Consider the following 44,888-nt stretch of genomic DNA (forward strand, 5'->3'; position numbering starts at 1 on the left):
AGGATGGCTCACAAACAAAAATTAATGGTGGGTAATCCAACCTCGTAAGCCATGCAAATCCTTCTGGCTGTAACATAGTAGAAGATCCACGTTCTACCCCACCTTAAAAATTAAAAATCCGTGTCTTGACAATGGGGTCCACTTTAATCATCCCAAAATTTCGAAGGAAAATGATTAACGGGTTCACGGTACTTAGCCTATCCTTCATTTTGGTTTTCATTTCAGCCCAACTGTTATTTTTCAATGGAATTATTGTAGATGAGCTTGGATTAGGTGGGGATTCTGTAGTTTCCTATCTGTTCTTAGCCATTGCAGGCTTTTCATTAGCGAATATTCTGATCTATTTTTCGTCAAAATTAAAAAGAGGTTCATAAATACAGGAGGGATTTAAATGGTCCTCACAATCCTCATTATAATCGCTATCACCTTGCTTAGCGTAGAAATCCAGTTAAGAAAAGCGAATAAACAAAACGAAGAGATGATAGATTTATTGAAAAAAATACATGGAAAAAATAATGACTTTCCTAGTGAGTGATCACTTAAGCAAAAAGTAGAAGGTTTATACCCAATTCATATTAAAGGAAAAATGGAGAGTGCTAACCAATGAATATTATAAACGTATTAGACAAGGGCTATGTTCGACTTGTAAATCATATGGGTTCAGATTTGACTGTAGTAAATGCTGCAAGAGTTTCTTATGCAAAAGAATCCAAAGAATTGAACGAGAAAGATGTTAAGTTAATTAAATTTCTTGCTAGAGAAGGCCATACTTCTCCATTTCGACATGTAATCGTACAATTTGAGGTGTATGCACCACTTATGGTAGCCAGACAATGGTGGAAGTATGTAATTGGTTCTTCTCACCAAGAAGGAACAGGAGATAGTTTAGATGCATGGAATGAATCAAGTCGAAGATACATAACAGAAGAGCCTACTTTTTATATTCCTTCCAGCAAAGAATGGAGAAGTAAACCAAAAAATTCTAAGCAAGGCAGTGGTGAAATAGTTACGTTGGAAATTGGCGATAAATATAGCCATGAGCTTATGGCATATGTTGACGAGGGATTACGCAAATATGAATCAGCTCTAAAAGATGGAATATGTCCAGAACAAGCGAGATTATTTCTCCCTGCTTATGGAATGTATGTACGATGGTATTGGACTGCATCCTTACAGTCAGTTTGTCATTTTTTAAATCAAAGATTAGAACATGATGCTCAAAAGGAAATCCAAGAATATGCAAAGGCTATTCTTGAATTAAGTAAACCATTATACCCCAATGCTATAAACGACCTTATAAAAAATAGTGATAGATAATGCTAACTTAAAAGCTTCAATTCTATCAGAGGTGATGTTTTAGATACTATTAAATAATTGTAGGTTTAAAGAAAGACCAAAAGAATGGTAAGAGGGGGTTGTGAAATACTGTATAGAGCTGAATTAATAGAAGAATAGATTAGGACATAATGAGCGAGGTGGTGATTGTTAAAATGATTGGCGTATTTCTTGATCGAGATGGCACAATCGGCGGTGATGGTGGGGGTGTCCACCCATTTAAATTTACTCTTTATAATTTTTCCGCAGAAGCAATCAAACTCTTAAATGACAATGGAATCAAAGTATATCTCTTCACTAACCAAAGTTGGATAGGGAAGGGAAAGTTTTCAGAACGAACATTCTTAGAAGGCACCAATAAGATGATTGAAGGTTTAAAGGAAAAGAATGCTGTTTTAGATGGGATTTATTATTGCCCACACACGCCAGAAGAAAATTGTGAATGTCGTAAACCCCAACCGACGTTATTGCAGCAGGCTCAAAAGGAACATAATTTGGATTTGACAAAATGCTATATTGTTGGTGATCGATGGAGTGATATGGCATCTGCTGCCAATGTTGGTTCAAAGAGGATATTAGTGAAAACAGGTAGAGGATTAAAGTCCCTGCAGGAACAATCTAACAGACAGATAGCGATTGATCATGTTGCTGACAATGTATTGGATGCTGTTAAATGGATACTTGCAGATTTAAATAGATGAAATGGAATCGCAAAATTTGGTTTTTGAACGTAAATGCGGACGAAAAACTACCTTTTCCTGATCATTATTTTGATTTAGTGTATACAAAAAGGGCCTAGGTTGTACAAAGAAGACTCTCGAATAAGGAAACCAGGCAGTATTATTAAGGGGTTTTTTCACAGTAATAAGTTTGGAGGGTTTATGTTGTCTTTTAAACCACTTAACATAAACTGTATATTATTTGACTGTATGGAAACGCTTGTTGACTTGACCGATATACCGGTTCCTGAAGATTATTCCTTTTGGGCTTTTAACGGTTCCGGAACAGAAAAATATTGGGATAGTTTTGAGGAGTTTTTTCAAACTCATCAATTAGCGCGAAAGAAATTTAATCATGAACTACCAATGCATAAAGAGTATGGTATGGAGCAAATTTTTAGTTTGTTAATTGAAATGAATCATTCAATCAGTAATGAGCTAAGCACTGGGGTGAGGGATAAATTATTAGAGACCTATTGGGGGAATTATATTTCGAGGTGTTATGTGAAAGAAGAAGTAAAGGAAGTGTTACCGCGATTAGCAAATCATTTTAGACTAGGAGTGGTGTCTAATTTTAAGGTTGAGAGAGGTATTGAAAAGCTTCTTAAGATTAATGAAATAAATAATTATTTTGATTTTGTGATTACGTCAGTTGACAATGGATGGAGGAAGCCACACCCCAATATTTAAGCAATAGAGAAATCCTATTCAAATTCAAGCGGAATTTTGTTTGTTGGAGATGACTATATAAATGACTTTATTGAGCCCAAGAAATATGGAATCCGATCATTATTATTAGACAGGAATGATAAACATAGTGATGAGAAGGATAGAATAACTAATTTCCGCCAACTTGAAACTTATCTTTTATCATCTTATCAATAATAGCCCCCGTTAGGGTCCAATCTATATCTTACATTTTTGCAGATGGCTGCATATTCAATAAATTAGCTGACTAAAAGATTTGGAATTGAAATGCTCAAAGAAAATGAGGGTGAGAAAAGTGAATTATTTTATTTTGACGGGAGCTTCACGAGGGATAGGCGAATCTATTTGTAAAAAATTATTATTAAAGGATCACCATTTAATATGTGTTTCGAGAGAGAGAAATGATTCACTCATTTCACTGGCAAACTCTAAATTGGATTATATCCAATATGATTTAAACAATGTATATGGAATAGAAGAATTAATGGAAGAAATTTTTGAGAAAGTTGATTCTTCTGTTGTTGAGTCTTTAACTCTCATTAATAATGCAGGTTTAGTTTTTTCGCAGAAGATTGAAGAAACCGAACCAGACTCTATTATAAAAATAATGAATGTCAATTTACTTTCCCCAATGATTTTAACTTCCAGTTTTATCAAAAAGGCTGAACAGTATGATGTTGAGAAAAGAATTTTAAATGTTTCATCTGGTTCATCATTCAATTTAGCCCCTGGTGGAAGTTGTTATTCCACATCAAAAGCAGGGCTTGAAACGTTCACAAAAAGTATTGGAATAGAGACAGGAAATGTAAAGATCATGGCCATTCGACCGGGAATGGTTGACACAGATATGCATAGTGATACTGTGAACAGAAAAAATATAAAATCGGCTGATTATGCAGCTAAGAGAATACTCACATTTTTGTTTGAAAGATTTGAACATGGAAAAGTAGTAAGGGCTTGGTAACATAAGATTCAAAGGGGGCAGTCTAAATAGCTGCTAATCACATATTACGAAGATGTGGGCTATAGAAATCCGAAAATTACCTTAGCAATTTTGGGGAATCAATGTCTTTATATGATGAATTTATCGAAATTGCTAAAACTATGAATAAAGAGTTAAATAATATTATTCCAGGTTTATACGGTTCGTTAGTATTGGAAAAGGGGAATTGAATTTTCACCACAAGACATGATATTCTAGTTCCTTTAATTTTATTTTGTCTTTTACAGGATGATGGCTTTTCAAAGATTGCAAGTTGACGGTGTGAGCAGGGAGCGACTAAAGATTGCAACGGATGAATTTTTGAAATGTCTTGATATGGATCTACTAAAGGGATGAAAATTGGGGGATTTTTATTTAGATTGTTTTCGGTATAGAATTACTTTTGCTCTTATGATAAAGTTATCCATATTATACTAGAAAGCGAGTGATTATTGTGGGAATAGAAAAAATATTCAAGACTTCAATTATATTAGAGGTGCGGAAGGGATAATCACGCTTCAATTGAGAACCTTTCCGTGCTTAAGTACAAAACACGGAGGGACAAGCGAATGTCGTTTAGTTATTATGGAGAACTTTGTACTGAGGTTTATGATTTAACGAAAAAGATCGGGCAATCGTTTAACGGAGATATAGAATACTATAAAGATAGACTAAAACCTATCAAGGGAAGAATACTTGAAGCAATGGTTGGTTCCGGACGAGTCATTATTCCGCTTCTTGAATCCGGATTCATTATTGATGGAGTTGACTCCTCTCATGAAATGTTGGCTTCTTGTCATCAACGCTGTGAAGAGCGCGGATTGAAGCCAAACTTATATCAAGCGGATTTGAAGGAACTTTCTTTGCCGAACAAATATGAAGCAATTATTATCCCCGCTGGCTCATTTTTGTTGATTGAAAAACGTGAAGATTCGATTGCAGTGTTAAAGAAACTCTTTGATCATCTTCTACCGGGTGGACGTCTTATTCTAGATCTTTTTTTACCAGACAACATTAATTTTGCGCCTACAGATAAGTCTGAGATAACTCCATTCACTTTGCCCAATGGAGATACTATTATCATGGAAGATAGGCTCGTTGAGGTAGATATTTTTAATCAATGTAAAGTTTCTTATCTGAAATATGAGAAATGGCGAAACGGGGAATTAATTCAAACTGAATTACAGCGGTTTGCATTGCGTTGGTATGGAGTGGAGGAATTCAAATTCGTGTTAGAGAGTGTCGGTTTTTCTGACGTTGTTATATCTGCGGATTTCGAATATGGTAAACAACCGAGTAACGGTAACCAGGAATTCATTTATGAAGCTGTGAGAAAATAATAGATGGATTCGAAATGAACAAATCAAGCCCAAACTGTTAAGACAGTAAAGGGTTTGATTTGTGTTAATGTTGAAAACAACTTACTACTTTAACAATCTTGCCTAGTTTAGTAAGCTTAGGACTAAAGCTGACTGCAAGGAAATTCGAGTTTCCCATGTACCTCATAACAAGGTAGCTAATGGACTTTATAAAGGGTTAGGTTTTAAAGAAACGGGTGAAATGGAGGACGAAGAAACTGTTCTAAGTTACACGATAAACCGTTAGTAGAACGGATGAAATCGTTATTGAAATGGAGCGATTAATATCTACTCAAATGACAGTGTGAGAGGTAGACGAAGCTAATTCGAAGGAAAAAACAACCAACTTCGTACAATGAACCAACAAGGCTTCGGTTATTCGTTACCCTCTCTTCAAGCTCGGATGAATTGTTAATGAACCACTTTTTTTAGCAGAAACAAATATAAGAATATCTAATAGCCGCTTAGCTTTTGACATTTATATCATTTTTATTAATCATGTCATTACACAACAAAGCTCAGAAAATTTATTACATTATAAAAAATTAATTTCATTTTCTGAATTTCTCAATTTTTCCCCGCATACTCATGATAACTTTCCCCGTCATCTACCTTACAATACTTACCTGGCCAGAATGCATGTCGACCTAACACCGCTGTAATGGATGGGACTAGCAACGGTCTCACAATAAACGTATCTAGTAATATCCCAATCGCCGTAATTGCACCAAAGTGAACTAGTACTTGTAAAGGCATAACAGCTAAAACAGAAAATGTTCCCGCTAAAATTAACCCAGCTGAACTGATGACACTACCTGTTTCTGCAACACTATTAGCAATTGCCTGTTTCAATGGCATGTTTTTACGCTTTTTCCAAATACTTGACACTAAAAAGATATTATAATCTTCACCTAGTACAACTAAAAATACAAATGCATAAAGAGGAATTAATCCTTGGATTTCTTGTACGCCAAATCCATAATGTAACACAATCCAACCAAGTCCTAATGCTGATGCATAGGATAATAATACAGTTGCAAGTAAGTAAATAGTTGCAACAAGTGATTTTAAATAAACAAATAATAATAAAGCTATCACAATTAATAAAACGGGAATAATTATGTTTTGATCTCTATTAGTGATTTGATCGGTATCATATAATGAAGCCGTTTCACCAGCTAACCAAATAGATTGATCGTTGACAGGGATTCCTTCTTCTTTTAATACATCACTTGTAAGTTGTTTGAAATCGGAGATGCCTTCAACTGCTTCAGTAGAATACGGATTAATATTTAATGTAAATTCCCATAACTGATAATCTTTTTTATTCTCTCCTTCTTTTACTTCCTCAACCGTTTCCACTAGTGAATGATTTTTCAGGGTTTCTTCTAACGAAACTTCTTTTCCTTTGGTATCAACAATTAATTTAACCGGAGCAATTTCTCCCGGTGGATAATGATCCGCAATTATTGCAAATCCTTCCCTTGATTGCATATCTTCAGGGAATGAATCAAGTAAACCATACGTAAATTGCATTTTTGGGACAAACGCGGCTAGAGCACTTAATAAGATAGTTGTTGCAATAATAATTGTCCACGGTCTTGCAGTCACTAACCCTCCAATTTTGCTTCCGAAACGATGTGCTTGCTTTGGACGAGTTAATTTCTTACCTTTTTCTTTTTCCCGTTGAACCATCATTTCCTCAGTACGTGGTATAAATGGAATAAAGGCAATTCTTCCTAATAGAGCTAAAATTGCCGGTAATAATGTTAAAGCTGCAATTCCCATAATAAATATCGATAAGCTAAATGGCACAGCAAAACGATCATACGATGCATAATACGCTAAACTTAATGCTAACATTCCGATTACAGTTGTCATCGAACTCATCATAATTGCTCCACCGGTACCGGTAATTGCATTATTTAAGGCAACATATTTATCTTCATGTTGTTTTAACTCATCACGATAACGGGAAATTAAAAATAAACAATAGTCTGTTCCTGCACCAAATAATAAAACGGTCATTATTGAGATTGTTTGGCCATCAACTACAATCCAACCCTTGTCTGCTAAAAATCCGAGTAGCGGACTAATTAATCCATACGCAATTCCAACAGCAACCAGTGGAACAAGTGCCAAAATTGGTGATCGATATAATACAATTAATAAAATAAATACAATTAGAACAGTTGTAATTAATAAAGTAATATCTGCGTTACTAAATAACGACACTGCATCTGTTTGAATGCCGACGGGTCCAGAAAAACGAACTTTTAATTGATCTGATTCTAATTTTGAGTCTAATACTTCCTCACCAATATCTGTTCGAATGATTTTCTCTAATTCATCTAATCCAGTTTGTAGTTTTTTAGTCGATGCTGTTTCATTAAAAAAAACAGGTGTAATGAGTGCTTTTCCATCTTCAGAAACACTACCTAAGAGAGCCTCCGCAGGCATTTCACCAAATGGCGGAATAAAACTTTGCTCACTAACTGGCTGTTCGGTAAGCGAAGTATACAATTGTTGAATCTTTTCAACATCCTTTATTTGCAAACCTTCTTCCTGATGCCAGACTAATAATAAAGGAACGCCATTATTATCTGAAAACTCCTCATTTACAATTTCATTTCCCTCAACAGACATCGTATGATCTGGTAATAATTGATTATCTGTTGTTTCTTTCTCATTTACTTGTGGCCATACAATTGAAAATATACCGATTATTAAAACCCATATTAAGATAATTAGCCATCTTGTTTTAGGATTAGCAACAATCGCTCCTATTTTATTAAACATACCATTCACTCCCTTTTTATTAAGATTAATTATACATACATGTATGATAATTAATCAAGTGCCATATATGTTATAATAAAATTAATTATTATATTAGGGTGAAGGAATATGGGAAATCAATTACGGAGACCATTGGGTCGACCTAAAAAAGTAGCGAATGAATTAACTACAAATGATAAAATTTTATTTTTGGCCACTGAACTATTTTTAGATAAAGGTTATACCAACGTTTCTATGGATGATGTCGCCAAATACTGCAATGTAACGAGAGCGACGGTTTATTACTACTACAAAACAAAAAACGATTTATTCACTGAGGCAATGGTTCAATTAATGGTACGCATCAAACAACAAATTATTCGTATTTTATCAACTGAAGAACCATTACGTTTTCGATTATTTAAACTTGCAAAAGCACATATTGAGGCAACGGTAGATATGGACATTAATGCATTTATGAAAGAAGCTAAAATTGCCTTATCCCTTGAACAATTACGTTTAATGGAAATATCGGAAAATGAAATGTATTTTGCATTAGAACAAGCTTTACAAGCAGAAATGAATAAAGGAAATATTCCTAAAAGTAATGCCCGTCTTCAATCGATTTCTTTTGTAGCTTTATTAACAGCAGGAAAAAAACTTGAATATGAACAAGATTTAGAAGGCTTAGTGAATGAAATTTTAGATTTATTTTGGTATGGAATTTCATCAAAGGAATAACATACAAATATATCAATAAAACTGAATAGTTAAAGAGGTGCCCCATTTAAGTCGGACAGGGAGTGTAAATTATTTTGTGTAATTGGAAGCAGGTTCGAGGACACTGAGTATTCTATAACTGAGGAGAACAGTTTTAACGCGGTTAGTGAAAGATAGTGTTTTTCATTCCAGATGAGCCAATGCTTTCTCTTTTTTAGGTATGTTCAAATAAATAACTAGTCAATTTATGGAAAAAGCTAAAAAAATACCCTTTGGTTATCTTTTAATGATAAGTGACAAAACATAAATTCATGGTTAAAAACAAAGGAATTTTTCATGAGAAGTTTTTTGAATACGCTATCTTAAAGAAGAAGGAATTGATTCAAGGATTAATGATAAACACTTTCGTAAGCCACTCACACTAAATTAAATTCCGTATTTGGAAGGAGCTATGTTCGTGATGGTCTTAACAGATTATAGGGAATTGAAAAAAGCTTTAGCATCCAATCAATATTATTTAGATGACTTGACATGTAAGAAACTGATTACCTATTTAACATTGGGGAAACCTATTGGGCTGAGGGGAGAACCTGGAATCGGAAAATCAGAGCTAGCTGAGCAAATGAGCCAGCTATTGAATGCAAAATTTATTGATATTGAGTGTCATAGTCAGCTTGAAGCTACGGACATCGGTGTTTCTTGGAATTCATTTAAGCAAATTGTAGATGCACAGACGAATAGATTAACTAGTGATCCGTTCAGTAAAGAGTATCTTAATCTGACACCACTCTTAGAATGCTTAAATTCTGATCAACCTGTTGTTTTAAGAATTGATGAAATTGATAAATTAAATGAAACGACATCTAATTTTTTTCTTAGATTTTTAGATAAAAAACAAATGGTTGTACATGATTTAGCAGAAGAACCCAAATTATTGCAAGCAAAATCACCTATATACATATTTCTCACCAGTAATGAATATCAAACCTTGGACCCGGCCATTATGCGTCGGATTGCTTGGATTGAGCTTAAGTTTCCAGAAGAAAAGAAGTTAGCAGAAATGATCTCAGCTAAAACAGACTGTGGCTATGCTATGGCAAAGCGAATTGCCTATATCGTTCATCGTCTTCGGTTATTGTCGCTAGAAAAAAATCCATCGATTGGTGAAGTCTTAGAATGGACAAATGCTCTTCTATTGGAAAATAAAGGTGCACTTACTCTCGATGCCATACAAGTGACGATTGGTCTCATTTTAAAATATCCGAAAGATGAGAAGAAAGGATGGGATGAAATATCTTCATGGCAAGTAAATTAAATATCGAGTTCCTCGTTAAATGGTATAAACAACAGATGGATGGCTATTTAGAGAAAAGGCGTATGAGGATGTCTTTAGATACAATTATTGATCATATGATATTATCTCGAGAAAGAGAGAATTCGAAAGTGAGTATTGCTCCTCAATGGGATAAGCGAATGGATTCAGCAAAAAGTACAGATCCCCCCAATAAGAAGCTGGATATTGACAGCAATGATCAAGTATATATAACGGATTTATCGGAAAGTAGATCTGAAAAAACAATAAATTCCTCAGATTCATCTGACGGGGAATATGGAGAATTTATAGATGAATTAAGCGATTATCATTTTTATGAGTCTTTAGATGAATTATTAACTAAAGAGAGAAATCATCCTTGTCAAATAAACACCGAATCGATCTATAATAAGAAACAATATCAAACTACTTCAGTCCAATCGATAGAATCAAGCCTAGAAAATAATATTGAACAACTAGATGATCAGGGGATAGAGGAACTGAAATATATTTTTCGAAGATTAGTCAAAAATAATTCGAGCCTAGCGTTCAAATCACAGCAAATTGTTAAAAAAAGACGATATAAGAATATTGATGCGAAAAGAACTGTGAGAAAAATAGCAAAAGCTGGTGGTCTATTTAATGGGTTTAGTTATAAAGATAGCCCCTCCCTGTCCTCTCATAGAGATAAACCACTTGAATTATTAATTATTGGTGATGTATCAGGCTCAATGGGAAAGTATGTAGCCATTACTTTATATATTATTTCTTGCTTGGAAGAAGTAGCGTCGATTGTTACATATATTTTTTCGGATCTTCCAACCTATATAAGTGCTTTGGTTAATAAGGGATCATTTAGAGAGATGTATGAAGAAATGAAAAATCAGGCAAATTCATGGGAGAATGGAACAAGAATATCGCTAGCATTAAAAAATGTACGTATGGAAAAAGCATATTCCAAAGAAACGATCGTGCTTTTAATTACCGATGGGGGGATTAGTCTTGTTGGCAATGATTGGGAGGATACAGTGAAAGAATTAATTGAATTAAAAGAGGAAGTAGATAGGATGGTTCTTGTGACCCCAAATTCTGAACTAGTGAGTGATGGGCCAGAGTGTGAAAAAAAGTTATGGGATGTCGAGCATTTCCCTAGACAGGGTAATGATTTATTGAGTCCAGAACTGCAAAAAATTGCAAGATATGGATTGTTGACTAGATATCATGATCAAATCATCGAATGTAAAACAGCGCAGGATATTACATCACTAATCGAACAAATATTGACTGGTTATAGAAGAAAAGAATCGGAATTCATCCTACATTGAAAAAGGCAAAAGAGATGGGGGTCACTCCATCATTGTTTTAGGGCATAAAGACTATTATCCAAGGTTTGGCTTTAAACCAGCTAGTTTATGGAATATACCAGCTCCATTTGAGGTGCCGGATGAAGTAGTTAACGAGAATTCCTTAGTAAAAATGCCAGATGTTGTCCAATATTCAAAAAGTGGCAAGTAATGACATCCAACTGAAAAAGGTTCCCCTGGAAATCGTGTGATCAGGTTTTCTATGGGTAGCCTTTTTTTAATGGGTTAATTCCTGAAAAAATAAGGGTATTGTAATGATAAACTTCGAGAGGAGGATCTATGTGATTGAGACATATCTTGATAGAAAAAAATCTGAAATGATTGACCTTTTGGAACTGCTCGTTAATACAGATAGCGGTTCTTACGATAAAGAAGGCGTCGATATTGTCGGAACCATTCTAAAAGAGAATTTTGAGAACACAGGTATGCATGTAAAGGTGCATCGGGAGAAAAAGTTGGGGAATCATCTGGAAGTAAAAGCTCCAGGTAGCGATCCGAAGATTCTGATCATCGCTCATATGGATACCGTCTTTCCAAAGGGAGAAGCGAAAGAACGCCCGTTTAAGGTGATAGGAGATAAAGCTTTCGGACCTGGTGTGAATGATGAAAAAGCAAGCCATGTCCAAGTTTTATATGCCCTGAAGGCGTTAAAGGAAAGTGGATCAGAAGCATATAAAAATATACATGTTATTTTTAACAGTGATGAGGAAGTCGGTTCACCCACCTCAAAGCCATTGATTAAACACGCTGCAGAAGATAAGCAATATTCATTAGTCGTGGAATGTGCCCGCCCAAACGGTGGTGTTGTGACCGAGCGAAAAGGAGTCGGAAATTTTTTACTGACTGTAAAAGGAAAAAGCGCCCATGCTGGAGTGGAACCGGAAAGAGGGCGGAGTGCCATTGAGGAAATCTCGCATAAGATCTTAAAACTTCAAAAGTTAAATAATTATGAAGAAGGGTTGAGTGTAAACGTAGGGTTAGTCAGTGGCGGAACCTCAAGTAACACGGTGCCACCGAATGCAGTAGCTGAAATCGATGTTCGGATGAAAGACGAGGAACAGGCTGGTGAGCTAACAAAGGAAATGACGAAAATAGCCCAGGGAGAATATGTACTAGGAACGACTACGGAATTAAGAGGAAGTATTAGCAGACCACCGATGGAAAAAACGGAACAAACGAAGCAACTGGTAAAAGTGATTCAAGAAGCGGGAGACGAGCTTGGAATGTCGATCCATGAGTTGAGCTCAGGCGGGGGATCTGACGCTGCTTTTACGGCAGTGGAAGATATTCCAACGGTGGATGGAATGGGACCCATGGGAGAATTCTCTCACAGTGAAACAGATGAATATACGGACTTAGAGACTTTCCCACAACATACAGCATTGTTGGCGAAAACGATTGAAAAGTTAAGCAAGTAACAAAGCTTCTGCAGCTCTCCCGTCTCCCCGACTGTAATCCAAAATCATAACAAATGGAAAAATGGAAAAACAAGGAGGAAACGGCTTTGAACACACGAGAGATTTTTCTGAATCAAAAAATACCAGACATAAACAGGGAAGAGCAAAGGGCCATTGGGGACTTTGGAATGACTGCCAGTGCCACGAAGCAATCATCGGAAATCGGGGCACAAGTATTAAAGAATGGGGGAAACGCGGTTGATGCCATCGTTGCGATGCAGTTCGCCCTCGCAGTGTCGGAGCCTTTTAATACCGGATTAGGGGCAAGTGGTTTCCTGCTTGTATATAACCAGTATTCTGGTAAGACAAAAGTGATAAATGGCCATTCAAAGGCGCCTGACCAATTAACATCCGACATGTGCCGAAATGAAAAAGGTGAGCCTATTCCTTTTTCTGAACGTACCATAAACGCAAATTTTATCGGGATTCCGGGGATTTTGAAAGCAATGGAAACGGCCTTTAACACTTATGGAACAATGCCGTTAGACCGATTGATTGAGCCGTCCGTACAATTGGCAGAAGAAGGAATGGAAGTGAACTGGTTGTGGGATATGGCATTGAAAATGTATGGAGACCGCGTTGGAACGACGGCGAAGTCTTTTTTCTTTCCTGATAATGTACCGCTTGTCAAGGGGGAAATCGTGAAAAACAAGGAATTAGCGCACACCTTAAGAATTATACAAGAAAAAGGGATAGACGCCTTTTACCATGGGGAAATCGGCGATGCCATCATTCAATTGATTAACAACGAAAATGGATGCATGTCAAAGGAAGACCTGCAAGGCTATGAATCCAAAATACAGGAACCCATATTAGGCAGCTACAAAGATTTTCACATTGTGACCCCCAGTCCACCGAATGGGGCAGGCGTTTCACTGCTGCAACTATTGAAAATCCTTGAAAAAGTAAAGATTGAACAATATCCTGTAAATTCATGGGAGAAGCATTATTTGCTTGCAGAAGCCATGAGAATTGTATTTACAGACAAGCTTACCTATATGGGGGATCCTGACTTTACTCATATTCCGGTAGAAGGGTTACTTCACCCAGAGTACATTGCCGAGCGGGTGAAGCTCATTAATTTTGAAGGACTAAACCAGGGAGTGGATTTCGGGAATCCTTGGAAATATGATAAAAAAGGCGTTCAATCCGAAGACAGCTTGCATCGAGAATTGCAAGGTGGGGAGACGACACATTTCACAGCCGTTGACAGTTGGGGGAATATTGCTGTGTGTACATCCTCCCTGGAACACTACTTTGGCTCAGGGATCATGGTACCGGGTTATGGTTTTCTACTAAATAACGATTTAACTGATTTTTATCCTACCGAGGAAAGTGTAAACGATCTGCAAGCTAATAAATATCCTGTAAGTTCAAAATGTCCAACTATTATTTTTAAAGACGAAAAACCTTTCATGACGCTTGGTTCTCCAGGTGGACCGACGATCGTTGCTTCTGTGGCTCAAGTTATCCTACATGTCATTGACTATAAAATGGATTTAAAAGAAGCGATTGAACAACCGCGTATTTATAATAGCACCGCTCCAACCATTCTATGTGATGGGAGCCTGAACGAGGAAGTGAAATCCAAATTAAGTAGCATCGGATTTGAGATAATAGGGACAGATATTGCGATCGGGAATGTACAGGCTGTATTAATGGATCAGGAGAAGAATATCATGTACGGGGCTGCTGATTCGTCCCGTCCCGGAGTGGCAATCGGCATTTTCAAAGAAAATAATGAGGGATATTAAAGTGTTTTTTGAGTACGCAAACTGAAGGGAAAAACGATTTCCTTTCAGTTTTTTATTATATTCTATATTTTAATAGGATTAATATTATTTCGGATTGGCGGCATCTAAAGAATAATTTTAAAAGTAAGAGAATTTTATATACAAACGGAGGAGGATAAGTTTAAAATTGTACAAGCAGATGTCTGAAATTTTCTTTTGAGGTTTCTAATGAGGCATCATGGCCATTCAGTTGCGTGAACAGTAGGGTGGAAATGAAATTAAAAATATGGTTATATAAAAAAGTGTAAAAGCCAAAGAGAAAAAAGTCGGAAAGAGGAAATGAAATGAGTGCAATCACGGAGCAAAAAAGAAATAATAAACTTAAAAAGGTATTACGAGCCATATCCGTTATGATTGGGGCCTTTATCACCGCCTATGGACTAGAGGCGATATTAATTCCAAACAACGTATCAGATGGTGGCGTGACTGGTTTGAGTATCGTTGGTTCCCAATTAATTGGGTTGCCTCTAGGACTTCTAATTGCGGTATTAAATATTCCATTCATATTTTTAGGATATAAACAAATTGGAAAAAGTTTTGCGATCTATTCTGTTATTGGGATTGTTTCACTTGCATATGGGACAAGCATTATGCACCATATTCCGACCATTATTCAAGGAGATACGTTGTTAGTAACCGTGATTGGAGGTATTATCATTGGTTTTGGCATGGGGTTAGCATTACGAAATGGCGGTGCATTAGATGGAATTGATATGTTAGCCGTATTACTGGCTCGAAAACTGCCTTTTGGAACAAGTGATCTTATTCTATTTCTAAATTTGTTTGTGTTTATAGTGGTGTCAACCGTCTTTGGTCTTCAAGGGGCTTTCTTATCGGGAATCGCTTATTTTATTGCCTCTAAAGTGATCCACCTTGTTGAAGAAGGTTTAAGTGGTTCTAAAACCTTTAAAATTATTACCAATCAACCTGAATTAATGGTGGAAACCATTCGTGACCGCTTAGGTCGTAGTGCAACATATAACCTAGTTGAAGGCGGTTATTCAAATGAACAATTTAAAGAAATCACGTGTGTCATAAACCGGTTAGAGGACAGTAAAATGAAGGAAATCATTTATGAAATTGACAAATCTGCCTTTGTTGCTGTATATGATGTGTCAGAAGTGAGAGGCGGTAACTTCAAAAAGCATGATATTCATTAGTAAAAAGATAGAAAAGGCTTTGATTTTCTACTCTTGTCGGGACCGCTTCTAAAGTAGCTAAACAAGTAGGAAGCTAACGTAAAACGAAAATTGCACCTGCAAAAGGGTGTCTGAATAGGGATGGGGAAATGAATTCTTGCTAAGGAGAAGTGTATGAATTGTAAGAATGTATTGCATCAAATCGAGATCGCTGTGGAAACGATTATGAAAATAACTGGAATGTTAGCGGAAGAAGATTTACAGAAAAGACCGACGCCCGATAAACATTCTATCGGAGAGCTATTAGAACATTTAGCCGTAATCTGTGAAGCGGACAGGCGTATTGCAAATGAAGCCCCAAAAGAAGAAATGGATGAGTTTTATGCAGAAGTTTCTTATAAAACACTCATTGCAATACAGACAGGCTTACTTACAAATTTTAAAGCATTAAAACATTATTATATGAATTTGTCTGAGGAAGAGCTCCAATGTAAGACTACTTCATATTGGGAGGTGACTTACACCAGATATGAGTGGCTGTTACAGATCTTAGCCCACATTTATCACCATAGGGGACAATTACATGCTATGCTTGTACACTGTTATAATAAAGATCCTAAAATCTTGATGTTTGAATAAAGCTTCTTCAACATTTATTTTTAAAACAGCAAAATCCAGGAAAAGTCATTTCAAAAGACATCACTTTTTCTTATTGGATCTACGTTTTTCCGTCAACATCGCTTTTTCGTAGATCCAACCGTCAATTGGATCTATGTTTTTATGGAATCACCGTCTTTTCGTAGATCCAACCACCTTTTGGATCTATGTTTTTCCGTCAACATCGCCTTTTCATCGATCCAACCGTCAATTGGATCTACGTTTTTATGGAACCACCGCTATTTCGCAGATTGAAGTACCTTTTGGATCTATGTTTTCCAGGGAAAAGGGGTAGGCTTACGGATATATTAATATGGTTCATGAATTTTATAATTCAATAGGATTTTTATTTTTTTTTCAGTATGGCTCTTTATTGTTATTTAACTATAGGTAGTTTAAATATGCGTTTGCCCTAAAAATAGAATTGGAGGAAAGAAAAATGGATAAAATATTTAAGGATTTTAATTTTAAACTAGTTGTGATAGAAGCGTTATTAGATCAAGACCCACGTTTTTTGAAGGAATTAAATGACCTAAAGGATAAGTATGTAGACGATTTCGAATGGTACGTTGGCGGTGAACCGATTGCTGAAATCAGGGATTACTTAGAAGAATTAATCTTAGAAAAAGATGATTTGGAAAAGGTTGAACACCTTTTGTTTGATGGAGGTCATGAAATTTACCATATCCTAAAGCCTGATTGGGATGGTGAAGATGATTTGTTTGAAATCGTATCTGTTGAAGGGTTTCAATATCTAAAAAATTTGAAAACAGTGGATTATGTTTCAATATGTGATCCAAAAGTTCTGGAGCCATTAAAACAAGCTGGAATTGAAATACGGTGGTAGTGAGGTCATTGGATGCTATAGTGGGAGAATATAGCATAAAAAAGCGATCGAGTTTTTAAAAAAATTCCAATGCTCAGTTATATTTCAGAGTGAGGCTGAAATTGATAGTGATCCAACCGCTAATTTAATTGAAACAGCTATTTGGACATTCAAAGTAAGCTACCAATGCATGCCGGAAGAAATCAAACAGGATGTTTTAAAGTAGCACTAGACTAATAAATAAGGAGTGTTAAAATGAGCAAAGAAAATTTCGAAGTGCCTTTAAGATGCAAGGGGATTGCAGTCGTTTTATTGAAAAAAATTAATAATGAATATAAGGTTTTATTGCTAAAAAGAGCGACCCCCATCCTGCGAGATGTTTGGTGTTATATCGGGGGAAGTATCGAAAATGGAGAAACTGCATGGGAATCCGCTTTAAGAGAGATCAAAGAAGAAACTGGAATTTCGAAAGTCTTATTATATACATCGAACAAATTTGACCAAATTTATTCACCAAAAGAAAATTATATTTATATGGCCCCAGTATTTGTTGGCTATGTCGAAGACGATGAGGAAGTAACATTAAATGATGAACATAGCGATTATAAGTGGTTATGGTTCGATGAAGCCATTGATACCGTTTCATTGCCTGGAAATGATGACGTTCTTTTATCTATTGAGAAACATTTCGTGATGAATAAGCCACCGGAGTATCTGCGTATTGAGCATTAAGTTTGTTTAGTAGATAAGCCAAAATCGAAGGGCTATTATCGTAGTTAACTAGAATGTTTTTTGAAAATTGCTTGTTTTCAACAAATATTCCTTATGAAACACTTATACTATCAATAAAAAAATAATTTTGTTATTTCGCCAACAGATCGGAATAGCTGAAGAATCACTGGGAGTGGAGGATTTATGGGTTCAAGAATCATGCATTCGATTATTGGTCATAAAATTGCAAAGGCTTTATCGATAGAAGATAAAACATCGTTTTTACTCGGAAGTGTTGCTCCAGACGCTGTTTTTTCATACGAAGAAAAAAACCTATCGCATTTTTTTATAGGTGATGTGCAAGATTATTCAAGAAGAGTTGATTTTAAAAGATTTTTACATAAGTATAGTAGGCAAGTAGAAAATAAAAATGATTATATAATGGGGTATTATGCCCATTTAATGGCGGATGATATTTGGCTAAGAGGTTTTAATCTTTCTTGGTTAAGGAACAGAATGGATGCTAATGAAGGATTATATACGTTGTACCATAATGATTTCCGACTACTAAATGGAAAATTATTAGAACACTATGGTTTTACAGATGAATTGCGGGAAACGTTGCGTCATTTTCCTGCCATTTTAGACTTGGAAGAGGTAAAAGCCAAAGACGTTGAAAAATTCGTTCCTTATGTATTAGGTGATATGGAGTATGATCAGGAAGTTTTAAATGAAGAACTGAATGTTTTTACGTTTGAGCAGATCATAGGTTATATAGAGACTTCAGTTGATCTGGGGATATTGAAAATAAAACCTTTATATTCTTAAAGTGCAACAGTTGTCGGGGTGGAAGATGCTACTAAATTAATAAAAGACGCGCAACGAATTCGCGTGCATGGAGCGGAAGGGTATATCGAAATATTGTAATCGCTTAATACCAGTAAGAACGATGTTATATTGGAAATCCTGATCTTTTGTAACAGAATGATCATTTTTAAGTTTTAATTTCTTCAATCTCTACTTTGTGTCATTATGATCGGCATGAAAGGACGAAAACTATGGATTAAACTCCATAGTTTTCGTATAAAAAAGCAGGGAGATGCTATTCAGGATTCATTTTAAAAATATGATCTGTGATCTCCTCTTTCCAGAATTTATAATCTTCACCGTTTATTAATCAAAGACATAATCCGCAATCTCAATAAATTTAGGATCATTTGGATTTAATCCACCAACTTTTTTTGATTCATCTGTCAGATTTACGGGAATGTAAAGAAAACGACCATCCACCGAACCGTGATCACTCAAATATCCAAAAATTATTTGTTCAATAAGTTGTTTTAACTTCTCGACTTCCTCTTTCCTAAGTTGGGTTTCATACACTGGGGCACCTCTCCCGATTTTTAATTTTCTTTCTGGTTCTGTATATAAAACAAGCTTGCCGTTTTCAAAAATAGAGTAGTTACGAGGGAACATATTCCGAACATCATCTGATCCAGCTAGAGAAAAAGTAACGATAATAAATGGTTCATCCGTTTCATCATTCGTCTTCTGGCTACAACTTGTCAAGTAGTACCATGAATAAGAATAGTTTCATCCTTTGATTCATTAATCCCCGTCCCCCGATTTTTCGACATTAGTATGAACTTATCCTCATAAAGGCAGTTTGTAATGTAAATTCCATTTTATCAGATAAGGAACTTAAGGAGAAATATTTGGGAATAGAGAAATATAAAACGGAGTATAATAAGATTTCCGCAATGGGGAAAGATAGAGGTAATATTTGGACAATCAAAGGAGAGTGTAAAAATGCCAAACGTTAAATTAGCGGTGATTTTTTACAGTATGGGTGGAACAAACTATCAATTGGCAAAATGGGCTGAGGAAGGAGCGAAAGCAGCCGGTGCGGAAGTGAAAATATTAAAGGCCCAAGAATTAGCTCCTGACTCCATTATAGAGAGAAATGAAGCATGGAAAGCAACTGTCGAAGCAACCAAGAACGTTCCAATCGCAACATCCGATGATATTGAATGGGCGGATGCGATTATATTTAGCGTTCCGACACGTTTTGGCAATATGCCGTCACAAATGAAACAGTTCTTCGATATTCAGGGTGGACTTTGGGCAAACGGAAAGACCGTGAATAAAGTAGTAAGTGCGATGTCTTCTGCGCAAAATCCACATGGCGGACAAGAAGCAACGATTTTATCTTTATATACCAGTATGATGCACTGGGGAGCTATTATCGTCCCTCCTGGTTATACGGATCCGGTATTATTTGGAGCTGGTGGAAACCCATATGGAACGAGTGTGACTGTAGATCAGGATGGAAAAATGATAGAAGATGTTGAAAGTGCGGTGAAACATCAAGCTAAACGTACTATTACAGTTGCCGAATGGGTGAAAAAAGGAAATCAATAAGTATATTTCATATGCAAGAGAGTCAATCGAATGTTGATTGGCTCTTTTCATAATAGGGTGAAAAATGTACTAGGTATCAAGTAATAGGTGTTTTAGTCTCCATAATTGTCATATCTCTCACAGTTATATTACCACTGTTACCAATATTTCCCTTTCGTAACATAAATACTACTCTATTGTCATTTTATTGTTACATTGGCCTGATATACTATGGATACCAATATGACATAGGGGAGACTATTAAATTGAAAAAAATAGTATTTTCAATGATTACGGCTTGTATGTTAGTTTTTGGTTTTTCCTGTGTTTCATCAGCTGCAACTACTACATATAAAGTAAAAAAAGGCGACTCTTTGTGGAAAATCGCGACTAAACATAAAGTTTCGGTTTATCAACTTAAAACTTGGAATGGTCTAAAAAAAGATCTGATTAGACCAAATCAAGTGTTAAAGGTCACGAAACCTACAAAGGCTAAAACAACCGCGAAAAAAACAGTAAAGAAAAAGGCGACTACAAACAAAAAAAAAGGCAGTAAGCAAAAAAACTGCCTATAAAACAATGACCGTAAAGGCTACAGCCTATACGGCAAGTTGTAAAGGGTGTAGTGGGATTACTGCTACAGGCATTAATTTAAAGAAAAAACCAAATGCCAAAGTGATCTCCGTTGATCCTAAAAAGATCCCACTCGGGACAAAAGTGTATGTGGAAGGATACGGCGAAGCAATTGCTGGTGATACAGGCAGTGCCATAAAAGGAAATAAAATTGATTTGCATATGCCTACTAAAAAGAAAGCCCTTAACTGGGGAATACGGACAGTAAAAATTAAAGTTTATCGATAAGATGGAAATTGGAATGCAGATATGTATGGAGAGGCACCTTACAATGGTGCTTCTCTTTACTTTTTTAAAAAACGCGGATGATTTTTTAATTATGAAATACCACTATTCCCAATACTCACTCAAATTTTTATAGAACTAAATGTTTGACAAATGAAAATATAATCTATGCAACGCTAATGTAAATATGTTAAATTATTACAAGATAGCTTTGATAATTGAAAAAGGTGGTATTTGTTATTAAAACAGGATTGGAACTATTAATTACTATAGAAAATAGTGATTTAACAGAGCGAGAAGAAACTTTTTTAGAAGTATTGATATTAAATATTGTATCACCAGTCAATGCCCAAATTTCTGGTGTGGGTATGGTATTTAATCCTTTGCCGAAGAATAAGGATGACGTTTTCCACTGCAATATTTTTTGGGAAAAATCTTTAGATGAAATAGAGTATAAGGAATTCAAAAATACAATTGATAAGCGAGTTAAGGTAGCTTTAAAGATGGCAGGGTTGAGCAACATAGATATTCAGTACAGGGAAAGTTGATTTATGAGGCTATATAGACGAAAAATAAGGGGGAAATGTGAAAGAGAAGAACAAAACAAATGGAAAAACTTCATGTCGACGTGATAGAGGACCTGATTTGGAGAGAGAAAAAAGCACCCTTTCAAGGTGCTTTTCTGTGGTTTTGAGCGAGAGTTTGCTTAAAAAGGTTTTAACGAGATTTTACAAATCTAAGAATGAGGTGCTTTCAATGAAATTAGGACTAAAACGGGATGAAGTAAGATTGGAACCCCATACCGTGGAATGGGAGGAAGAGTTTCATAGGGTGAAACAGGTTATTCTAAATTCAACCCCAATTCACGAAAGTCGAATGGAACATATTGGAAGCACCGCTATTAAAGGGATAGTTGCCAAACCAATATTGGATTTAGTTGTGGGAGTAGATGATATTGAAAATGTTGATGAGGAAATTTTCCAGGGGTTAAAAGCGGCGGGTTTTTTAAGGCTTCGGGTCCAACGTCCTAATGAAATCGTGCTTGCCAAGTTTACTAATGAAACTTACGAAGAAAAGACCCATATTATCCATTTAGTTGACTATAATAAAGAACTCTGGAAAAACTTAATCTTTTTCAGAGATTACTTAAATGAAAATAAAACAGCACGTGAACAATACAGTGAATTGAAAAAGAAATTTCTAGAAGAAAATAATGGCGGAATTAATGAATATACCAACTATAAGGAACAATTCGTAAGGGGAATTTTCGAGAAAAGAGAGAAAGTGTAAGGATCGCTTTAGCTAGATTTTACACGGTATATTAAATAAACCTTTTTCGTTAGCAGATAAGGGGGAAAGAATCGTGAAGCAAACGAAGGATTTACTAAGAGAATTAAAAGTATTGGCCGTCCCTTTTCCGGAATTTGATACACAGGATTTACCCGAATACCCGTCAGCCTTGTTTATGGAATGGATGAAGATTGCAATTGAGGAAGGTGTTTATGAACCCCATTCGATGACATTATCCACTATTGACGAGACAGGTGCACCTGATGCGAGAATATTAATTCTAAAAGACGTAACACGCAATAAATGGTACTTTGCAACATCATCTACTAGTAGAAAAGGGGAGCAATTGAAATCTAACTCGCAAGTTGCCTTAACGTTCTATTGGTCAGCAATTGGCAGACAAGTTCGGATACGTGGAGTTGCTTCCAAAATGACAGCAGAAGCAAGTTCAACTGATTTTTTGGAAAGATCGAATGGAGCCAGGGCCATTGCTTTAATGGGAAATCAGAGTAAAGAATTGACACATCGTGACGACATAGATGAAGCTTTAGTAAAGTCGGAAGAACTAATAAAACAGTTCCCGGATCCGGTAAGTCCTGTCTGGACAATGTATGAAGTTGAAGCCAACGAGGTCGAATTCTGGCAAGGGGATTCAGAACGGAAACATACCAGGGTACAATATCAACGCAAGGGTGATCGCTGGGAACATCGTTTACTGTGGCCTTGACCCAGTATCGTCCAGCCAATGCCAGTAAACGTTAAATTCTATTACTGTAACAAATTTCTAATTCAGCAGAAGAGCGTGATGGTGTAGAAAAATTACGATTGTGGATATAGAAAAATGTTTAGTATCTTTATATTAAATTTAGGAGGTATGATATTTTATGAAACCACGAATTACAGTAATTACGTTAGGTGTAGATGATTTGGAAAGATCTTTAAAATTTTATCGAGACGGATTGGGGCTTCCAACAGAAGGTATAGTTGGCAAAGAATTTGAGCATGGTGCTGTTGCCTTTTTCGACTTACTATCTGGCATAAAACTTGCTATTTTTGAGCGCAAAAATATTGCACATGACGCTCAGATTAATCAGACCGTTTCCAGTCCTACTGAATTTACTATTGGTCATAATGTAGAAAGTAAAGAAGAAGTTGACAGAGTAATGGAACAGGCAAGGAAGGCGGATGCTATTATAACAGTCCAACCACATGACACTTTTTGGGGCGGTTACTCTGGTTATTTTCAAGACCCGGATGGCCATTTATGGGAAGTAGTATGGAATCCACACTTGGAGATCGACGAATAAACACAACTTAAATTATCTTTTCTTAATCGAATGCAATCCTGTAATATCGGGATTCTGATTTGCTGATATTACCCCTTAAACAGACGGGCTCTTTAACAGAATAACGCAAGCAGAAAATGATCGAACTTTTTTAAAAAAATCTCCAGAACGAAATATTTTAAGAGCCTGTTTTGATCTATCTTTTTTCAAAAGCAGGCTCTGATCTTTTTGCTGAATTAGGCTTTTATAACTCCATTTTGATCCAACAAATGTCGGTTTTGGAATATCAGAATTAGTATTTTATTGAATAAGACTCAACAAGAAATTAAAGTTGGTTTTGATTTTCAGTAACAATTTGAAAGGTGATACCAAATTTGTCCGTAACATTAGCGAAAGCAGGGCTAAAAGGAGTTTCTTAAAGCGGAGCATTCACTTGACCGTCTTGCTGTAAAGCTTCAAAAATTCGCTTTGTTTTTTCTACGTCCTTAGTTGTAATACAGCTCGCCACTTGATTGCCCAATTGAACAGGTATTCCGGGTGAATCGGAAAACATAAGATCGGCATTGTCGATCTTTAACATTGCGTGTGCCACGTGATCCTTTAAAGCTTCTGAACAAGGGGCTTCCATCTCTCCATAAGTTATGATGGAAAGGACTTTGGCACCCAATGCATCTTCGTAAAATTGGATAGCTTCCCTTGTATTTCCGTCCAACATTAAATAAGGGGTAAGTCTTACTGTCATCATAGATCAACTCCTTAATTTTTATTCTTGTGCATTGTAACATCTAAATAATGTTTTGATTTCTTTTCGATTGCTATCTTGAAAAACCAACAGCATATATTTTGTGATCTTACATTATTCATTAAACGCGCGTTTGTTGAAGATCAAAGGTAGAAAATGATCAAACTTTTTTATAAAATGTATACTCATTCACAAGCGAAGAATCCATCGCATGAGATTACAGATCTATTGATCATCAACTTATTTCTGAGTTTTATCATTACCTACAACCTGTATAAATGGAAAGAAACGCTCCCTTTTTCTTACTCTAAAATTCGGGTCTACCAGAGAGAGTGATCGCCCTTGTGGTTTTTTCTCAGAGCAGAAAGCCTTAACGGCGAATAAACGCAACATAATGACGAATAAAGACGGAGCATGACGAGTAAAAGTTGCCTGACGACGAATAAAAACGAGTAACGACGAATAAATCTATCCCAACGACGAATAAAGGATCTATAATGTCTTTTCATTATTTGCTAAATAAGTAATCTTGAAACGCTGCCTGGTAAACCTTAAAGGAAGGATTGTCTACTGCTATGAACTCAAAACTAATTATTGTCGAAGGGTTACCTGGGTTTGGAAAGTCAACCACTGCAAGCCTCATTAAAGATATTCTCTCAGAGGATAATAAGGAAGTCGAACTAGTTTTAGAAGGGAACTTAGACCACCCGGCAGATTATGATGGGGTATCCTGGTTCACTAAAGATGAATTTGATAAGATCTTATCCATTAGCGGAAGTTTCAGAGAGGTATTTCTTAATAGAGTAATAAAGAAAGATCACCATTATTTATTACCATATAGAAAGATAAAAAATGAATTTGGTGACCGGTTTTCGGATGAATTATTCAACGAAATTTTTAAAACGGATATATATGAATTACCATTTGATCAAAATGTGGAGTTAATTGATAAAAGGTGGGCCGAATTTGCGGAAAAAGCCATTCATGATCGTAAAACCTATATTTTTGAATGCTCTTTATCCAGAATCCCTTAACGATTGGCATGATAAAATACGGTGAAGAAGAAGCGAAAATAATAGATTACATAAAGCGACTGGAGAGACATATAGAGCGTTTAAATCCTGTTTTAATTTATATTGAACAAGATGACCTTGCCTATTCGTTTAAAAAGGCGGTCAAGGAAAGACCAAAAGCATGGTCAAAAGGATTTATAAACTACTGTACAACCCAAGGATATGGCAAACAACAGGGATATGAAGGGATAGAAGGAACGATTAAAGTATTAGAAGCAAGAAGAGAGTTAGAAATGAAAATAGTGAATAAGTTAAATATCAAAAAGCTGATAATAAATAATTCAGACTATGACATGGAAAAATATAAGTCCGTATTAATGGAAAAGTTGGAGTTTGTGAGAAGATAATTTCGAAACGGTAGGACTATTAACAACTTTAAACCAGCCATTAAAAATATTGACTCTAACTTTTGGGATGCAACACAGATCGGCGGCCTTTTTGGAAGCTCTTTTTTAAAGGGGATTAGGGATTTGCTAATGATTTAGACCCTCGTCAAAACTCACTATCTTTGCTATCTTGTTCTTACGGCTGTTTCTTTTAGGATGTGTTGTTTTGAAAAAATTGAAGGTTGATCCAAACACAATGATAAAATCATTTCCCTGCTCACTACTAGCTGCCATCACTTTAAGTATAATCACATTGCTTTTTGTTCCATCCTATTTTTCGATTATCGGTATTTGCTTCTACACGATCATTTACTTTCCCGTGTATTTACTTTTTATTGTGCCTATTCAAGTTTTACTCAATCAAAACCCAAGAAAGTTCCATCTCCTTTATCTTCTTAGCTATATTTGTGGTTCATTATTTGCCTCTGCTATTGTGATCATGATAAATGGAGAAAATCCTTTTACTATAATGATTTATTATGTGATCTCCCTTTTGGCTGCTATCGTCATTTGGATATTTGACTCACTTATTTTACAAGAAAGTAGGATTGGAGAGTAAAGAAGCGTGTACAAGACTTGCATATGCCCATGCTAATTGTTTAAGCATTTGTGAAATAAGTTGGGATATCTTTTAAGATCAAGGACTAGGCTATACAGGTGTTAGTACGGCCCACAACCAGTGTTTAGACCAAACGTTAATAAGGTCCCTTGACCTTTACGGAACAATCATTTAGAATAGGGCCAATAATGAAAAAGTGATGAAGAAGAGGAGTAAACTTTAAGAACGCTTTAGAGAGCTGATGGATGGTGCAAATCAGTGCGGTATTTTAGTTGAATGGACTTCTGAGCTTCTAGACTGAAATGAGCAGTAGGTATAGCGGGTTGTCTTACCGTTAAAAAAGACCAAGTATCGAAACAAATGGGTTGTTTCTGTACGGATTAGTGCGTTTACTTTTGTAAACGAATGAAGGTGGCACCACGGGTTACTCGTCCTTTTTGGATGGGTAGCCCTTTTTGTGTGAAATTCTAGGAGGGTTATGATGAAAAAATCAATTTTAACGGGGATCAAACCAACAGGACAGATTCACTTAGGCAATTATATGGGAGCGATCAAGCCAGCCTTGGAACTAGCGAAGATCCAAGAGTTTCAAGCAACATACTTTATTGCAGATTATCATGCGCTAACAAAAATGCAAAATAATGCTCAGGAATTTCGCGACCTGTCGAACGGGGTAGCCGCAACATGGTTAGCTTTAGGGCTAAATCCTGAACAAGTCATTTTTTATCGACAATCGGATGTACCAGAAATTTTTGAAATGAATTGGATCTTAAGTTGTTTTGCCTCCAAAGGGTTATTGAATCGGGCTCATGCTTACAAAGCGATCGTAGAGGATAATAAAAAGCTTGAAAAGGATCCTGACTTTGGGGTGAATATGGGGCTGTTTAATTACCCTATTCTTATGGCGGCGGATATTTTGTTATTTAAGACGCAAGTAGTACCTGTCGGAAAAGATCAAGTCCAACATGTGGAAATTGCGAGGGATCTTGCTCAAAGTTTTAATCGTCATTATGGGGAAACATTTCTGCTACCAGAATATAAAATACAAGAAGATACGGCAGTCCTACCCGGATTAGATGGGCGGAAAATGAGTAAAAGTTATCAAAATACGATCCCACTTTTTGCAGAACCAAAAAAGTTACAAAAACTAATCAATAAAATCAAAACAGATTCATTACCACCAGAAGCACCGAAAGACCCTGAGACATCCATTTTATTTCGCCTATATGCAGAATTTGCTTCTTCACAGGAAGTCCAAGAGATGAAAGAGCAATATGGAAATGGCATTGGATGGGGCGAAGTGAAAAAGGAATTGTTTCTCGTGATGAATCGGTTTATCGAAGAACCGCGGACAAAATATCATGAACTCATGTCCTCACCTGAAACAATCGATAAAATTTTAAAAGAAGGGGCAGAAAAGGCGCGAGTTATGAGTGTTCCATTTTTGCAGGAGATAAAGGAGAAGATTGGCTTTTAAGAGGGAGCAGCGCTATTTCCCCTCAGATCAATCCACTAGTTTTCTGGAAAAAGCATTATGGCAAAATCTTTAGGGGAATCATACCAAAAATAATAATTAAACACGGTGATAATCTATTATACACATTAATAGGAGTGAAAAAATAAAAGTGAAACTTCCATCAACAGGGTTTCTTTTCATCCATCGCTGATTTAAGAAGAACAAAGGTTAAATTCGCGACATCCTTTCTCAATGCCTATGCCTAATCAGTTTGTCGCGAAAGAAAAAAAGAGGGTCTCCCAATTCCGAAAATGGGTCAAACCATTTTTTTGAGTGCGAAAATTGAGATGCTATCTATTAATTGGTCGGTTGATCCAACAAAATGGTCGAAACTCGGTATTAATTGGTCGATCGTTGCGATAAAACGGTCGAAACTTGATGCTAATTGGTCCAATACCACAATTAAATGGTCGAGGCCCTAAAAAAGAACCTTTTTCAGATAGCTTCAGAGGGCTGCCTGAAAGTATTGCAATGCGCATAAACATTTCCTCCTGTTCTAATGGCATATTTTGATAGAGTTACTGTTTATTCTAAGAAAGAATTATAAATTCATCTTTTATCATGAATGATATCAAAAGTTTAATGTTGCTTGCAAAAGCTTTTTTACATTTGGAGCATTGACTAAAAGTCACTATAAAGTTATGCTGAATTTGGTTGACCTTTGTCGGAAAGCATCCCCTTTTTTCATCTAAAGGTAATTTATCGATCACAACATAGAGCTAGAACCAAAAAGGATTCCTTCCTTTTTTTTTAGAAAATGAAAGAATTCATTTCGTTTGGGTTTTTGCTCTATTGACAGATTGAGAAAATGATCGAGCAAGATGCTGCCGCCATTTTGATCAAGCTTGGTTGTTACAACATAGCCGAAAGGCTGTAGAGCAGTAATTACATAAAATGAAGTGTTGTGCTGGTTTTTTGGTGAATTCTAATGTGGATGGTCATTGATTTCCTTTTTTCTTGTAAAATTTGCGTGATTATTATGTTAATGAATGAGGTGCTATTTATGTCAAATGATTTGAAAAGTGTTGATCAGGTAACACCAGACTGGCTCTCAAAAGTTTTGGAACACAATAGCCAATGGACAAACGGCGCAATAACGGAACTTGAAATCAGGAATTCCTATGAAACGAATCCCTCCTATATTGCCCAACTTAGAGCTAAAGGAGCACAATCGGACCAAACCTTTGTTTTTTATCTTAAAATTGGAAAGCCAGAGCGGATCACTTTAATGGAGAAGGAAACACAGTTTTATCGGTCTGTTTTCGAGTTCGCTAAAGAAATGCCTTTGCCACATTGTTATGGTTATTCCTATAATCCCAGCAGTAAAAACTCTTGGTTGTTATTGGAAGACCTCTCGGATTCACATTTCAATTTGCCTTGGCCGTTACCTACGACAAAAAAACAAACTGAAATGGTAGTGGGTGCTTTGGCAAATCTTCACGGGGCTTTTTGGGGGGATAATAGTACAGCTGCTGTTCCACCCGAAGAAGAATTGGAATTCAAAAGTGACGATGAAATTGCTAGTTTTATTGAATTACTGAAAGATCGGCTATCTAGGAAGAGGATCGGAATAATAGACAAAATTAGTTCAGCTTATCCAGAACTTATTATGAACCGAATTCAAAATAAGAGTAGCTTAACGCTTTGTCATGGCGATGTACATACTGGTAATATATTAATTTCAAAAGATGAAAGCGATAACAGGGTTTATCTTATTGATTGGCAAACTTACAGTAAATGGATGGGAGCATCTGATGTTTCCCGTATTATTTCGGGCTTCTGGTATCCCGATCAAAGACACAAGATGGAGCTTGAAATGCTTCATCGTTACTTTGAACTTTTAACGCAACATCACAACGTGCAAAATTATCATTGGAATCATTTCTGGTATGATTATCGGTTGTCAATAGTAAGTCATCTTTACCAAGTGATTGGAATACCTGCAGATTTTGCTTCTATTTGGTGGTCACCTTTGGAACAATTGTTTTGTGCTTTCGAAGATTTAAATTGTGAGGAGATATTGGGGTAAATCTGTAAAAGGGAAGTGATTCATTACAATTTATTTGCCAATTAAACGATGAATCAAGCAGCATATCAGCATCTTGAATTCAACTGTTTATGCACGCTGACTACGGATAGGAAAATACGATTATTCACTACAGATAAGAGATTATTCATATCAATTGGGGTGAGATAGATGGAATTTGAAGGAAAGAGTGCATTTATTACTGGTGCAAGTTCGGGAATTGGAAGAACGGTAGCTATTGAACTAGCAAAGCGAGGGGCAAGTGTTTTTATTGCAGATATCAACGAGAAAGGCGGACGGGAAACTGTCGCAATGATTAAGGAAAATGGCGGAGAAAGTCAATTTCAACGAACAGATATTACCAACGAACAAGATGTTATCGAGTCTGTTTCCTTGTGTAATCAAATGTACAATAAAATTGATTTTGCTATCAATAATGCAGGTATTATCATTGGCGCAATGTTGGCTGATCTTAGTGAAGAAGATTGGGATAAGGTCATCAATGTTAATTTGAAGGGAACATGGTTGTGTATGAAGCATGAAATACAATTGATGAAAAAACAACAATTTGGATCAATTGTAAACACATCGTCTATAGCTGGAAAAATAGGATTAAAGCATCATGCGGCATACGTACCTAGCAAACATGGAATCATTGGCTTGACAAAGACAGCAGCACTAGAATACGGAAAATATGGTATTCGAGTGAATGCCGTTTGTCCAGGAACAGTTCATACTTCTTGGGTACACCGGGTAACGAAAAAACTGAGTAATTTGCATCCGTTGGGGAGGATTGCCGAAACGGATGAAATTGCAGAGGCTATCATCTGGCTAAGTTCGGAAAAATCGTCTTATGTAACTGGACATTCATTGGTGATCGATGGAGGAAGAACGGCAGGTGAACAATAGCTTTACCACGTACACGTAATCGAGTTGCGCTGTTCAGATTTATGTTTACAGATTCCCGACGAGATCGATGTGGAGATGTATAATACTTTGCTGAACTTGATATCTGGAAAAAACGTTAATACCGCGTTTTGTGTTTCGCTCTTTAACTGAAGAATGGTTGGTCCGATGGTATGTATCTACAAAGGACCTAATATCAACTTCTACTGTTGCTATTCCCACAAATAAAAGGCGCGAGCCATGAGTATTCCATATTTGACGGAGACTAAGCAGAAGATTGAATTGTAGCGTAGACAAATGTGTAGAAGAAAAGAACTGGGAAATCTCATCTAATTCTAATCATTTTGGATTTACCATGAGAATATTCCAGTTCTTAAATCTCAGTTGACAGGAAAGATGATTCATTATATAATTATTTCGAAATCGAGATAAAAAAGGAATGATAGCCATGAGTAAAGATCATCTTGATGAAGAGCTGTCGTTGAAGTTATTTGTTGTGTTGACAAGAGCTTTAGATTCGATCAAAAAGCGAGTGGAGGACGACATTCGATGTTTAGGCTTGAATCCAACTGAATTTGCCGTTTTGGAGTTGATCTATCATAAAGGGGAGCAACCGATCCAAAAAATTGGTGAGAAAGTTCTGATTGCGAGTAGCAGTATTACGTATGTTGTCGATAAATTGGAAAAGAAAAAATTATTAGAGAGAAAACCATGTCCAAATGATCGTCGAATTACGTTTGCTACGATAACCGCAAAAGGGAAAGCATTAATGGATGAAGTTTTTCCTAAACATAGAGTAGCGATTCAAGAAATTTTAGCTGGTTTAGATGTGGATGAGAAAAAGCAGATGATTGAACAATTAAAAAAATTAGGGTTTCACGCCCAAAAAGTATAATTTTTTTAAATAATTATCTCGATTTCGTACTATACTAACTTGAGGAATCTTTATCATTACCTTAAGTTTAAGATCCATTCAGTAGGAATATGTAGAATAGAGGACGTGAATCTAGCTAGTTTACCACTAGATGAGAGTGAGAAATCGAACGTTCACAATAATCGGAAGAAATCGTTTAGACAACTTTACTTTTAAGGAGGAAAAAGCATGAATGTTTTAAAAGGAATCCATCATGTCACAGCAATTACGAGCAGTGCAGAAAAAATATATCAATTTTTCACAACGGTTTTAGGTGTTCGATTAGTGAAAAAAACAGTGAATCAAGATGATATTCAAACGTATCATTTGTTTTTTGCTGATGACGTAGGGAGCCCTGGGACGGATATGACGTTCTTTGATTTTCCAGGTATTCCAAAGGGCGTTCATGGAACGAATGAAATTTCCAAAACATCTTTTCGAGTACCGAATGACAAAGCGTTGGATTATTGGGTGAAACGCTTTGATCGACTTAACGTCAAACATACGGGGATCACAGAGCAATTTGGGAAAAAGACGCTTTCCTTTGTTGACTTTGATGATCAAGCCTATCAGCTCATCTCAGATGAAAAGAATCAAGGCGTTCCCGCGGGGATTCCGTGGCAAAAAGGGCCAATTCCGTTGGAGTATGCGATTACAGGTCTAGGACCGATTTTTGTTCGGGTAGGAGACATCGATTATTTTAAAGAAATGATGGAAAAAGTCTTTTTATTTACAATGATGGATCAAGAGGGAGCCTATCACTTATTCGAAGTCGGGGAAGGTGGCAATGGAGCGCAAGTCATTGTGGAGTATAATGCGAAATTACCTCAAGCCCGGCAAGGGTATGGAACTGTGCATCATGTTGCATTCCGTGTGGAAGATCGCGCCGCATTGGATGAATGGACGAAACGATTGCAAGCTCTCCGTCTGCCGAACTCAGGATATGTGGAACGATATTATTTTGGATCCTTGTATACAAAGGTTACACCACAGATCCTATTTGAGATTGCAACAGACGGTCCTGGCTTCATGGGAGATGAGCCATACGAAACACTCGGGGAAAAACTATCTTTACCCCCATTCTTTGAAGCAAAACGGGAAGAAATTGAAAATCTTGTTCGCCCGATTGATACGGTAAGAAGTACGAAAGAATTTGTGAAGGAATAGGAGAATTAATCAATTTGGAAAAGGAGATAAAGATGAAACATCTATTTCAAAAGGGAAATGATCCATCCAGACCAACCTTGCTTTTATTGCATGGAACGGGAGGAACGGAACAAGATTTGATTCCACTTGCCCAAATCATAGACCCAGATGCCAATGTTTTAAGTGTAAGAGGGAATGTTTTGGAAAATGGCATGCCTCGTTTCTTTAAACGATTAGCAGAGGGCATATTTGATGAAGAAGATCTTGTCTTCCGGACTAAAGAGTTGTATGAGTTCCTTGATCAAGCGGCTGAAAAATATGGTTTTGATCGTGGGCAAATCATCGCCATTGGTTATTCCAATGGGGCCAATATTGCGGCGAGCCTGTTATTCCACTATCAACACGCATTAAAAGGGGCGATTTTACATCACCCGATGGTACCCATAAGAGGAATCGAACTTCCAGATTTAAGTGGAATCCCTGTATTTATCGGGGCGGGGACAAATGACCCCTTTTGTTCATCGGAAGAATCATTAGAACTCGAATCTTTATTTGAACAGGCAAATGCCAAAGTGCACCTGCACTGGGAAAATAAAGGGCATCAATTGACAGGGACAGAAGTGGAAGCAGCGCGCAGCTGGTATTTGTCTAAATAAGTATGGATATATATTTGCCTTATGAATGGGTTTATCTCCGTCCTTTTAAAGAAGAGCCTCCTTTTCACGCTAATATCTCGAAAGGGAGATGTATGAAGTAGAGGGATTATAAATTCGCTTCACAATGGGCGTTAGAAAGAAATAATCATTTTAGGGAGGTGATTTTTATAAGATCCAGTTGAACTTAGAAAGAGAAGGTGTTTTTTTTATATATTATTTACCAGAAAAACAAAGGAGATGGAAAATATGTCAAATGTTAAATTAGCGGTTATTTTTTATAGTATGGGTGGAACAAACTACCAATTAGCAAAATGGGCAGAAGAAGGAGCAAAGGCAGCAGGGGCAGAAGTGAAAGTTTTAAAAGTGGAAGAATTAGCTCCTGATTCTGTGATCGAGGGAAATGAAGGATGGAAAGCAACTGTGGAAGCAACGAAAGATGTTCCAGTGGCAACATCAGCTGATCTCGAATGGGCCGATGCGATTATTTTCAGTGTGCCAACTCGTTTTGGAAATATGCCTTCGCAAATGAAACAATTTCTTGATATCCAAGGAGGGCTTTGGGCAACGGGCAAGACCGTGAATAAAGTCGTAAGTGCGATGTCTTCTGCGCAAAATCCCCATGGCGGACAAGAAGCAACGATTTTATCGTTATACACCAGTATGATGCATTGGGGTGCGATTATCGCTGCTCCTGGTTATACAGATCCCGTATTATTTGGTGCTGGAGGAAATCCATATGGAACAAGTGTCACTGTAGGACAAGATGGGAAAATGATTGAAGATGTTGAGGCGGCTGTGAAGCATCAGGCGAAACGTACTGTAACAGTAGCGGAATGGGTTAAAAAAGGAAATCAATAAGTAGAAAACAGAGCTGGCCGGAGTTATTCGGTCAGCTTTATTGCTGTTGAGCTTAAAAAGTTGTTCTGGTCAAGTAGTATGAGCCATTAGCATGAATTCATGGTGGTTAAGTGAGTGTTAAACTAAGAAAGCTATTCTTAATTTTTCTGAACATACCATGGTAATTTATATTCCATTTTTTTACCTTGTTTCCTATTTTTATTTGTTACTATCCAATTCCCATCTTGCTTTTGTACTTGATAATTGACATTTGTACTATCAGATTTTTTAAAGAGTATATAACCTATATTGCCTTTTATAAAGGTTACAGGGTCTATAACATTTTTGTAGGGTATCTTGCTCTCGAGAGACAAAATGCTCGTTACGATTTCTTCCGCAAAGTAACAAGGGATTTAAATTCATTATTTATTTCGGCTTGGTATTGCAATTGATTGTATGTGTAGGAAGAGTAAGACCCTAAATTCAAATGAAAAGACTGTTTTATATCTGAAAGTGTTGCATTATAAAATTCATTTATTTCCTTCTCTTCTTTATCTCCCTCATGTTTAAAACGAATTGTTTTAACCCCAAAAGGACTGATGCTAAAAGTCATTGTTTCCTTACCATAAGGAGGGTTATGGCATGTTCAAATGTTGTGACTTGGAGTTTGGCAATAATGCTAAACCGACCCTCATCCACTCTGGTGATACTCAAAATCTTAGCATCATATAAACCATATTGCTTGGGATAGCCATAGTATTGAATAATTTCTTTTTGTATGGATGGATCAAGGGTTGTAATCAATGTATCATATAGAAGTTTATATTCAGGTCGTTCACTTTGGGCACAAATCTTGTTAGGAATCATCAAAAAAGTGATTGCAGCAATTAAAATATAGGTTAATTTTTTCATGGGGGATTATGCCTCTCTAAAATATTTTTCATATATAATTTGTGCCAATAAGAGCAAATTATCAAAAGTTTTTTAAAAGTTGGAGGAAAACTATCCTGAGGTGGAGGTATGAGAAAAATCCTAATGGCATTTAAACAGGGAAGTAGAGCGTAGCTAGGAAATGGGGAAGAGCATTGTTCTGGTGTCAGGTTCTGAATTGAGTCGGATCCTGACGCAAAACTTTAACTTTTTTGAAAAAAGGAAGTTAATTAAAGAGGTTTTTTGATAAGTTTTAAACAGAGCCTTACTATTTACAGGAGGTGTTGGATGGAGAAATCTTTGTTGACTAGATTCACCAAGAATGTAGTGGGAGAGGCTGTTTTGAGATATGGTGTTCAGTTCGAAGATCTCTTTACCTATATATGTGTCATTTTTAGATTTAAAAGGGAGTAAATACTTGTGATAAATGGCATGTTTTCTTGTATCAAGAAGTTGGTATGGCGCTATTTCTGACTACTATTGCTTATTCTTTTCGCATACGATATCATTTTTATAAAAGAGAAAGAAAGGAGAAAACTTATATGTTTGCAGTTGAACCAACATTTTTCGTTAAATAGCAGAGCCATGTCAAGGTAGTAATGACTACATTGCAATTTAACGAGAACGGAGAATACAAATGAATTTAATAGCGCTGTCTATTTCGACAGAAAATGATTCAAAAGAACTTAATAAACTTTTTAGAGAAGCGAAACCATACTTCAATCAAGTTGAAGGAAGAGAGCCTTTGGCACCTTTGATAGACATTAATACTGTAATTCCCGATATCCCAAAAGAATTTGTAAAATGTCTTAGCATCCGTTACCTGAACCATTTGATCGGATATATGTGGGTGTTTGAAGAGTCAGAGACGAATTATTATATCTTGCATATGTATATTTCAAAAAAGTATAGAAAACTAGGTTTAGGAACATTGGCAGTTCATGAATTAGATAATTACTATTTAGATAGAGGTTTCTTGACCGCTGAATTGTTGGTTTCTGGCTCAAATTATCTGGGCTTAAAATTTTGGACTTCCGTCGGTTTCGACAAAATTATATACGTAGAAGCCCCAGAAGAAAATGCAGTAACGAGTTCTGTTGAATTAGAATTGAAAAAGGATTTAAGTTTATATATCCAAAAACAACGTGTATACTTGGTTCCAGTAACCGAAGATAATAAATTTCTAGGTCAAAGTTTAAGCGTTACAGATGAACAAGTTAAAGCCAAATTAATTCTAAATGTGCCAGAAGCAATTGAAGCAGCTGAAGAGCGTCCTAAGTATGCTCGCCCCTTTTTTATACAATTGAATAATACTATTATTGGATATACAGCATTTGCTTTCGATGGAGAAATCGAAGAGGAACGGTTTAGATATTGGCTCTGGCAATTTATGATTGATGAGAAATATCAAAATAAAGGATATGCTTCATTAGCTTTAGAAAAAGTGATCAAATACTTTAAAAATGAAGATGTTCAATATATCACTTTGTCTACTAAACCAACAAATGTCAATGCTCTTCATTTGTACAAAAAATTCGGTTTTTATGAAACGGGAGAAATGAATGATGAAGAAGTAATGCTTCAAAAGAAACTTTATTAAGCATGGCTATATAAACATAAATAATTTAAAAATTAGATATGCCTAGGTTTCAAGGGTGAATATTTGGAATGAAATCGAGATAAGGCTATGGAAAAGTTTTAAATACTTGAGCCATATTTCAAAATGAATCAGTCCCTAACACAAATAGTCAACAAGAAAGAATTCCGCTGAGGGGAACGTACTTTAAAACAGTATTATTTTGGCCATCCCTATTCTATTCATCACGTTAGCCGGATTGTATGTAAAATTCGTCTTTTTTTAGGCATAAGACAAAAATTTCTTTGAGCTTAAAAACGATTTCCCTGATCTATTTTCTGAATGTTATTCCGGAAGTGGATCAGGGAATAGTATTTTAAGTGAGAAGGAGAAATGTACATGAAAAAGACGTTCACTTCCCCTTTCTTATGGGCGATGTTAGGTTTAGGTATGTTGATATTAGGCACAGCCTCATTAGTGCTTGTTAATTTTACAAAAGTAATACATATCTTCATTCTAATCTTGTTTGTAAGTCAGATAATACTCGGCTTTGAGAATAGGGGAAAAATCGATTTCATAACTTGGTTATCTTATATCGAGATTATTGTCATCCTACTAGAACTCGTATTTTTGCTTCACTACCATTATATCCTACTATGTGTAAATGCTTTTGCCTCTATTGTAATGGGATTCCTACTTATCGTATTTTCATTTAGGGATGTATGGAAGGCTCGGGCACAAAAAAGTCAGCAGACGAAAAGTCGTAAAATCCTTACAATTGGAGTAAAATCTCTTGGAGCAATCGTGGGAGTTTTTATAATCGTGTTAGTGGGTTTTATTATGTTTCTAGCCGTTCGTCCGATGGTGGGGATTCAAATATTTTTTGAGCACAAAAATTCCTATCAACCCGAGAAAAAGTCAAAGGTGACGGAGTTGAAAGATGGAACAATGTACATAAATGATATACAATATGGCACACAATATCCCAACAGTTTCTTAGATATTTATGTTTCTAACAAAGATATATCTACCTTAAGACCGACGTATATTTTTATTCATGGTGGAGGATTTGTAACAGGGGATAAAGTAGAGGAAGATAAATCTGGCCGTTCAGAGATTGATTATTATACCTCATTCACAAATGCTTGATATAATGTTGTATCTATCAACTATGCTTTTGCGCCTGAATATCTTTATCCCACACCGTTGTATCAAATGAGCGAAGCCATCGAGTTTTTAAAAGTACATGCAGATGAATATGGTATAGATATGGAAAGGGTTATGTTAGGTGGAAGTTCAGCAGGAGGACAAATTATAGGACAATTTGCGATGGCCCAAACAGATCGTGAATATGCCAAAGAGCTGAATATCCAACCTGTAATGGAAGAGGATTCCATAAAAGGCGTTATTTTTAACTCTGCCTTATTTGAACCCGCTAAATTTGCTCAATCAAAGGACAGTTGGCTGAAGGATTATTTGCGGTCTATTTATGGCCGAGCTTATTGGGGCAATGACTACGAAACCAATCAATACACAAAACAAGCTGACCTAGTAAAAAATGTAACAACCAATTATCCACCAGTCTTTATTTCCGACGGAAACACGGCCTCCTTTTATAAACAAGCAAACGCCTTTGATAAAAGGTTAGATCAACTCGGCATCGAACATCAGTTTAATTATTATGGGAAAGAGGTAGCGAGTTTACCCCATGGTTATGAAGTAACATTTGATAGTAACTATGCTCAAAAGAACATGAAAAAGATGCTTCAGTTTGTAGCGGAACAATTTAAGTGAATTGTTCCGCTACAAAGTTATCAACGACCCCTTACTGGTTTGATAATTAAATAATAGTCGATAGATCGTAGGAAAAGTCTCTTGGTCTTTGTTTAATGAAAGAATCCTTTCATTCCTTTAATGACATAGTCTATTTATGTCAAAACGTCCTAATTTTTGGACGTTTTAGTCATATAGATAGAATTTTATGTTAGTATTTAATTGTAGGAAAATTTTTACAAAGAGGTAGAAGAAAATGAAAATTAGTCAAGCAAACGATTTTGAATTAGTTGCTATATTAAATAAATATGTTCATGATTTACACGATAATTTAAAAGACAGGAGAAAATACAGATGAACATTATTAGTCTTAGAGAACATCCAGAGTATAAAGAAACAGCTATTACATATTTTCAAAGCAGATGGGCAGACGAAAACAGTATGAAAGTTTATGAGGATTCAATTACACATAGCATCAAAACAGATAGTCCCCTTCCTATTTGGTACTTAATGGAGCAATCAGATGAGATCATTGGGTGTGCAGGTCTAATTAGCAATGATTTTATTAGCCGCATGGATTTATGGCCATGGATATCCGCCCTTTACATTGAAGAAGACTATCGCGGTCGATCTTTAGGGGAAAAACTTATTTTGCGTGCTAAAGCGGATGCTGAAAGAGCAGGATTCAATCGAGTTTATCTGTGCACGGACCACATTGGTTACTATGAAAAATACGGGTTCACTTATATGGGGGATGGCTATCATCCGTGGGGACACCGTTCAAGAATTTACGCAAGCGAAATTCTTTGAATATATCTGAGTCTTTCTGGGATCTGTTTCTTATTTAACGTGATTCTATATTCGTCATTAGCTCTATTTTCTTATTTTAAATGCCTCTCATAGAGGGGGGATGATTCCCAAAGAAGGTACTGGCTTTTCACCGGAGCGGTGTGGCGATGGAAAAAAGGTTATTTTGTAGAAATATAGAAGTTATACATAAACAAAAATAATGGAGGTTTATATTATGGGTACAACAGTAAGCGATGTATTCCAATTGATAGAATCAAATGATGTCCCTGCATTAGAAACGACTTTGATTGCTAATTCATCTTTAGCAAATATAGAAAATGAGCAAGGGATAACGCCACTAGGATTTGCAGCACATCTGGGAAAGAAGCAAGCAGTCCAACTACTTTTAGATTTCAACGCAGATGTCAATGCCGTCTCCCACTCAAAAATAGACTATATCCCATCCAATACGGCCCTTCATGCTGCTATAGCAGGAGCACGGGATTTAGAAATCATTGAACTCCTTTTAAAAAATAACGCGAATCCAGATATCGTTGATAGTAATGGGTTTACATCTCTACACACAACTGCTTTTCATGGCAACAACCAAGAAATAGTTCGTCTTTTACTTGAACATGGCGCTACAATCGATACAAAGATGAGTGACGGAAAAACAGCGATTGATATTGCTAGAGAGCAAGGAAACAATCAAGTAGCTGAGCAATTACAACGGTATCTTGAACTTACCTAAAAAAAGATAGGGGTGTCACAATGTCGCTTATTTTGACGGAAGAGCTTGCGCGTAGAATCGAACAATCAGAGATAGAACTTTTGGAGTCACGATTGACAGGTGTTCAGAGTATAGAAGGGAACCCAATGGGTGTGGAAATAAAAAAATTTGGTGATGCTGTTGCCTATTATGTAAAGAATATTCCAGGTCCCTCATTCAATAATGTAAAGGGGGTTAGCGCGAATCAACTGGATGAGATTGATACCATTTTAGATTTTTATCATGAAAGGGAAATACCAGCAAACTTTGAAATTACTCCTGCTCATTGTTCTGTAGAGCTATTTAAGTTGCTTTCAGAGAGAGGCTATTTTCAACGTGGCTTCCGTACGGCACTTTGTGCTTCAATAGCGGATGATTTTATATTGAGCGCAGAACAAGATACTTCGATTTCGATCCGCGAATTCGAGGATGATGAATTTGCCATATTTGGCCAGATTTATACGAAAGGGTTTAATATGCCATCTTCGTTAATCGATTTTGTGGCGCAAAATAATCGGGTTTTGCATCATAATGAGCACTGGACCTTTTACTTGGCACGTGTAAAAGGGGAGCCTGCCGGAATAGGTGTTTTATTTGAAAAGGACGGCATAGCGACACTTGCTGCATCTGCAACCATTCCGGAATATAGAAATAAAGGCGTGCACAGTGCATTGATAGCCAAACGGTTACAACATGCTCAACAAAACCATTGTCATATGATTGTCGGACAAACAGCCTATGGCAGTGGTAGTCTTAGAAATATGGAAAGGGCCGGAATGAAAATTGCCTACACGAAGGCGATTTGGACGAAACTTTGATACATAATGAATGCTTCTTATATGGAGGTTACAATGCAAGGATACAATGTTTTAATGATCTATAGCAACGATATGAAGTCGTTGTTAATGTGCAAGCGATTACGGGAGCCGTACAAAGGCTTAAGTAATTTTGTTGGTGGGAAAATCGAGGACGGAGAAACCGGTATGGAAGCTGCATATCGGGAATTGTTTGAAGAGACGAGTATTTCGAAAGCAGATGTGACACTTCATCATGTCATGGATTTTACCTACTATTTTCATCATTGTTATGTGGAGGTTTATGTTGGCAGATTGAAGCAGAATTTCTTGGTTTCAGGAGATGAAAATGAGTTATATTGGTCTGATCTGAATCAAAACTTTTTTGATATGAGCAAGTTTGCAGGTGAAGGCAATATTGGTCATATGGTAGAACAGGTAAATCTGATGAAAGATGAAATTCTAGTGGACTGAATGGGGTGCGACATGAAGATTAGACAGGCGAAGCAAACGGATGCGAAGGGCATTGCAAAAGTGCAGGTTGATAGTTGGAAAACAACCTATAAAGGGATTGTTCCGGATGAGTTTTTACAGAGTATGACGTACGAGAGCAGAGAAGAAAAATGGAAAGAGATTATTTCAAGTCAGCCAGTATTTATTGCTGAAACGAAAGATGGCGAAATTGTTGGTTTTGCGGGTGGCGGGATGGAAAGGACGGGCAAGTACCCTGATTTCGAAGGAGAGTTATATGCCATTTATATCCTAGAAGAGTTTCAGAGGAAAGGGTTAGGGAGATTGCTAGTGGAGGCTGTTGTGGAAGATTTAAAACGGAAAAATATTTCCACTATGACCGTGCAAGTGTTAGCAGAAAACCGTTCCCGATTCTTCTACGAATCTCTTGGAGCAAAAAAGATTGATACAGCTGAGATTGAAATTGGAGGAAAGCAACTAACTGAATTTGTATATGGTTGGAAAAATATAAACACCATTTAATATAATTTTAACCGGCGCTTTCCATAACAAGGATAAGCGCCATTTTCAATCTAAGAAAAGACGCAAAGTTTCCGTAGCCTTATTTTTTTTATTTGATAATATTGGAAAGAAGAGGATTAAAGCAAGTCGCTAAAAAATCTGTCCCATAAACTTTACATAGAAAGGTCGAATGTTATGGAAAATAGCGATCAAAAAGAACCAATGATTTTTGATATTCATGTCACAGAGGGAACTCACTATGAGGTAGGTAAACAACGGGCGATTACTTTGGACCTTGCTGTCACTTTTATTCAAGTGGAATGGGGACGCTTAGAAGCATGATATTTGATATCACTGATAAGAAATTAAAGGTGAGTCTTGGCCCTCCTGATATGAATCCATGGCATGCTGTTGATTTTGATGAGCCAGTGGGAATGAAGGAAATAATTTGTAAGTATGAAAATGTGGTTATAGACAATCCGGAACAATTTTGGAGAGAAATGTAATTGATTTTATAGAGAAAGGCAGCTTATTATTTCAGGTAATTCGCTCAATGGTTCCTATTCCTGTAAGTTGCACTCCGAGTGACTTAAATATCTAAATAACAAACCAACAAGTCTTTTTTTAAAAGCCAAATTAAGCAATTAAAAGCGGTTTCCTTGCTAACGCAAAGTTTCGCTGGGGCCCCTTATGATTAGACTTTTATTTTTTGCGTAGTAGCGTATCATTTGTAACGGATGATAAAAACCTCTCTTAATCTAGGGAAAATTGTTTAGATATCGATGTAGAAGTTTTATCTTAACTTTACACTTTGTGGGACTTTCAGTTTAAATAAGTGGATCCCGGAAAAATCATTCGGAAAAAAGCTAGTAAAATCCCAAAATTGATTAACTGTTTTCTGAATATTGGGGTTTTATTCCCTTGCTGCACTATTGCTATAAGGACACACCCTTTTAGGCTTGGATATTATTTCCTAGAAAAGCTCTTTTTACATAATAAGTGTTGTTCATTAGACCTAGTTACAAGCTGACAAGTAGTTATAAAGGGGGAATTTTGTAAAAATTAGTACTTTTGAATGATTTAAACAAGAAATTTGTCGATTAAAATGATAATAATTTACATTTTATGTAAAATACTTACATTTTATGTAAATATTTACATTTTATGGAAAGGAGTTTAGTATATGAAAAAGATTTTTTCAGCTTCACTCGTCTTTATATTAATCTTAAACCTGTTCTTTAATATAAAGGCAATCACCGCTATGGCAGCAGAAGATGAAAGTGATGGCGTTACGATAAATAGTAGCGACTTTTATGATTATGCTGATGGTGTTATCTATCAATATGAGGGAGATCCTTCAGTGATCGCTAGTAATGGGGGAACTGAGCTTAAGGGAACTATTCAAACTGATCTGGGTTATGGAAACGGATTAGCTATGAATGAAGAAGCATTCTTTGTAAATGATAGTGAAGGCAATCTGTACCGAGTAGATTCTAATGGAACAACAAGTAAAATTGGCAAGTTATGGCAACACACTGCCACTGGAGCCACCTCATTAGACGGTACTAAGTATCTTTATGTGTATGACTGGGAAGGAGAAGTATGGCTTTCATCTTTTGATATTAATACAGGTGAAACTATAGATCATAAAGTTGTAAATAAAACCAATATAGAACTTAGAGATCATACAGGAGACGGAGATATCGTTGTTGATGGAGACGGGTATGTATGGCAAGCAACATATAATAAAAATGCATCAGGTAATTCCTATTTGGTAAGAATTGATCCGGATAATGGAGACCTTGATCGGATTATCCCCGTTATTTATTCGGATGGCTCTTCAGTTCAGCGTTTAGGGGAATTAGCATTTCTCGGTGATGGGACATTAGTTGGCGCTGATGGAGAGTCTAAACCCTATGATATCATTCGTATAGACCCAAGTACGGGTGTTGTATCTGATATTATAGGTGAAATTAATTACGATAGTACCGATTTTGCCTCTAATGTTAGATCAACTTTACAATCCAACTTAAACATTGCGAAATCTGTTTCACCTGAAGGTACTGTTGCTCAAGGAGAAGAGCTCACTTATACATTAGAAATCTGGAATGATGGGAATGTTGCTTCTACAGAAACGTTTTTACAAGATATGATTCCAGAGGATACTACTTATGTAGCAGATAGCACTACTTTAAATGGTAATCCTGTCTCTGATGTTGATGGTAAAAGTCCGCTTGAAGAAGGACTGTATATTAACTCTCCGGAAACAGAAAGCGGAGTGATTTTTGCTGGAGAGAGTAATAAAGCGGTAGTTACATTCAAAGTTACAGTAAATAATGTTGAGAAGAGTACTACAATTACAAATTTGGCATCAGTGTCAAATAGTGAAGATGTAGAGAAAGACTCGAACACAGTTGAAAATGTAGTACAAGTAAAAGAAGGATCTATCGTAATCGAATATGTGGATGAGGACGGCAATCCGGTAGCTGATCCTGACTCACTTACAGGAGAAGTAGGTTCTCCATATGAGACAAGCCCGAAAGAGATTGACGGGTATGAGTTAGTCAAAACACCAGACAATGCGACTGGGGAGTTCAAGGAAGAAGAGCAAACCGTAACGTATGTTTATAAACCAGTGAAACCTGAAGGTACTGTTGCGGTTGAATATGTGGATGAGGACGGCAATCCGGTAGCTGACCCAGACTCACTTACAGGAGAAGTAGGTTCTCCATATGAGACAAGCCCGAAAGAGATTGACGGATATGAGTTAGTTAAAACACCAGACAATGCGACTGGGGAGTTCACGGAAGAAGAGCAAACCGTAACGTATGT

General features: G+C 36.4%; 43 protein-coding genes, 5 pseudogenes and 1 other annotated feature. Of the genes and pseudogenes, 43 read left to right on the forward strand and 5 right to left on the reverse strand.

Annotated features, from left to right (window positions below; translation table 11 throughout):
• Positions 1-391 precede the first annotated feature (391 nt).
• The 6 genes from MUB24_RS18305 to MUB24_RS18330 all read left to right on the forward strand — a co-directional run bounded on the left by MUB24_RS18305 (position 392) and on the right by MUB24_RS18330 (position 5,084).
• Positions 392-535 carry a hypothetical protein gene (locus MUB24_RS18305; protein WP_244706640.1) on the forward strand — a complete coding sequence of 48 codons (144 nt, stop codon included), beginning with the start codon at positions 392-394 and terminating at the stop codon, positions 533-535.
• A 68-nt stretch (positions 536-603) separates the two neighbouring features.
• On the forward strand, positions 604-1,317 hold the full coding sequence (thyX, locus tag MUB24_RS18310; protein ID WP_244706642.1) for an FAD-dependent thymidylate synthase: 714 nt from the start codon (positions 604-606) through the stop codon (positions 1,315-1,317).
• Positions 1,318-1,490: 173 nt separating this feature from the next.
• Complete coding sequence (locus MUB24_RS18315; RefSeq protein ID WP_244706643.1) at positions 1,491-2,036, forward strand: D-glycero-alpha-D-manno-heptose-1,7-bisphosphate 7-phosphatase; 546 nt, start codon at positions 1,491-1,493, stop codon at positions 2,034-2,036.
• A 183-nt stretch (positions 2,037-2,219) separates the two neighbouring features.
• Positions 2,220-2,744, forward strand: coding sequence for an HAD family hydrolase (locus MUB24_RS18320; RefSeq protein ID WP_244706645.1), 525 nt, complete (start codon positions 2,220-2,222; stop codon positions 2,742-2,744).
• Between the two features lie 313 nt (positions 2,745-3,057).
• A complete protein-coding gene (locus MUB24_RS18325; RefSeq protein ID WP_244706647.1) occupies positions 3,058-3,726 on the forward strand; it encodes an SDR family NAD(P)-dependent oxidoreductase in 669 nt (222 codons plus the stop codon).
• A 587-nt stretch (positions 3,727-4,313) separates the two neighbouring features.
• The gene (locus MUB24_RS18330) at positions 4,314-5,084 is read left to right on the forward strand and encodes a class I SAM-dependent methyltransferase (protein WP_244706648.1); all 771 of its coding nucleotides are present in this window, start codon (positions 4,314-4,316) and stop codon (positions 5,082-5,084) included.
• A gap of 585 nt (positions 5,085-5,669) precedes the next feature.
• On the opposite strand, the gene MUB24_RS18335 is transcribed toward MUB24_RS18330, so the two are convergent.
• Complete coding sequence (locus tag MUB24_RS18335; RefSeq protein WP_244706650.1) at positions 5,670-7,901, reverse strand: MMPL family transporter; 2,232 nt, start codon at positions 7,899-7,901, stop codon at positions 5,670-5,672.
• 108 nt (positions 7,902-8,009) lie between these two features.
• Here MUB24_RS18335 and MUB24_RS18340 point away from each other — a divergent pair, with 108 nt between their 5' ends.
• The 11 genes and pseudogenes from MUB24_RS18340 to MUB24_RS18385 all read left to right on the forward strand — a co-directional run bounded on the left by MUB24_RS18340 (position 8,010) and on the right by MUB24_RS18385 (position 18,687).
• Positions 8,010-8,621: a TetR/AcrR family transcriptional regulator gene (locus MUB24_RS18340; protein WP_244706651.1), complete on the forward strand. Its 612-nt coding sequence runs from the start codon at positions 8,010-8,012 to the stop codon at positions 8,619-8,621.
• A gap of 439 nt (positions 8,622-9,060) precedes the next feature.
• Positions 9,061-9,915, forward strand: coding sequence for an AAA family ATPase (locus MUB24_RS18345; protein WP_244706715.1), 855 nt, complete (start codon positions 9,061-9,063; stop codon positions 9,913-9,915).
• Between the two features lie 158 nt (positions 9,916-10,073).
• Positions 10,074-11,237 carry a VWA domain-containing protein gene (locus tag MUB24_RS18350; protein WP_396426781.1) on the forward strand — a complete coding sequence of 388 codons (1,164 nt, stop codon included), beginning with the start codon at positions 10,074-10,076 and terminating at the stop codon, positions 11,235-11,237.
• A pseudogene (locus MUB24_RS23720) lies at positions 11,207-11,427 on the forward strand (GNAT family N-acetyltransferase); the annotation flags it as partial. The gene MUB24_RS18350 and the pseudogene MUB24_RS23720, both read left to right, overlap by 31 nt.
• A 130-nt stretch (positions 11,428-11,557) precedes the next feature.
• On the forward strand, positions 11,558-12,694 hold the full coding sequence (locus tag MUB24_RS18355) for a M20 family metallopeptidase (protein WP_313898475.1): 1,137 nt from the start codon (positions 11,558-11,560) through the stop codon (positions 12,692-12,694).
• Between the two features lie 86 nt (positions 12,695-12,780).
• A complete protein-coding gene (gene ggt / locus MUB24_RS18360) occupies positions 12,781-14,487 on the forward strand; it encodes a gamma-glutamyltransferase (protein WP_244706654.1) in 1,707 nt (568 codons plus the stop codon).
• 323 nt (positions 14,488-14,810) lie between these two features.
• The gene (locus MUB24_RS18365; protein ID WP_244706656.1) at positions 14,811-15,686 is read left to right on the forward strand and encodes a YitT family protein; all 876 of its coding nucleotides are present in this window, start codon (positions 14,811-14,813) and stop codon (positions 15,684-15,686) included.
• A 153-nt stretch (positions 15,687-15,839) separates the two neighbouring features.
• Positions 15,840-16,304: a DinB family protein gene (locus tag MUB24_RS18370; protein ID WP_244706658.1), complete on the forward strand. Its 465-nt coding sequence runs from the start codon at positions 15,840-15,842 to the stop codon at positions 16,302-16,304.
• Between the two features lie 457 nt (positions 16,305-16,761).
• The gene (locus tag MUB24_RS18375) at positions 16,762-17,169 is read left to right on the forward strand and encodes a DUF6892 domain-containing protein (protein WP_244706660.1); all 408 of its coding nucleotides are present in this window, start codon (positions 16,762-16,764) and stop codon (positions 17,167-17,169) included.
• A 234-nt stretch (positions 17,170-17,403) separates the two neighbouring features.
• Complete coding sequence (locus MUB24_RS18380; RefSeq protein WP_244706662.1) at positions 17,404-17,880, forward strand: NUDIX hydrolase; 477 nt, start codon at positions 17,404-17,406, stop codon at positions 17,878-17,880.
• Positions 17,881-18,063: 183 nt separating this feature from the next.
• Positions 18,064-18,687: a zinc dependent phospholipase C family protein gene (locus MUB24_RS18385; RefSeq protein ID WP_244706664.1), complete on the forward strand. Its 624-nt coding sequence runs from the start codon at positions 18,064-18,066 to the stop codon at positions 18,685-18,687.
• A 345-nt stretch (positions 18,688-19,032) separates the two neighbouring features.
• On the opposite strand, the gene MUB24_RS18390 is transcribed toward MUB24_RS18385, so the two are convergent.
• Positions 19,033-19,428, reverse strand: a complete 396-nt coding sequence (locus MUB24_RS18390; protein WP_244706666.1) for a hypothetical protein — start codon at positions 19,426-19,428, stop codon at positions 19,033-19,035.
• 240 nt (positions 19,429-19,668) lie between these two features.
• Between MUB24_RS18390 and wrbA (MUB24_RS18395) the strand changes: the two genes are divergently transcribed.
• The 6 genes and pseudogenes from wrbA (MUB24_RS18395) to MUB24_RS18420 all read left to right on the forward strand — a co-directional run bounded on the left by wrbA (MUB24_RS18395) (position 19,669) and on the right by MUB24_RS18420 (position 23,714).
• Positions 19,669-20,280, forward strand: a complete 612-nt coding sequence (gene wrbA, locus MUB24_RS18395; protein WP_244706668.1) for an NAD(P)H:quinone oxidoreductase — start codon at positions 19,669-19,671, stop codon at positions 20,278-20,280.
• A 245-nt stretch (positions 20,281-20,525) separates the two neighbouring features.
• Positions 20,526-21,120, forward strand: a pseudogene (locus MUB24_RS18400) (3D domain-containing protein).
• Positions 21,121-21,335: 215 nt separating this feature from the next.
• A complete protein-coding gene (locus MUB24_RS18405) occupies positions 21,336-21,665 on the forward strand; it encodes a hypothetical protein (RefSeq protein ID WP_244706670.1) in 330 nt (109 codons plus the stop codon).
• 208 nt (positions 21,666-21,873) lie between these two features.
• Positions 21,874-22,407: a GrpB family protein gene (locus tag MUB24_RS18410; RefSeq protein WP_244706672.1), complete on the forward strand. Its 534-nt coding sequence runs from the start codon at positions 21,874-21,876 to the stop codon at positions 22,405-22,407.
• A 73-nt stretch (positions 22,408-22,480) separates the two neighbouring features.
• On the forward strand, positions 22,481-23,134 hold the full coding sequence (locus tag MUB24_RS18415) for a pyridoxine/pyridoxamine 5'-phosphate oxidase (RefSeq protein WP_244706674.1): 654 nt from the start codon (positions 22,481-22,483) through the stop codon (positions 23,132-23,134).
• A gap of 157 nt (positions 23,135-23,291) precedes the next feature.
• Positions 23,292-23,714 carry a VOC family protein gene (locus MUB24_RS18420; RefSeq protein WP_244706676.1) on the forward strand — a complete coding sequence of 141 codons (423 nt, stop codon included), beginning with the start codon at positions 23,292-23,294 and terminating at the stop codon, positions 23,712-23,714.
• A 304-nt stretch (positions 23,715-24,018) separates the two neighbouring features.
• On the opposite strand, the pseudogene MUB24_RS18425 reads toward MUB24_RS18420, so the two are convergent.
• Positions 24,019-24,435: pseudogene (locus MUB24_RS18425) on the reverse strand (VOC family protein).
• A 575-nt stretch (positions 24,436-25,010) separates the two neighbouring features.
• Here MUB24_RS18425 and MUB24_RS18430 point away from each other — a divergent pair.
• The 9 genes and pseudogenes from MUB24_RS18430 to wrbA (MUB24_RS18470) all read left to right on the forward strand — a co-directional run bounded on the left by MUB24_RS18430 (position 25,011) and on the right by wrbA (MUB24_RS18470) (position 34,474).
• Positions 25,011-25,855: pseudogene (locus MUB24_RS18430) on the forward strand (P-loop NTPase family protein).
• 205 nt (positions 25,856-26,060) lie between these two features.
• Entirely contained in the window at positions 26,061-26,453 is a 393-nt protein-coding gene (locus MUB24_RS18435) for a UPF0715 family protein (RefSeq protein ID WP_244706678.1), read from the forward strand.
• A gap of 190 nt (positions 26,454-26,643) precedes the next feature.
• Positions 26,644-26,892: a binding site (T-box leader), on the forward strand.
• A 39-nt stretch (positions 26,893-26,931) separates the two neighbouring features.
• Positions 26,932-27,930: a tryptophan--tRNA ligase gene (locus MUB24_RS18440; RefSeq protein ID WP_244706680.1), complete on the forward strand. Its 999-nt coding sequence runs from the start codon at positions 26,932-26,934 to the stop codon at positions 27,928-27,930.
• A gap of 1,042 nt (positions 27,931-28,972) precedes the next feature.
• Positions 28,973-29,998 carry an ecdysteroid 22-kinase family protein gene (locus MUB24_RS18445; protein ID WP_244706681.1) on the forward strand — a complete coding sequence of 342 codons (1,026 nt, stop codon included), beginning with the start codon at positions 28,973-28,975 and terminating at the stop codon, positions 29,996-29,998.
• A gap of 168 nt (positions 29,999-30,166) precedes the next feature.
• Positions 30,167-30,904: an SDR family oxidoreductase gene (locus MUB24_RS18450; RefSeq protein WP_244706683.1), complete on the forward strand. Its 738-nt coding sequence runs from the start codon at positions 30,167-30,169 to the stop codon at positions 30,902-30,904.
• Positions 30,905-31,349: 445 nt separating this feature from the next.
• Positions 31,350-31,796: a MarR family winged helix-turn-helix transcriptional regulator gene (locus MUB24_RS18455; RefSeq protein ID WP_244706685.1), complete on the forward strand. Its 447-nt coding sequence runs from the start codon at positions 31,350-31,352 to the stop codon at positions 31,794-31,796.
• 207 nt (positions 31,797-32,003) lie between these two features.
• Positions 32,004-32,981, forward strand: a complete 978-nt coding sequence (locus tag MUB24_RS18460; protein WP_244706687.1) for a ring-cleaving dioxygenase — start codon at positions 32,004-32,006, stop codon at positions 32,979-32,981.
• A 32-nt stretch (positions 32,982-33,013) separates the two neighbouring features.
• Positions 33,014-33,616, forward strand: coding sequence for an alpha/beta hydrolase (locus MUB24_RS18465; protein WP_244706689.1), 603 nt, complete (start codon positions 33,014-33,016; stop codon positions 33,614-33,616).
• A 246-nt stretch (positions 33,617-33,862) separates the two neighbouring features.
• On the forward strand, positions 33,863-34,474 hold the full coding sequence (gene wrbA, locus MUB24_RS18470) for an NAD(P)H:quinone oxidoreductase (protein WP_244706690.1): 612 nt from the start codon (positions 33,863-33,865) through the stop codon (positions 34,472-34,474).
• 361 nt (positions 34,475-34,835) lie between these two features.
• Here the strand turns inward: wrbA (MUB24_RS18470) and MUB24_RS18475 are convergent, their stop codons facing one another.
• Positions 34,836-35,066 carry a hypothetical protein gene (locus MUB24_RS18475; RefSeq protein ID WP_244706692.1) on the reverse strand — a complete coding sequence of 77 codons (231 nt, stop codon included), beginning with the start codon at positions 35,064-35,066 and terminating at the stop codon, positions 34,836-34,838.
• Positions 35,063-35,365 (reverse strand): DUF3888 domain-containing protein, encoded by a 303-nt coding sequence (locus tag MUB24_RS18480; protein WP_244706694.1) that lies wholly within the window; start codon positions 35,363-35,365, stop codon positions 35,063-35,065. Before MUB24_RS18480 ends, MUB24_RS18475 begins: the two co-directional genes overlap by 4 nt.
• Before the next feature lie 655 nt (positions 35,366-36,020).
• Here MUB24_RS18480 and MUB24_RS18485 point away from each other — a divergent pair.
• From MUB24_RS18485 to MUB24_RS18535, 11 genes and pseudogenes are all read left to right on the forward strand, one after another.
• The gene (locus MUB24_RS18485; RefSeq protein ID WP_244706696.1) at positions 36,021-36,983 is read left to right on the forward strand and encodes a GNAT family N-acetyltransferase; all 963 of its coding nucleotides are present in this window, start codon (positions 36,021-36,023) and stop codon (positions 36,981-36,983) included.
• Positions 36,984-37,358: 375 nt separating this feature from the next.
• Complete coding sequence (locus MUB24_RS18490) at positions 37,359-38,108, forward strand: hypothetical protein (RefSeq protein WP_244706698.1); 750 nt, start codon at positions 37,359-37,361, stop codon at positions 38,106-38,108.
• Positions 38,109-38,120: 12 nt separating this feature from the next.
• Positions 38,121-38,753: pseudogene (locus tag MUB24_RS18495) on the forward strand (alpha/beta hydrolase); the annotation flags it as partial.
• 333 nt (positions 38,754-39,086) lie between these two features.
• Entirely contained in the window at positions 39,087-39,542 is a 456-nt protein-coding gene (locus MUB24_RS18500; RefSeq protein ID WP_244706702.1) for a GNAT family N-acetyltransferase, read from the forward strand.
• A gap of 214 nt (positions 39,543-39,756) precedes the next feature.
• Positions 39,757-40,272: an ankyrin repeat domain-containing protein gene (locus tag MUB24_RS18505; RefSeq protein ID WP_244706703.1), complete on the forward strand. Its 516-nt coding sequence runs from the start codon at positions 39,757-39,759 to the stop codon at positions 40,270-40,272.
• Between the two features lie 20 nt (positions 40,273-40,292).
• The gene (locus MUB24_RS18510) at positions 40,293-41,108 is read left to right on the forward strand and encodes a GNAT family N-acetyltransferase (protein WP_244706704.1); all 816 of its coding nucleotides are present in this window, start codon (positions 40,293-40,295) and stop codon (positions 41,106-41,108) included.
• A gap of 33 nt (positions 41,109-41,141) precedes the next feature.
• Complete coding sequence (locus MUB24_RS18515; protein ID WP_244706705.1) at positions 41,142-41,558, forward strand: NUDIX hydrolase; 417 nt, start codon at positions 41,142-41,144, stop codon at positions 41,556-41,558.
• A gap of 12 nt (positions 41,559-41,570) precedes the next feature.
• Positions 41,571-42,077 carry a GNAT family N-acetyltransferase gene (locus MUB24_RS18520; protein WP_244706707.1) on the forward strand — a complete coding sequence of 169 codons (507 nt, stop codon included), beginning with the start codon at positions 41,571-41,573 and terminating at the stop codon, positions 42,075-42,077.
• Between the two features lie 174 nt (positions 42,078-42,251).
• Entirely contained in the window at positions 42,252-42,398 is a 147-nt protein-coding gene (locus tag MUB24_RS18525) for a hypothetical protein (protein ID WP_244706709.1), read from the forward strand.
• The gene (locus MUB24_RS18530; RefSeq protein ID WP_244706711.1) at positions 42,395-42,562 is read left to right on the forward strand and encodes a hypothetical protein; all 168 of its coding nucleotides are present in this window, start codon (positions 42,395-42,397) and stop codon (positions 42,560-42,562) included. The genes MUB24_RS18525 and MUB24_RS18530 overlap by 4 nt, the downstream gene beginning before the upstream one ends.
• 755 nt (positions 42,563-43,317) lie before the next feature.
• Positions 43,318-44,888, forward strand: a 1,571-nt coding sequence (locus MUB24_RS18535) for a MucBP domain-containing protein (RefSeq protein ID WP_244706713.1), incomplete at its 3' end; no start/stop codon positions are given.

Origin of the sequence: Lederbergia sp. NSJ-179 (genome assembly GCF_022867885.1) — a bacterium.
Lineage (GTDB): Bacteria > Bacillota > Bacilli > Bacillales > Bacillaceae_C > Lederbergia.

What these genes read in the sequence shown, in the direction of transcription:
- MUB24_RS18305 (WP_244706640.1), top strand. Translation starts at nt 392, where the DNA reads ATGGTCCTCACAATCCTCATTATAATCGCTATCACCTTGCTTAGCGTA.
- thyX (WP_244706642.1), top strand. Translation starts at nt 604, where the DNA reads ATGAATATTATAAACGTATTAGACAAGGGCTATGTTCGACTTGTAAAT.
- MUB24_RS18315 (WP_244706643.1), top strand. Translation starts at nt 1,491, where the DNA reads ATGATTGGCGTATTTCTTGATCGAGATGGCACAATCGGCGGTGATGGT.
- MUB24_RS18330 (WP_244706648.1), top strand. Translation starts at nt 4,314, where the DNA reads ATGTCGTTTAGTTATTATGGAGAACTTTGTACTGAGGTTTATGATTTA.
- MUB24_RS18335 (WP_244706650.1), bottom strand. Translation starts at nt 7,901, where the DNA reads ATGTTTAATAAAATAGGAGCGATTGTTGCTAATCCTAAAACAAGATGG.
- MUB24_RS18340 (WP_244706651.1), top strand. Translation starts at nt 8,010, where the DNA reads ATGGGAAATCAATTACGGAGACCATTGGGTCGACCTAAAAAAGTAGCG.
- MUB24_RS18345 (WP_244706715.1), top strand. Translation starts at nt 9,061, where the DNA reads ATGGTCTTAACAGATTATAGGGAATTGAAAAAAGCTTTAGCATCCAAT.
- MUB24_RS18350 (WP_396426781.1), top strand. Translation starts at nt 10,074, where the DNA reads ATGGATTCAGCAAAAAGTACAGATCCCCCCAATAAGAAGCTGGATATT.
- MUB24_RS18365 (WP_244706656.1), top strand. Translation starts at nt 14,811, where the DNA reads ATGAGTGCAATCACGGAGCAAAAAAGAAATAATAAACTTAAAAAGGTA.
- MUB24_RS18370 (WP_244706658.1), top strand. Translation starts at nt 15,840, where the DNA reads ATGAATTGTAAGAATGTATTGCATCAAATCGAGATCGCTGTGGAAACG.
- MUB24_RS18375 (WP_244706660.1), top strand. Translation starts at nt 16,762, where the DNA reads ATGGATAAAATATTTAAGGATTTTAATTTTAAACTAGTTGTGATAGAA.
- MUB24_RS18380 (WP_244706662.1), top strand. Translation starts at nt 17,404, where the DNA reads ATGAGCAAAGAAAATTTCGAAGTGCCTTTAAGATGCAAGGGGATTGCA.
- MUB24_RS18385 (WP_244706664.1), top strand. Translation starts at nt 18,064, where the DNA reads ATGGGTTCAAGAATCATGCATTCGATTATTGGTCATAAAATTGCAAAG.
- wrbA (WP_244706668.1), top strand. Translation starts at nt 19,669, where the DNA reads ATGCCAAACGTTAAATTAGCGGTGATTTTTTACAGTATGGGTGGAACA.
- MUB24_RS18410 (WP_244706672.1), top strand. Translation starts at nt 21,874, where the DNA reads ATGAAATTAGGACTAAAACGGGATGAAGTAAGATTGGAACCCCATACC.
- MUB24_RS18420 (WP_244706676.1), top strand. Translation starts at nt 23,292, where the DNA reads ATGAAACCACGAATTACAGTAATTACGTTAGGTGTAGATGATTTGGAA.
- MUB24_RS18440 (WP_244706680.1), top strand. Translation starts at nt 26,932, where the DNA reads ATGATGAAAAAATCAATTTTAACGGGGATCAAACCAACAGGACAGATT.
- MUB24_RS18445 (WP_244706681.1), top strand. Translation starts at nt 28,973, where the DNA reads ATGTCAAATGATTTGAAAAGTGTTGATCAGGTAACACCAGACTGGCTC.
- MUB24_RS18450 (WP_244706683.1), top strand. Translation starts at nt 30,167, where the DNA reads ATGGAATTTGAAGGAAAGAGTGCATTTATTACTGGTGCAAGTTCGGGA.
- MUB24_RS18455 (WP_244706685.1), top strand. Translation starts at nt 31,350, where the DNA reads ATGAGTAAAGATCATCTTGATGAAGAGCTGTCGTTGAAGTTATTTGTT.
- MUB24_RS18460 (WP_244706687.1), top strand. Translation starts at nt 32,004, where the DNA reads ATGAATGTTTTAAAAGGAATCCATCATGTCACAGCAATTACGAGCAGT.
- MUB24_RS18465 (WP_244706689.1), top strand. Translation starts at nt 33,014, where the DNA reads ATGAAACATCTATTTCAAAAGGGAAATGATCCATCCAGACCAACCTTG.
- wrbA (WP_244706690.1), top strand. Translation starts at nt 33,863, where the DNA reads ATGTCAAATGTTAAATTAGCGGTTATTTTTTATAGTATGGGTGGAACA.
- MUB24_RS18475 (WP_244706692.1), bottom strand. Translation starts at nt 35,066, where the DNA reads ATGACTTTTAGCATCAGTCCTTTTGGGGTTAAAACAATTCGTTTTAAA.
- MUB24_RS18480 (WP_244706694.1), bottom strand. Translation starts at nt 35,365, where the DNA reads ATGAAAAAATTAACCTATATTTTAATTGCTGCAATCACTTTTTTGATG.
- MUB24_RS18485 (WP_244706696.1), top strand. Translation starts at nt 36,021, where the DNA reads ATGAATTTAATAGCGCTGTCTATTTCGACAGAAAATGATTCAAAAGAA.
- MUB24_RS18490 (WP_244706698.1), top strand. Translation starts at nt 37,359, where the DNA reads ATGAAAAAGACGTTCACTTCCCCTTTCTTATGGGCGATGTTAGGTTTA.
- MUB24_RS18500 (WP_244706702.1), top strand. Translation starts at nt 39,087, where the DNA reads ATGAACATTATTAGTCTTAGAGAACATCCAGAGTATAAAGAAACAGCT.
- MUB24_RS18505 (WP_244706703.1), top strand. Translation starts at nt 39,757, where the DNA reads ATGGGTACAACAGTAAGCGATGTATTCCAATTGATAGAATCAAATGAT.
- MUB24_RS18510 (WP_244706704.1), top strand. Translation starts at nt 40,293, where the DNA reads ATGTCGCTTATTTTGACGGAAGAGCTTGCGCGTAGAATCGAACAATCA.
- MUB24_RS18515 (WP_244706705.1), top strand. Translation starts at nt 41,142, where the DNA reads ATGCAAGGATACAATGTTTTAATGATCTATAGCAACGATATGAAGTCG.
- MUB24_RS18520 (WP_244706707.1), top strand. Translation starts at nt 41,571, where the DNA reads ATGAAGATTAGACAGGCGAAGCAAACGGATGCGAAGGGCATTGCAAAA.
- MUB24_RS18525 (WP_244706709.1), top strand. Translation starts at nt 42,252, where the DNA reads ATGGAAAATAGCGATCAAAAAGAACCAATGATTTTTGATATTCATGTC.
- MUB24_RS18530 (WP_244706711.1), top strand. Translation starts at nt 42,395, where the DNA reads ATGATATTTGATATCACTGATAAGAAATTAAAGGTGAGTCTTGGCCCT.